This is a genomic window from Desulfallas thermosapovorans DSM 6562 (assembly GCF_008124625.1).
Classification (GTDB): Bacteria; Bacillota; Desulfotomaculia; order Desulfotomaculales; family Desulfallaceae; genus Sporotomaculum; species Sporotomaculum thermosapovorans.
Window position 1 is genome coordinate 57,672 of record NZ_VNHM01000005.1, and the last position, 57,671, is coordinate 115,342.

Here is a 57,671-nt window from a genome sequence, read left to right on the forward strand (position 1 = left end):
AGTGCATCTCTGATGGCCAACACATCCACACCGGATGGCACTTTTATTTCAGGACTTCGGGCCTGTATAACCATCAGCACATCATCTCCCGAGCGATAATTGGCGGCAATGGCAGTAGGTATATGCATAGTAAAGGTTTGCCCGTCAAGGCTTTCCGGCAGCAATTTTGTACTGCCCATAGCCTGCAACAAGCTGTTTACACTGGCCACATCCAGGGTGAGGCAAGCAGTACTTCCGGTTATCTTTAGCAGCTCAGGGTCGTCGTAACCCGCCGGACGGGGTAATTTAAGATCGAAGTCGATAGCTTTCGTCGCCTGGTTCAGAGTTACCGGTACAGATTCTTGTTTGCCGGTTACTTCAATTTTGCCAAAATTATCAACACTTACCTTGCCGGCTCCTTCCTCAAATGCCATTTCCAGTTGCTCTATATCCTTCTGGTTTATGGTGATAGTCTGCACCTTTTCCATTCTAAATACGGTGAGAAATTCAGCGGCCATACTGCGTACAGCGGGAATACTGAAAGCAGTGAACAGTATTGCAGCCATTGCAGCAGTGGCTGCAATTTTTTTGTAAAGTTTCATGATATTTAAACCCCTTTCCGTTTGTTTCATTATTTTATACCGCAGACCTGTGAATAAGCTTGTTTTTTCTAAAAGTTTCCGCTCCCCGGCTGTGTATTCGGCCGGTGGATCAACCAGATAGTTTTGCATACATTGCTGAACAAAAACATTATTCCCTTGCAATTCCTTTAAAACATTACGGCATTTAACACATTGTTCGAGATGAGTGGCAATCTCACTCCTTTGTTTCACGCTTAATTCGTCATCCAGGTAAGCCTGAAGGATGCCCTCTTCATAGCACATCGAGCTCACATCCTTTCCTTTCCAGGTATAGCTTTTTGAATTTGGCCTGTGCCCGGGCAATGATAGTACCCACCGATGACTTTTTAACTTGAATAGCTTCTGCTATTTCACCATAACTAAATCCGGAATGCTTCATTAATAAGCATAGTCTGTCTCTTTGGGGCAAGCTTTGTAAAGTAATGCGTACTATCCTTGCCTCTTCATTTTGAAGCACCGTTTCCTCGCTGGAAATCATTGTTAGACCATGTTCATTAATCTTACCCTCTCTGCGCAGGCGGCTTTTTTCGCTGCGCAGGTAGTTATAAGCCAAATTGGTTGCCACCCGGGAAAGCCACGCTCCGATATTTTGATATTTCTGGGGCGGTGTACAGTACAGCTTCACAAAAGCCTCCTGGGTAATTTCCTCCGCCACTGCTCGGCTGCCCAGTATATAGGTAAGCTGGCGGCATACAACCGGGTAATAGCGATTATATGTTTCTTGATAATACATATAGGATATCGTACCTTTTTCCATCTGAGACGGGAAAATGGCCGGCCACCTCCCCCGTTTACTTTCAATTGTATAACACCGTCATGCGTAATAAGATGACAATCAAAAAAAAATTTTTATCGTTTTTTATGCTATGTTTTTCATAGTACATGAAAATGCAAAAAAAATACCGGGATGCGCTCCCGGATTGGATATTGTTAGTTATTTATAATTCTACCAGGTTTTATGATTAGCCAACCCGCGGCTAAAATTAACAACTCCGTCAGGTGGAGCCGGTGGCAAAAAATAGAATCACTCCGGCAATGCCCATTAGGGTGGGGTATGGCCCGGATAACTCGCCTAACATAGCCACACCGATCAAAGCAATACCTCCAAGGCGTAGCAGTATTTTAACCGTTCTAGTCATATTATGCACCCTTTCACGGTTCATCTTCTCAAGGTAAGTCATTTTTCCACATAATAATGGCATCTTCCTTGGTATCCGAATAATAATTTTTCCGGCGGCCACGCTCTTCAAATCCCAGGCGTTTATATAGCGCCCGGGCAGGGGTATTGGATGGGCGTACCTCCAGGGTTATACCCTTTACTCCAAAAAGCACGGCCTTATTTATTAGTTCCCGCATTAATGCCATGCCCAATCCGCGATTCCGGTAGGCTTTATGCACTGCTATATTGGTTATATGGGCTTCATCCAATACAACCCACATACCAGCATAACCGACCACTCGTTGAGCACCCGTCAAGGCAACAATATAATGGGCAAAATCATTTGTCCGCAGCTCGTATTCGAATGCACTTTTTGTCCAAGGGGAGGGAAAAGAAACCTTTTCTATTTGTAAAACCTGCTTTAGATGGGATATTTGCATTTGTTCAAAAATTATATCATCCAATTCGGACGGATTATTAATTCCTTTTACATTCACCGGTCAGGCACCTTTCACGCCATTTTATTTCTGCCTCCGATTCCCGCACATATTGAGGGAGCAAAGTCAATGGATCAGAGGTTGCACCTTCCTGCATCAGCACCAGACCCAACTCCGCCACCGCCGCTCCCCTGGGAAACGTTGCACAGTTCGGAGCCAAGCGGGCTCGTTTACCCATTTGTGCTTTTAAACTGTCGCCATATTCAGCTACCCCATCCCCTATAAATGTAACCTGCTCAGTATAGCTCGCCAGTAATTCCAGTAGTTGTGGTATTCCTGCAGCCCGGGCGGGGATTAAGCAGTTCTGCTCGATGCCGTTGTGGTGGTACAGTGCGGTATAGACTTCGTTTTTTCTGGCATTCAATATTGGACAAACCAACCCGGCCAGGCCGCTGAGCGGGTAAGACAGAGCATCCAATGTAGGTACGCCAACCAGTGGCAGGCGCAACACCTGAGCCAGCGTACGGGCGGTACTCATACCGATACGTAACCCGGTAAAAGACCCGGGGCCGGAGGAAACAGCAATCCCCGTTAACTGTTCCTTATTTATTCCCGCGTCAGCCAATGTATCCCTAATCATAGGCAGTAGGTTTACCGAGTGGGTGCGCTGGTTGTTCACAGTTCGCTCGGCCATTACTTTACCAATCGTTACCACTGCCACAGAGGCCACCGGAGTGGCAGTTTCAATGCCCAGCACGAACATAATGCATTAACTCCTCTACCAGTTTATTGTGCCGGATACCACGGGGTATTAACTTTAAAATTCTACCTTCCTCATTAGCTGGTCGTTTTTCAATAAAAATATCCAGCCGCTCACTGGGCAAATAGCGCTCAATCTGTTCCGCCCACTCGATAATGGTTACCCCCGAGCCGTAAAAATATTCTTCGTAACCTAAATCTTCCAGTTCTTCAGGACTTGTTAGTCTGTAAACATCCAGGTGGTAAAAAGGTAACCTTCCGTTATACTCATTGATCAATGTAAATGTGGGACTGGTGACCCGCCGGTTAATGCCCAATCCCCTGGCTACGCCGCTGGTAAAACAAGTTTTACCGGCACCCAAGTCTCCATTTAATGTAATTACGTCCCCCGCTTGGAGCAAACCGCCCAGTATGGTCCCTAACCTAACCGTTTCTCCGGCTGAATTTGTTTCCAAAACTTCCAAAATACTACCTCCAAGAAATTTATATCATATCTATTATAAATTATAACCCCTTTCAACACTGTACAGATATAATTATAACAAATGCGGGCTCATTAAAAAGAATACATTAAAAAAAAGTGGACCCCTTTGCCCACTTTTACACTATATGATATTAGCCCTGCGCTTATTTTTTTTTATTTCCTGACAAGTAAACTCGTCCAGAAAATCTTTAATACTTTCAACATCAAAAGGTTTTGCCATACAGCGTAAAGCCCCTTGTTTTTGAGCCTGGTAAATAGTATCTTCGGATCCGTAAGCGGTCATTATAACGACCCGCGTATCTGGAAACATTTTTTTTATTTTACCCAATGCCTCCAAACCATCCATTATGGGCATGCGCACATCCATAAAAACAAGATCCGGTCGTAAAGCGCGAACCTTTTCCACTGCCTCAAGGCCGTTTTCGGCGGAATGTGCCCGGTGACCAAGCTCCTTGATAACAATGTCGAGCAAATAACGAACTCCGGGTTGATCATCCACCACCAAAATATCTAAGCAATTTGAGCCCATAAAGCCCCACACTCCCTTGTTTATGCAAAAAGTGACATATGATTGAAATTGAGTATATTTATTACATGTACCTATTTTTTTTCGACAGTGGATATGTAAAACCCTTCCTTTAGCTATGTTTTTTTTACAGATATTAATTAATATCGATTATTTTACCACCCACATAAACCCTTTTCACAACGGTGGTGAGATTAAAGGGGTGACCGCTAAGTACCACGATATCTCCATCTTTCCCCGGTGTAATGCTGCCGATGCGATCCTCCAACCCCAGAATACTGGCAGCGCCACTGGTTATGGCGCGCAGCGCCTGTTTTTCGGATAATCCCCCCCGGGTGGTTAACCCGGCGGAAATGGGCAGGTATTGGACAGGTACCACCGGGTGATCGGTCATAATGGCAAAGTTTACGCCATGCCGGGCCAGTGCCGATGCGGTTTTCAACGTGTGGCCCATAAGCTCTACTTTAGAGCGATTGGTCAGTACCGGGCCGACCACTGCCGGCACTCCTGATGCGGCTAACCTGTCTGCCACCAAATGACCTTCGGTACAGTGCTCTATTACCATGCGCAGGTTAAATTCGCGGCCAATGCGCAGGGCTGTCATAATATCATCCGCCCGGTGCGCGTGCACCCGTAAAGGTATTTCCCGGCGCAATACCCGAGCTACGGACTCCATTTTCAGGTCTCGCTCCGGAGGGTCGCCCTTTCCCAGCAGTGCCCGGTTCTGTTTTTCCAAATACTGCTGGCCGCGTACCAGCGATTCCCTTAACAATGCGGCGGAAGCCATTCTGGTAACCGGCGTTTTTTTGTTGGGCCCGTAGACACGCTTGGGATTTTCCCCCAATGCAGCCTTTAAACCCGCAGGACAACAAATCACCATATCGTCCACTATACTGCCGCAGGTCTTCATGGCCACCATTTCCCCACCCAGTATATTGGCACTGCCAGGGCCTGTGACCACAGTGGTTATTCCGGCTTGCAGCGCGTCTTGAAAGGCTATATCCATGGGATTGATGGCGTCTATAGCCCTTAAATGTGGTGTAATGGGATCGGTTATTTCATTTAAGTCGTCCCCTTCTTCAAATACTTCCTCTAATATACCCAGGTGTGTATGAGCATCAATAAAACCTGGCATGACCACCATGCCCGTAGCATCGTATATATCTATATCAATATCGCTGGGGATAGTAACATTTTCCCCCACAGCGGCTATTTTGCCATTTTCAATGAGCACAGTGCCTTGTGGCAGGAACTCTCCATGCATGGTCCAAATTTTACCGTTGATAATAGCCTGCATTGCTTCATCTCCAATTACTTCCTCTAATCATTGCTAATACTTTTCGTTATAGTTGTACTTTCTATAATTACTATTTGTTTTCCTTTATCATCATCTATTTTTTATTTGACAAAAAACGAGTGGATGCCTCAATAAAAGCCATAAATATGTTTGAAAGCAAAGGATATTTATCATACATATTCTCGGGATGGAACTGCACTCCTAGAGCAAAAAATTTTTCATTTGCATGTTCAATAGCCTCTACAACTCTATCCTCAGCCAGTGCCGATATGACCAAATCTTTCCCTATAACATCCACCATTTGGTGGTGAAAAGAGTTCACTCTTACAACGTCCCTATTCAGGATGTTGTGTAACTGTGAACCTTTGACCGGTTTAATATTATGGGTGGGATACCAGCGTGGTGCCTGTTGCATGTGCTGTAATGGATTATTTATTAATAAACTCAAGTCCTGGCAAACGCTACCTCCAGCAGCTACATTAAGTACCTGCATACCCCTGCAGATACCTAAAACCGGCATACCCAGTTCTAGAGCTTTGCGGGTCATTGGTATTTCAAAGCTGTCCCGCAAAGGATCAATAAAACCATTTACCGGTAGCGGCTCCTGGCCAAAATAGCAGGGATCAATGTCCCCCCCGCCTGACAGTAGCAAACCATCCAATCTGGTTAAAAGGGCACCTACCTGATCACTATCGCGGTGAGGTATAAGTACAGGTATTCCGCCTGCTGCTTGAACCGCATGCACATAATCCTCACCAATGGTAAACATCCTGACATCTCCGTTATAACTACATGTAATTCCAATTTGCGGGTACATGAAGTAGAACCCCCTTTCGCTTATAAAAATATATGGTCAATATAATTCATTATGACGTAATATAAAGTACTTCGATATAGGTAATATGACAGTCGGACAGGGCGAGATATTCCAGGTGGTGGGAAACAAATAAAGCCGCCACCTTCTATGGCAGCGACTCTATTTTTATGGGTATGTATACTTTATATGCCAAAACAAAAATATGTATGTATTAGATGTCCACGAGGCCCAGACTGATTTCCACTGCTTGTTTAACTTTTACCATCATTTCGTTTTGCAACGAAGTCACCTTTTCCAACAGCCGGCTTTTATCTATGGTGCGAATCTGTTCCAAAAGTATTACTGAATTTTTACCTAACCCGTCCCTCTCCGCCGGTAGCTCTACATGAGTGGGAAGTTTGGCTTTGGATATTTGGGAGGTAATTGCGGCAACAATGGTTGTTGGGCTGTACTGATTGCCAATATCGTTTTGCAGTATTAATACCGGTCGCGTTCCCCCCTGTTCCGACCCCACCACCGGGCTGAGGTCGGCATAATAAATCTCACCACGGCGTATTTGCATTATCTTTTGCCTCCCGCCACAGAATCTTCAAATTCCGGGGCCACCTCTGATTCCAGTCTGTACTGTTCAATGGCCAAAGCCAGGTTTATGGTGGCCATTTCTACATATCCTTTTTTCATTTGTTCCCTCAACATGCGACGTCTTCGCTCGGCTAGGTAAAGCTTCATGGCCTCCCGGACAAATTCGCTCCGGTTTTGCTTTTCAGCGGCTGCAATACAATCTATTTCGGTTAACAAATAATCCGGCAGGCTGATCATGATACGCTTTACTTGTGCCACCTGCAACAACCCCCAGTATACACAGTTTATATAAAACAAATATAGATTATTATATACACAGATAGCCACCTTATGTCAACACATTCCTTATTTTTCATCCTTTGCTGCGTAAGGTTGTCTTGAAAGAGCAATTTTTCCGGTACGTACCATTTCAACAATACCCTGGTGTTCCAGCACATGGGTAAATGCGCTTATCTTTTGTTCATCACCAATAATTTGGATTACCATGGTTTCTTTGCCCACGTCCACTATATTGGCGCGGAAAATTTCTACTATATCCACTATATCCCGGCGTCTTTCAGGATTAGCCTGGACCTTTATCAAAGCTAGTTCCCTTTCTATGGATTCGCGGTCCTCCAATTTGGTGATTTTGATAACGTCCACCAGTTTGGAAAGTTGATGAATAACTTGCTTCAACTCCCGCTCATCCCCGTTAACTACAATGGTTATTCTAGTAACATCGGGTTCTTCGGTATAGCCGGCAGCGATACTTTCAATATTAAATACACGCCTGCTTAATAACCCTGCAATACGAGCTAAAACACCTGGTTTATTAACAACGAGCACTGCCAGAGTATGTGTCATAAAAAAACCCCTCCATCTCTTAGTCAATTGGATTGTCATAAAATCCAAGTTTTAAGATTTTATCTGTACGGCACAGAAATGAAAAACTTTGGTTTATGTTGCAATAGTTATAGATATTTTAACACATATAGAAAGCCCGCCCAAATATTAATTTGCCAAAAGAAAAAGATTCACAAAACAGGTTGATTCAAGAACCACCTGCTCTATGAATCTTTGATATACCGCTTTGACTTAAAACTTGGTAAGATATTGTGCCAGTTCCCAGGGATGCACCTGTAACCGGTAGTTGTCCCATTCAATGTGCTTTGCTTCCATGAATCGCTTCATTACATGCGGTCCAAGGGCATCTGCTATCACCGTGTCGATGGACAGCTCATGAAGAGCGTCCTTTAGACTTTCCGGTAGTACTGCAATACCAAGCTCATTACGTTCAAGCGGAGTGAGCTCGTATATATTACGATCACAGGGAGTAGGCGGAGTGATCTTATTTTTTATACCATCAAGCCCGGCCTTCAGGCACACCGCCAGAGCCAGGTACGGGTTGCAGGACGGGTCGGGACTACGTAGCTCTATGCGTGTGGACTGATCCCGCTTGGCAGGGACCCTGATCAACGGACTGCGGTTGCGATAGGACCAAGCTATATATACCGGTGCCTCATAGCCCGATACCAACCTTTTGTAAGAATTTATCGTAGGGTTGGTAATGGCCGTTATGGCGGGAGCATGTTTTATTAATCCCCCTATGTAATAAAGGCATTCCTGACTGAGTTGGTTTGGTTGGTTGGGATCATAAAAGGCATTGGTGCCGTCTTTTACCAGTGACTGGTTTAAATGCATACCTGACCCGGCAATGCCAAAGACCGGTTTGGGCATGAAAGTGGCATGCAGTCCGTGCCGCTGGGCTATTGTACGCACCACAAACTTAAAAGTAACTATTTTATCAGCGATGTCCAGTGCATCGGAATACTTAAAATCAATTTCATGCTGGCCCGGTGCCACTTCGTGGTGAGAGGCCTCAATCTCAAAACCCATCTCCTGTAGAGTAAGTACCATATCCCGGCGGGCGTTTTCACCCAAATCCACCGGGGTCATATCGAAATAACCCGCACGGTCATGGGTAACGGTGGTGGGCTTTCCTTCCTCATCCACATGGAACAGGAAAAATTCCGCCTCAGGACCAACATTCATTGAATAGCCCATTTCCTCGGCCTCGGCGATGGCCCGGCGCAAAACATAACGAGGATCGCCGATAAAGGGTGTACCGTCGGCATTGTAAATATCACATATCAGCCTGGCTACCGCACCGTCCCTTGGTCTCCACGGAAAAACCACGAATGTTGACGGATCGGGATGCAGGTACATATCGGACTCTTCTATGCGCACAAATCCTTCAATTGAAGAACCGTCAAACATAAGCTCATTATTTAAGGCTTTTTCCAATTGCTCTACAGTTATGGAAACATTTTTCAGGACACCAAAAATATCAGTAAACTGCAATCGTACAAATTTAACACCGTATTCGCTGGCCATTGTGCGCACATCGTCACTGGTAAGTACAGGCACTGTTTGTCACACCTCTCCTTATTAGGTAGGAGGAACAATGGCTATCCTCAGCCAATTTTATAAAAAAAAGCCCACACCGGCAGAATTTGAAAACAGACTGCCATGTGGGCCTCGTTGCCCCATATTTATGATACGCCATTGTATCCTTTATTATTTTATTTTTCCTAATAAATAATGTAGCTAAATTTCTACCCTATAGTAGTATAGCATAAGTATGACAAAAAGCCAGCATTTTTTATTGTTTATTTAATGAATAGGCCATAATTACCGCTTCAGCCACCAGCCTTATGCTCACCCGCTTGTTCATACTCTGGCGTTGCATACGTTTAAAGGCTTCGGCTTCAGTCAAACCCTGGGTTTCCATTAAAATACCTTTTGCTCTCTCTAAGATTTTCCTGGTTTCCAATGTTTCCTGCAAATCCTTGATTTTTTTTTCCAATGCGGTAATTTCCTGATAATTAGACAGAGCCAACTCCACCGCCGGTAACAGTGATGATTCCTCCAACGGCTTGATTAGCAGTGCAAAAACTCTAGCTTCCTTGGCCTTTTCCAGTACCCCTTGTTGTCCCGAGGTACTGGTGGCAATCACCGGGGCCAATTTGTCCTCATGGACTATTTTAGCCACCTGTAGACCGTCTATGCCGCCCGGTAGAGCGGCATCTATAATCAGCAGGTCCGGCTCTCTTGTACGCACCAGTTTTATTGCACTCAGACCGTCACCGGCCTCTCCAACTACCCAGTGGCCGTACTTGGTGAGCATTGCCTTGACGTTTTTACGCCAAACGCTATCGGCATCTATTAATATAACCCTGTTTTCACCCATAAGAGGCCGCCCCCTGTATAGCAAAATAAAAATGCCCGTGCAGGTAATATTATATACTGCACAGGGCAATCATTGCCAGTTCGTGGACACGTCGTTGTATCCGTTTGACTGTTCTTTTCAATATAAATTATATCAATGCGTTTGGGTAAATCAATGTTTTTTTGTTTCATGATGTAAAAACTTTAGTAAAAGCCAAGTTTCGCAATAATTAAAATCTATCTCTAAGAATTTATTATCACGTTTATACGATTACACGACACCCTGTGCCATCATGGCATCAGCAACTTTGAGGAACCCGGCAATGTTTGCTCCGGCAACCAAATTGCCTTCCATGCCGAATTCTTTAGCGGTCGCATTGATATTGTTGTATATGCCGCTCATAATATTTTTAAGCTTAGCATCAACTTCTTCAAAGGTCCAGGAATATCTCATGCTGTTCTGGGACATCTCCAGGGCTGAACATGCCACACCGCCCGCGTTTGCAGCTTTGGCAGGGACATAAATTATTTTGCTGGCTAGAAATACACCGGTAGCCTCGGGAGTCGAAGGCATGTTAGCGCCTTCACCAACTGCGAAGGTGCCATTCTTGACAAGGGTTTTTGCAGCTTCGCCGTTCAATTCATTTTGTGTAGCACAAGGAAGTGCGATATCACACGGAATGGTCCAAATTCCCTGGCAGCCTTCATGATATTCGGCTTCCGGGTGCTCCTTGACATATTCTCTGATACGTTTGCGCTCAACTTCCTTCAAACGCTTCACAGTGGCGAGTTTAATACCGTCCTTGTCGTACACAAAACCGTTTGAATCACTAAGGGCAACAACTTTGGCGCCTAGTTGCTGTGCCTTTTCGGTGGCATATATTGCAACGTTACCGGAACCTGAAATAACTACAGTTGCTCCTTCAAAGGACCTGCCTTTGGTTTGGAGAGCCTCTTCCATTATGTAGACCAAGCCATAACCGGTAGCCTCTGTCCGGGCGAGGCTACCGCCATAGGTCAGGCCTTTTCCGGTCAGGACACCTTCGTACAAACCGGTAAGCTTCTTGTACTGCCCATACATGTAGCCTACTTCACGACCGCCCACTCCAATATCACCGGCGGGGACGTCAGTGTCAGCACCGATATAGCGATAAAGCTCGTTCATGAAGCTTTGGCAGAACCTCATTACCTCACCATCGGATTTTCCTTTCGGGTCAAAATCGCTGCCGCCTTTACCGCCGCCGATGGGAAGCCCGGTTAAAGAGTTTTTGAATATTTGCTCGAAGCCCAGGAATTTAATGATGCCGATGTAAACGGACGGGTGGAAACGAATCCCACCTTTATAGGGTCCAATGGCACTATTGAATTGAACCCGGAAGCCACGGTTGACTTGCACTTTTCCCTGATCATCCACCCAGGGTACACGAAAAAGGATTTGCCTTTCCGGTTCAATAATTCTTTCCAGAATTCCAGCCCTCTCATACTCCGGGCGTTGAACTAATACTGGTTCTAGGGAATCTAATACTTCTTTCACAGCCTGGTGAAATTCAACTTCACCGGGATTGCGCTTGATTGCCTGTTCGAGGACATTTTGTACATAGGACATGCTAAATAAACCTCCTAAACGTTTTGCTGGTACTGGTGCTGTGCTCATCCATTCCATGATTTATGGGTGGTATTTACATCCAAAGCCGGAATGTTCAATTTCGAGGCAACAAATTTATGAATCTAATATACCCACGGCTTAATTGTAATAACTCATTACTGAATAATCCCTTAAGATTGAGTATTACGCCGCCCTTGTCGCCGTCGTAAATTAACACGCGGTTATCATGAATGCTATTCCACCATTCAACCAGTTAAAATCTAAAAATAGATTATAATGGCAATTTATTATTTTATTTCGGAATGGCATTTCAAAAAAACATTTTTTTATCGTGAAATATATTATCACAATGCAAAAGAAAAGAAAAGTTTTTTAGCTTAACTTGAAGGATGGTATACATAATACTTAACCGCAACCTTGAATATTTCAAAAGCTTTAGTTCCTTGACAACCCCTTCGTGTTTTGTATACAATCTTTAAAGGTTAGAAGGTATTATTTTATCAAGTATTATTTGGGTAAGGAGATACGATTTAAATGGCTAAACAAAATACTAACGGAGATGATACCAAAACAGTTCAAGCAGTGGAAAGAGCTTTATTTATATTGGAAACTCTGGCCGAGGCGGGTGTTCCAATTACTATTACCGAAATAGCTCAAAGGACAAACCTTACCCTGGGAACCAGCCACCGGCTTTTATACACCATGATGCAGAGAGGCTTTGTGGAACAAGATACCGAAAACAGCAAATACCGGTTGGGGATAAAGGCATTTCAAATAGGCAGCGCGGCAACCTATTTCAAAGATTTGCGCTCTGTGGCCCGCCCGGTCATGGAAGATTTGCAGCAAAGGTATAATGAAACTGTTAACTTGGCCACTCTGGATGGATCCGAAGTGGTATATGTAGACCAGGTAGAATCTACCAATATAGTGGTCGTCAGGATGTTTGCCCGCACAGGCAATCGCGGTCCTGCCCATTGCACGGGATCAGGAAAAGTCTTACTATCAAGTTTACCCCAGGACAAGCTAAAAGATATGGTATACAACATGGCATTAAGGAAATTCACCAATGAAACCATAACTGATCCTGAACTGCTTTTAAAAGAGCTTAACCGGGTTAAACAGGATGGATATGCCCTGGACCTTGGGGAACGAGACGAGGGAGTACGGTGCGTGGCGGCACCAATTTACAATTTTAAAGGCCAGGTTGTAGCGGCTCTGAGCATTTCAGGGCCTAATATTCGTATAACTACGGCGTTTATCAAGAATGAGTTGGTTGATGCTGTAAAGAACGCCGCCAAAACAATATCCATTCAGTTGGGCTATGACGGGAATTAACGGCGTCTGAATAAAAAGTAATGATACTGTAATTGGTTAATGGATAGTAAAGATTATTTTGCTTAATTTAGTAAAAAGAGAGCATGGTGCCTATTTATAGGCTTTAGCTCTCTTTTTTTAGTTTACTTTCTTTCTACAATAAAAGCAAAAGCCTATATTAATTCTTATCCATTTTTATTTTTTTGCTAATTTATCTTTTCCCCATTATTAATACATGTCAATACATGTCCATTGCACACATTATTTAATCGGGCATTATTAAATTTTACCTGGAACATAATCAAGCATTACCATCCCTTACCGCTCCACTACGCCCTTTCACTTAAATAGTTTTCCACCATGTGAAATTCAATATCATTAATTTTTGTTTTTATTACCGCTACATGTTAAATGCTTTCCACAATATGAAATAACACAGCTTTACATGCTGTATGCAATATTCAAGTATTATTGCGGTTTTTGAGCTTTAAGTTTTTCATATGGTGAAAGTTGTTTCTATTGACTAATTAACCGTCAGGGTCTAAAATGTCTTAAGAAACGTGAAATATAATTTCACAACGTGGAAATGTACAGCGATGTACACCAATAGACATAGGAGGTCTGATTATTAATGGGTTATAGTAACGGGATCAATGCCAGTGCAGCGACACTCACCAAAAACAGAACACCGGGTAATGTTTGTTCCTCCAGTGGCTTGTGCGCAACCTGCCTAGACGGCTGCCCCGGCCTTTGCGAAGTAGGCAAATCAGCATACCGGGGACGTGAACTCATTTATCCGCAGCCATTTGGCTGTACAACCAGCGCTTCCCAAAAGGATTACCCGGTTGATTTATCCCACTTGAACATTATGGGCACAGCTGTTGGTGCATATGGCATCGAAGCAGATAGCGATAAAGCTACCTTTCCGGCAGTCAATCTGGAAACGGAAATCGGCTCTACAAATACTATTAAACTTAAACTGCCCATTGTAATACCCGGCCTTGGTTCCACTCAGGTGGCCAAAGACAACTGGGAAGGCTTGGCCATTGGCGCAGCCATATCAGGTATTGTCCTGACCATTGGTGAAAATGTCTGTGGTATGGACCCCGATGGGGAAATAAAAAATGGCCGCGTGGTTAAATCCCCTGACATGGAACGCCGGGTAAAGCTGTTTAGAGAATGGTATAACGGATACGGTGCCATTGTGGTGCAGTTTAACGTTGAAGATACACGCCTTGGGGTAGCCGAGTATGTGATAAACGACCTGGGCGTAGAAGCTGTGGAAATCAAGTGGGGCCAGGGTGCCAAAGATATTGGCGGTGAAGTTAAGCTTCCCTCTCTGGAAAGAGCCCGGCAACTCAAATCCCGCGGCTATATTGTATATCCGGATCCGGAAAACCCTGATGTACAACAAGGCTATGCACAGGGGACAGTAAAAGAATTTGAACGTCATTCTAGAATTGGCATGGTTGATGAGGAATCATTTATGACCCGGGTATCTGAATTGCGCGGCCTGGGGGCCAAACACGTTATGCTGAAAACCGGTGCTTATCGCCCGGCGGACCTGGCCCGGGCCGTTAAATTCGCTTCGCTGGCTAAAATAGATCTTTTGACCGTTGATGGTGCCGGTGGCGGTACAGGTATGAGCCCGTGGAGGATGATGAACGAGTGGGGTGTGCCCACTGTCTACCTGGAGTCACTACTTTATCAATACATGGAACGTATCAAAGCCAAAGGCATGTATGTGCCCAAGGTAGCTGTGGCCGGCGGCTTTTCTCTGGAAGATCATATGTATAAAGGCCTGGCCTTGGCTGCGCCATATGTTAAAGCCATCGGCATGGCACGCGCCCCGCTGGCCGCTGCTATGGTTGGCAAAACCATTGGCAGTTACATTAAAGAAGGCAAGGTACCCGCTGATATAACCAAGCGTTACGGCAATACCGTTGAGCAAATATTTACCGCCAGTACAACCTTGAAACAGCAATATGGCGAAGATGTAGCAAGGATTCCCACCAGCGCTATGGGCGTTTACAATTACTTCGATCGTCTGGCCGTGGGCTTGCAGCAGCTAATGTGCGGTGCCCGCAAGTTCAGCATTGATTATATCACCAGAGATGACTTGGCCAGCATTACCCGAGAAGCGGCGCAGGTTACCGGCATACCCTATATCATGGATTTAGATGCCGAAGAAGTTGAAAAAATACTGGGCTAATTCATAGATGTAAACAAGGGGAGTTTAAGGAGAGGTTGTCCCATGTCAACGGGCAATGAACGAAAAACAAAAACGGTACAGTCGGTGGATCGTTCCCTGGCCATTTTAGAAGCTTTGGCCAGGCACAGGGAACCAATAGCACTAACCGTGCTCAGCGTTAAATTAGGACTGAACATCAGTACGGTACACCGTCTGCTCAATACACTAATTGTTGCCGGGTTTGTGGAGCAAGAGCCCAATCAGGGTCGTTACCGTCTGGGCCTCAAAACATTTGAAATAGGTAATGCTGCTCTGTATAATCTGGACATTCGCTCTATTGCCAAACCCTATCTTAAAGAACTGGTGGATAGGTGCAATGAAACGGCCAATCTTTCTGTACTCAACCGTGGTGAGGTAGTTTATATAGATCAAGTAGAATCACCCAATATAGTAAAAATGTTTGCAAAGCCCGGGACCAGAGGGCCGGCTTACTGCACGGCCAGCGGCAAGGTGCTGCTGGCCTCCCTTCCCCCGGGCGAACTGAACCAAATTGTCAAGAAAAACAAGTTTTATAAATATACCGATCGTACCATTACTGATTCCGAACTGTTTAAAAAAGAATTAGCTAAAGTTAAACAACAGAATTATGCTATTGATTTTGGTGAACTGGAAGAAGGAGTACAGTGCGTGGCAGCGCCCGTTCGTAATCATGAGGGTAAAACCATTGCTGCCATTAGCGTATCCGGGCCAGCTACCCGCATTAGCCAGAGTTTTCCCCGGGCTGAACTGATAAAACTTATTATCGAAGCCGCCAACCGTATATCTCTCCAGTTAGGTTTTTATCGTTAATATTATCTCCACTTTCGTATTTTAGGTTGGATTGGCACCTTGTGATTAGGGAGGTGCGCGCTATGGGTATCAACAATAAGGTAAGCACGGGCTTGAAGGGTTTTGATCAGGCCATTGACATGCTGCGACTGGGTGATAATGTGGTATGGCAGGTGGATGAAGTCTCCGATTACCGGAAAATCGTTGAACCCTATGCAGTACAGGCCAGGCTGGACCAAAGAAAACTGGTTTACGTTCGTTTTGGCAGGCACGCTCCGCTGTTGAAAGAAAGTCCGGAGATTAAAGTATATCACCTGGATGCACAAAAGGGATTTGAAGGTTTTGCCACGGCGGTGCACAGCCTGGTGGAACAAGAAGGACAAGAAACCTTTTATGTATTTGACTGCCTCAGTGATTTACTGGAATACTGGTACTCAGATTTAATGATCAGCAACTTTTTCAAGGTGTCCTGTCCCCTTTTGCATGAATTTGATACCCTAGCTTACTTTGCCATTAAACGCAATGTACACACCTACAGCACCATAGCTTGTATCCGTGAAACGACACAGTTGTTGCTGGATTTATACCATGTGAAGAACAAATTTTATGTTCATCCCCTTAAAGTCTGGAAGCGTTATTCGCCCACCATGTTTTTCCCGCATTTAATTCAGGACCAGGAAGCCGTCTGTATCACAGCCAGTTCTGAAGCCGCCGAGTTGTTCTCCAGTATTAACCGCGTTGGGGAAAGATTGGATTACTGGGATGTTGTTTTTAACAAGGCAAGATTTGCGCTGACTCTCGGGTTGGAAGAACAGGAAAAGGCCAAAAGGTTATTAATGAAACTGCTCATCGGCAGCGAGTCCAGAATGTTCGATCTGTGCGACCGGTATTTTACCTTGAGGGATATTTTAAACATAGCAACCAGAGTAGTGGGATCGGGCTTTATCGGAGGTAAAAGCGTGGGTATGCTGCTGGCGCGAAAAATTTTGGAGCAGGAAGGCCATAACCGTTTTACCCCTTTTTTGGAGCCTCATGACTCTTACTATATAGGGTCGGATGTTTACTATACCTATCTGGTGCAAAACGGTTGCTGGAAGCTACGCACCAAGCAAAAGACCAAAGAAGGTTTTTTTAAATACGCGCCTGAATTGAAACAAAAAATTTTAAATGGTAAGTTCTCGGAGCCCATACGGGAAGAATTTATGCGCATGCTTGAATACTTCGGGCAATCACCTGTTATTGTACGTTCCAGTTCCCTTTTGGAAGATAATTACGGTAACACCTTTGCGGGGAAATATGAAAGCGTGTTTTGCGTAAACCAGGGTACGCCCGAAGAACGCTTCGCCGCCTTTGAACAGGCGATCCGCACCGTTTATGCCAGCACTATGAACGAGGATGCGCTGGCCTACCGAATGAACCGGGGGCTTTTTGATAAGGATGAACAAATGGCCATCCTGGTGCAACGGGTGTCCGGGGATTATCATAAGGAAAGGTTTTTCCCTCACTTGGCGGGGGTGGGTAACTCATCCAACCTTTATGTCTGGGATAAAAGCATAGATATGAACGCAGGAATGCTGCGCCTGGTCTTCGGGCTTGGTACCAGGGCGGTGGAAAGAACCACCGGCGATTATGCCAAAATTGTTTGCTTGGATAACCCTCTACGCACGCCCCCGGTAAGCTGTGAGGATAGAAAAAAATATTCCCAGCGCTATGTTGATGTGCTTTCTTTGAAAAAAAACACATTAACCAGCCAAAGCTGGGATGAGATTGTCAACGATGATCTCAAAGCAGACAAAAACCTGTTTGCTTCTTGGGATTACCCGACAGCCAACCGGCTGCGCGAACTTGGTTATACCGGCAACCACCTGGCGTATATTCTTGATTTTTATAAACTGCTTAAAGATACTGAATTCCCGGACCTAATGCGAGATATGCTGGCACTGTTGTCCCGGGTTTATGATTACCCTGTGGACATTGAGTTCACAGTCAATTTTACTGCCGATAACCGCTTTAAGATCAATCTTCTGCAATGCCGCCCGTTGCGAACCAGGGGTCTGGGTACTGCGGTGCAGATGCCCGAACTGGTGGACGAACGAGACTGTTTCTTCTCAACGCGGGGTAATTTTATGGGCGGAAACGTGCGTTTACCTGTTGATTATGTTGTTTATGTAAATGCGCAGGCTTATGCGGAACGTAATGAGCAGAGTAAATGGGCGGTGGCCAGGCAGGTTGGCCTGCTAAATACGGCACTGAAAGGGAAAAGCGTCATGCTGGTGGGTCCGGGCAGGTGGGGGACCAGCACACCGTCGCTGGGCGTACCAGTGCATTTTTCAGAGCTGTGCAACATGTCGGTTATATGCGAGATAGCCTTCTGCGACGCGGGATTTACACCTGAGCTGTCCTACGGCACCCACTTTTTTCAGAACCTGGTGGAAGCGGGCATTTTTTATATAGCCATTTTTGACGGGCAGGAAGATGTTGTGTTTAACCCGGAATGCATTTTAAAAAAAGAAAATATGCTGGCAGCCATTTTACCTCAATGCAAACAGTCAGCCAACGTAATCCATGTTGCCCAAACAGATGGCCTGGTATTATTTTCCGATATTGTAACCCAGAAAGTTATATGCAAATCAAATGGTTCAAAAAGAAGCATTACTGCCACCGGGGTGAATTGAACAATAAAAACCGGGCTCAATCCACCCATCAAGAAAAAGCACTCTCGCTTTTACAACGGGAGTGCTTTCGAACGTTGTATAAAAACCGTTATGCAGCCGCAGGGGTTTGAAAAATTAGTGCCGGCTAATGCAAAAGGCTTTCCAGATCCGCCGTATCCGTTACCGGTTTACGGCAGGCCCGGTCCCGGCAAACATAAGCAGTAGCCTGCCCGTCAATGGCTTTTTGCTCCCTGGTGAATGGTGCCAGTTCTCCAATCAGGCCATCCTCCTGACCTTTACCATCCCCCTCGGGCCGGTAGATGAGCACAGCGCCCGGCAAATATTGCCGCTGGGCCAGACGTAACATTTCCGTCACCTGCGGGTCTTCCCTGCGCCCTGTAATGACAATTTCGCTGGTAGGCCCGGCAGCAAATAAAAGGGCGGTCATAAAATGCGCGTATCCCCTGGGATACTCGCTGGCTGCTCCGGCAAAAACATCTATCTGGCGCCGGGCCAGTTCATCCAGTTCCGCGTCACCGGTTATAGCGGCCAATTGCAGCAGGTTCAAAGCCATTACGGAATTGCCCGACGGCATGGCCCCGTCATATATCTCCTTGGGCCGGGCAATCAGCTGCTCGGAATCGGCACCATAGAAAAAGAATCCCCCTTGCTGCTCATCCCAGAACAATTCTCGCACCTGGTGAGTTAGTTCAATAGCCCGGGTCAGGTATGTGGCCTGAAAAGTTGCCCGGTATAGTTCTATTAGACCCCAAATCAAAAAGGCGTAATCGTCCAGGTACCCGTTAAAGCTGGATTCACCGTCCCGGTAGCGAGCCAGCAACCGGCCATCCTGCCTTTGCAGTTTTTGCTGAATAAACTGTAACGCATTTTCTGCGGCCTTCCGGTAACGCCCGTCCCCCAGCACGGCGGCTCCCCGGGCCAGTGCGGTGATCATCAATCCGTTCCAGGCCGTCAGTATTTTATCATCTTTAAAAGGATGTATCCTTTGATCCCGGTAGTCGTAAAGTTTTTGCCTGCATTCCTCCAGCAATTGCAGTAACGCTTGGGTTTCCATGCCCATTGCCCGGGCTTGCTCTTCCGGCAAAGCCTTTATTAAATTGGGTATGCTCTGTCCTTCGAAGTTACCATTTTCGGTAATGTCATAAACCTTGCAAAAAAAATCTCCATTTTCACTGCCTAGAACCTGACGCACTTCAGCAGGTCTCCAAACATAAAATTTTCCCTCCACCCCTTCGGAGTCGGCATCCTCGGCAGAGTAGAATCCTCCTTCGGGGTGGGTCATATCTCTGAGCACGTAGGTAAATATTTGACGTGCCGCTTCGGCATAAAATTCGTTTTGGGTGGCCTGGTAAGCTTCCAGAAATGCCAGGGCCAGCAGCGCATTATCGTATAACATTTTCTCGAAGTGGGGCACCAGCCACTTTTCGTCGGTGGAGTAGCGGGCATAGCCAAAACCGATATGATCGTTAATGCCACCCCGGTAAATGGAATGCAATGTTTTTTCTGCCATGTGAAGAGCGGTTTCTTCCCCGGTCTGTTTCCAGTAGCGCATTAAAAAAAGCAGGTTATGGGGTGTGGGAAACTTGGGGGCGGCGCCAAAACCGCCATATCGCTTGTCAAAGGATTGCCGGAACTGGTTGTAAGCCCGGGCGGTTATGTCAGCCGCCGATTCACCCGCCAGGCGGTGACCTGGTGTGAACTGTACCTGTTCCGTAATCATGTGGCTGGTTTGGACAAGCTTCTCTCTGTCACTGGCCCACTTATCAGCCACCTGCTTCAATATATCCAGCAGTCCGGCCCGGCCCCAGCGGGAGTGTTTAGGAAAATAAGTACCGGCGAAAAAAGGTTTTTTATCGGGAGTCATAATCACCGTCAGCGGCCAGCCTCCCTGGCCGGTCAAGGCCTGGCATACAGTCATGTATATCTGGTCGATATCAGGGCGTTCCTCCCTATCTACTTTTATGGATACAAAATGGCGGTTTAATTCATCCGCTACCTCTCGATCCTCAAAGGATTCTCTTTCCATTACGTGACACCAGTGACAGGTAGAATAGCCAATAGAGAGAAATACGGGTTTATCTTCCTCTCTGGCCTTATTGAATGCTTCATCACCCCAGGGGAACCAATCGACTGGATTATAAGCGTGCTGCAATAAATATGGTGATTTCTCATGGATTAACCGGTTGGGTTCTCCTTTTTTAGTCACAGGGTGTATCTCCTTGTTTTTTATTCTTTAATCAAAATCATATTCTATTTTCCCCATACAGACCTGTAGTATTCTGTTGCGGGGAATAACCGTCATACCCGTTAATGTCTTCCCATATATTTAGTTACATATTTTTTAATACATAGATTGGCCGGCAGACATAAGTCCCAGCTCAGGCGGTGAAGATAGCATGAACAAGTAACTGTAACAGCACTAAAAACCAGTGAATTTTGGCCTTTTTCTAACTTTAAAAGGTATAGCGGAAGTTTTGTTTAATTTAATTAATCTGTTAAAATATAATAATAATTAGATAGTAAATATGCAATATAAAGGAGAGTGAATCAATCACCATGGATGACGGCACGTCATTCAGTATTTTGATTGCGTTAAAAATTTTACTGGCTCTTTTTCTGGTGTTTTTAAACGCAGTTTTTGTCGCGGCGGAATTTGCCTTTGTTAAAGTAAGACCTACCCGCCTGGCCCAATTGGTTGCCGAGGGTAACGGCAGGGCCAAAATTGCCCAGGTCTGTGTAAATAACATTGACTCCTATCTTTCCGTATCCCAACTGGGCATTACCATATCCAGTCTGGGTCTGGGCTGGCTGGGCGAGCCGGTGGTAGCTAAACTGTTGGAACCTTTGCTTGTAGTATTCGGCATAACCTCCTCCGCTGCCCTGCATTCCATTTCATTCATCATCGCCTTTACCCTGGTAACATTTTTACATGTAGTATTTGGCGAATTGGTACCGAAATCCCTGGCCATACAACGGGCCGAGGCGGTAACTCTTTGGCTGGCTATACCTATGCGCCTTTCCTACTATCTTTTTTACCCCGGCATCGTGCTTTTTAACGGTACAGCCAACGGAATACTACGAAAGATAGGTGTACAGCCGGCCAGCGAGCATGAGAAAAGCCACAACGAGGAAGAATTGCAAATGTTGGTTTCCGAAAGTTATCGTGGCGGCCACTTGGATACAGATGAGTGGCGCCTGCTGCAAAATGTTTTTGAATTTGAAAAGAAAGTGGTAAAGGATATCATGGTTCCCAGGCCTGAGGTTGTATTTTTGGACTACAGGAAAAGCTTGGCGGAAAACAAGCATAAAGCCCTACACTCAGGCCACACCCGCTTCCCCCTTTGTGATGGAAATACGGATAATGTGGTGGGCCTGGTTCACATTAAAGAGCTTTTTCAACTAAATGATGATTCCAGCCTTGACGATATAAAACGTAACATTATGATTATTCCCGAAGGCCTGCATTTAGATAAATTACTGCGTGACTTTCAACAAAGCCACCAGCACATGGCCCTGGTGGTGGACGAATACGGCTGTACTGCCGGTATTGTAACCATGGAAAACGTGCTGGAGGAATTGGTGGGTGAAATACAGGACGAATTCGACCATGAACAGCCGGAAGTAGCTCCGGAAAAGGACGGTGCTTTTCTGGTGGATGGTCGCTTGCCGCTGGAGGAAGCAGCGGAAATGTTTTGCCTGCCCCTGGATGATGAAAATGAGTATGACACCCTGGGTGGATACGTTTTCGGCAAACTGGGCAAACGACCCCGGGTGGGAGACAAAGTGGAACTACCCGGACACCGGCTTGAGGTGGCCGAAATTACAGGCCTGAGAATTCGCCGTATCCGCCTTAATATATTAAATAAAGAATTATGCGAAAGCAGACCGGTGGCTTAACAATGACATGCCCCCTCGGTTGGTCAATCCGAGGGGCTTTTTATTCAATCACTAACATTTCCCACTACGCGATTTTTTATCTTTACTACCACTCTGATAACCTTTTGCATATGATGTAATGGGCCGGGTAGATGCAACAGGGCATCTACCCTTTATGGCAACGTCGCCTGCCTTTTATGGAGGGCGGCGTTTTTGTTTTTTTCCGGGCCATGCTGTGTCCTGTATTTGATTTATTTACGCGTTATGGATGATTATAACACCATGGGAGGGATAGTTTTAATGTGCGGAATTACCGGTTGGATAGATTTGGGTGCAGATATTACCCGGCAGCGTCCCACACTTGAGGCGATGAATGAATTCCAACTGCACCGGGGCCCCGATGCGGGCGGCATATGGCTCTCAACCCATGCCGCCCTGGGACATCGCAGGTTGATAGTGGTCGACCCGGCGGGTGGCGGACAGCCCATGCTTCGCCAGCGTGGTGATCATATATATGTAATGGTCTATAACGGAGAATTATACAACTCCCCGGAATTAAGGAGGGAATTGACGGCCCACGGATACACCTTCAGCGGTCATTCGGATACAGAAGTACTGTTATTATCTTATATTGAGTGGGGCGAGGATTGTTTGCAGCGTCTGAATGGTATCTATGCGCTGGCCATATGGAGCGAGCGGGACCAGAAGCTGTTTATGGCCCGGGACCGTCTGGGCGTAAAACCGCTGTTTTATAGCCGGCGTGGCTGTGCATTGTATTTTGGCTCCGAGTTAAAGTCACTGCTGGCCCACCCGGCGGTGCAGGCTAGCGTGGATATTGACGGCCTGGCAGAAATACTGGTCATGGCGCCGGGGCGTACACCAGGTCACGGGGTATTTCGCAATGTGAGTGAGCTAAAACCGGGGCATTACCTGGTGTTTGACCGCAGCGGCTTGCGTATCCACCGCTACTGGCAATTGGAAAGCAAGCCCCACGAAGATGATTTGGATACCACCACAGCCAGGGTGCGTGAGCTTTTTTGCGACGCAGTAACACGCCAGTTGGTGGCTGACGTGCCCATCTGCACTTTATTGTCGGGCGGGCTGGATTCCAGCGCCATCACAGCGGTAGTTGCAGAGGCCGGGAGGCATGCCGGTGATGGGCCATTGCATACTTGGTCAGTGGATTTTACTGGCAACGATAGGTATTTTATGCCTGATCTATTCCAACCCAACACCGATGCTCCCTGGATACAACGCGTCTCGGAAAGCCTGGGCACCATGCACCACAGGGTCATCATTGACACACCCGAACTGGTGGACGCACTGGCGGTTGCCATGCAAGCCCGGGATTTACCGGGTATGGCTGACATAGATGCCTCGCTGTACCTTTTTTCCCGGGCGATTAAGCAATCAGCCACCGTAGCCCTTTCCGGGGAATGCGCGGATGAAATATTTGGTGGATATCCCTGGTTTCATAAGGTACGGGCCGCAGCCCAAGGCACATTTCCCTGGCTGCGGGGGCTTGGTGAGCGTATACGCATGCTGGCTCCCGGCGTAATCGATCTGCTAAAGCCGGTGGAATACGTAACCCGGCGTTATCAGGAAACACTGGCCGAGGTGCCCCGCCTGCCGGGCGAAGATCCCTGGGAGGCGCAACTGCGGGAACTAATGTACCTGACCATGAACTGGTTTATGGCTACTTTGCTGGAGCGCAAGGACCGCATGAGCATGGCGGTGGGTCTTGAAATGCGTGTTCCCTTTTGTGATCATCGCCTGGTGGAGTATGCCTGGAACATACCGTGGTCGATGAAAAATTACGGGGGTATGGAAAAGGGTATACTCCGCCGCGCGTTGACCGGTTTACTACCCGAGGAGGTGCTTAAGCGGCGCAAAAGCCCTTACCCCAAGTCTCACCACCCGGTTTATCTGAAAACAGTGCGGAAAATGGTTGGGGAAATTTTAGAAGATTCATCATCACCGCTGCGGCCGCTTATTAATGTAGATAACGTACGCCGCATGATCCAATCAACCGGAACATATTTTGACCAGCCCTTTTATGGCCAGTTGATGAAGGATGCCCAATATTTGGCTTATTTAATTCAGGTGGACGCCTGGTTTAGGGAATACGATGTATCAATATGTTAACATATCCGGGATTCGTGGATTACTGGTATATTGACATATGTGAATACGTATTACTGCCAGACGCCGGCAACAGGTAAACTATTTTACCGGATACGCAGGGAAACACAGCGATGACCCCGGTTTTCAGATTATAATTGGAAAACCGGGGTCATCGCTGTGTTTCATGTTTCCAAGAAAGCAGAAGTCCCGTCCCCTTGCTTCCCTCAGTAAGCATATATTTGACCGTAAGGTCTTAAGGATACCGGGATTAATTTATGGAATGGACCGTTAAGGATTTGATCCGGGTTACCGCCGAAGTGACGGCAGTATTCCCGCACATAACGCGCAACAATTGCTTCATCCCGGTCCTGTAGCGGGCGCACTCCCACTTCTTTGCCCAGCTGGTGCTCCTTTACACAGCCCCGGAGGTAAATTACTCCGCCGTGCATACCGGTGCCGATGTAGTTGGCCCGGTGTGGTTCATTTTCCCGCAAGTTTAAGCCCAGCAGCAGCACCATACCCCCGGCCATATATTCGCCCAGAAAATCCTGGGCCGTGCCCCCCACAACCAGCACGGGAGTTTTATCCCGGTATTCCTTCATGTGAATGGCAGTGCGGTAACCCACGTTATCCCTGATAAAAATTTGGCCGCCCCGCATGGACATGGCCGTTACATCCCCCGCCCGGCCATGTACAATAATTTGCCCCTCATCCATGGTATTGCCTACTCCGTCTTGGGCATTGCCGTGTACAATGATGCGGTGACCGTTTAAAAAAGCACCCAAATCATTGCCTGGAAATTTATTAACTTCTATGTCCAGTTTATCGTCCCCGGGGATATACAGCCGGGTTCCGATGTACCTTTGCCCAAAAACATTGTTAATAACCAGCTCTGTACTGCCCTTTTGCACAGTTTCCCTGAGCAAATCATTTAATTCCTTGTGCTTCAGCCCCCGGGCATCTATGGTGGCCCTGTGGCCATCAATACTCACTCTGGTTTCGTATAGAAAATCCACCGGTTGTAAATTATCCAAAAAATTATCGCGATAACCGAACTTAACATTCAATCCATTCAATCCGTTCATTTAATCACTCCCCCGATATTTCCCGATATGTACTGATAACCGTGTGCTGTCTTGATAGGTCCGGTTGTTGAAATATTAAAATCTTTCAACAACCGGTACCATCTTTTAAGGGTGGTTTTTTCAGACTACTCCCCGGCTCCCTTTACCCCCAGCACGTTAAGTTCCCATTCCTCAAGGCCTACACCGCGCAGGTGTTCCCGGTTGGCACGCAAGCTTTCTATGGCATTGACGCCCAGACCACCCAGCATTTCCTGGATTTCGTGACTCCAGCCCTTTAACAGGTTAACCAGCCTCCGGCTGGTGATTTCCGGATTCAGCCGCTTGGTCAAATAGGGATCCTGGGTACAAATACCCCAGTTGCACTTGCCTGTATAACATTTATGGCAAAGGGTACAGCCCATGGCCACCAGAGCAGCGGTACCGATGTACACACCATCGGCCCCCAGGGCAATGGCTTTGATGGCATCGGCGGAGCAACGGATACCCCCGGCGGCCATGATGGAGCATTTGTTTCGGATACCCTCATCCCGTAACCTTTTATCCACTGCAGCCAGGGCCAACTCCAAAGGTATACCCACATTGTCACGGGTGGCCAGGGGTGCGGCACCGGTGCCACCCCTGATACCATCAATGGCCACGATGTCCGCCCCGGCCCGGACAATGCCCGAAGCAATGGCCGCAACGTTGTGTACTGCGGCAATTTTTACCGAAACCGGCTTGGTGTAATTGGTAGCCTCTTTCAATGCGTATATCAACATGGACAAATCTTCAATGGAATATATGTCATGCTGGGGTGCCGGGGATAGTGCATCCGTACCCCGGGGGATCATTCTGGTTTGGGCGATATAATCCGAAACCTTTTCCCCGGGCAGGTGCCCGCCGATTCCAGGCTTGGCTCCCTGGCCTATTTTTATTTCAATAACCCGGGCGCTGTTTAAATAATCGGCATCCACCCCGAACCGGCCGCTGGCACACTGCACAATGGCGTGTCCGGCGTATTCTTCGCGCATTTCCACAGGTAATCCGCCCTCACCGGTATTGAATAACACACCGGCCTCTTTGGCCGCCATAGCCAGGGATTTAAAGGCGGGGTAACTGATCGCCCCCAGAGACATGGCGGAAAATACCAGCGGTATTTTTACCGGTACGTTGGGATAAACCGGTGAAACTAGTCTTGCCTTGCCTGCACTAAATTCAATTTTTAAGGTATCCGGCTTGCGACCTAAAAAGGTCTGTAATTCCATGGGTTCCCTCAGCGGGTCAATGGAAGGATTGGTCACCTGGGAAGCATTAAGTACCAGGTGGTCCCAATAAATCCGGTATGGTTTGTCATTGCCGCTGCCGGTCAAAACCACACCGCCCGTGGCAGCCTGTTTTTTCAAGTTTTGCATTTTATCTCTGGTCCAGCTGCTGTTGGGACGGTAATCAGCCAATCGGGGTCGTACATGTAAAGCCTCGGTGGGACAAAGGGTTACACAGCGTTGGCAGCCCACGCAGTCCTTTTCAGAAGTAAAAAATCTTTCCAATTCCGGATCGTACAGGTGTACCCCGTTGGCACATTGTCGCTGGCATACCCGGCAGCGAATACACCTGTCTTCCCGCCGTTCAACTATAAATTCCGATAATAGGTTAGGATACATATATACACCACCCTTAAATGGATTTATTTAAACTTTGCAAGTGATCCCGGGTGTGCAATCTGACTACCACCGGTTCACCGCCGGGGGGTGTCCAGGCCAGTTCCAGGTCCGGGCATACCGCCCGGATGGCCGCTTCTTCAGAAGATAAGAATACCAGATCACCCTTGGCGCCCGCCGTTATAGGCCGCAGCCTGATACGGTCGGTAAGACCGATCATTTCATTGTGATGGGCGACAATAACCGTGAAAGGACCGTTCATTAACAGAGGCGCATAAGTCATGCGCAGCGCCGTATATAATTCTCTATCACTGTCATCCATACGGTAAATGGCTTCCCACATGGGCGGGGCAAAAATTTTCGCCACCACTTCAATGGGCAGCCCCTGGCGCCGCATCAATAAATCCACTGCATAGGCCAGCACTTCGGTATCCGTGTGAAGAGTACAGTAATAATTATGCATTTCCAGAAACCGGCGGTTGGCGCCGTATGAAGAGATCTCTCCGTTATGCACCACCGTCCAGTCCAATATTGAGAGCGGGTGTGCCCCGCCCCACCAACCCGGGGTATTGGTGGGAAACCTGCTGTGTACCGTCCATATATATCCCTCGTATAGATCATCCAGCATGAAGTAATCCGCTATTTCTTCGGGAAATCCAACGCCCTTAAAAACACCGACATCTTTACCCGATGAAAATACGTAAGCATTATCTATGTGGCTGTTCAGGTACATCACTTTGTTGATCACATACTCATCATCAGGGATATTTTCCTCGGCACCGCTTTTTTGCGGGGCTACGAAATATCGCCAGGCCAGAGGAGGAGCAAACAGGCGGATATTCGGGTTGGTGGGTATCTCTTCATCAAACACCACGTAAAAATTCTGCTTTAAAAAAGCTTCCACGTTCTTTTGGGCCGTTGGACTTTTGTCCTGGTAGATAATGTGCAGTGCATAATACTCTTTATATTTGGGATACAGACCATAAATGGCAAACCCGCCACCCAGACCGCTGCCCCGTACTTTCATGTTCTTAATGGCGTCAATGGCCATCTGGCCGCCGAATCTGACACCGCCTGTATGCATGACCCCAAACAGCCCGCAGGCGTCCATTTCTTTGTCCGGCACAAACCTTTCGCTTTGATAGTATTGTTTTACCAGCATTTATACCACCCCTAAAATCACGTCATCTTGCAGCAGTTTCCAGCGCAGTGTTTCCGGTAAATCAGCGTATCCAAAATCTGTTTTAAATAAATCCTTTATAAAGGCCCGCACATCGGTTTTGCGCCGCATCAAATTTAAAAATATACCCGCCCTGGCTATTTGGCCAACCAGTATAAAACCTTTGATATGACCTTTTTCAGAGAGGATAAATTTCCGGTATGTTTGAGTGTCCTTGTTATATTCCTGGATTACATCCAGCCCGTCTGGGGTTTCTGCCCCGGTAACATTGATACCGGCATTGATGATGTTAATATCAAAAAAGTGCATGGCATTCATAGCGGTGCCCTGGACAAATGCCCTTTCCATACCCGCCATATTGAACCCGGCAATACGGCCACCCAGATAAGCATTGGGCCACAGCGGCAAGTTCTGACCGGCACCTGTCACAAAGTTATAGGTAGAGGCGCAGTCACCGCAGGCATAGATGCCCGGTACAGCGGTTTGCATGTTTTTATCCACTACAATACCCCGGTTGACCTCTATACCCGTGCCCTGGGCCAGTTCCACCCTGGGTGCCACTCCCACCCCCACGATGAGTAAATCGCAGGGTATGCTACGCCCGTCTTTTAAGGTAACGCTCTCCACCCGTTGGGTGCCGTGCACCTGATCGATGGTGTTGTTTAAATACAATGTCACCCCGGCCTTTTGCAGTGCGCCTTCCACCAAATGGGACGTGGTTTCATCAACCACCGGTGCCAGTAACCGGTCGGCCAGTTCCAGCACATGCACATCAAGGCCCCTTTTATGCAGTACCTCGGCAGCCATCAAACCGATAACACCGCCCCCCAGTACCACGGCGCTTCGGACAGCGGGCAGTTCCCTTTCAATACCCAACACATCCTTCATGCTGTGAAAACTAAACACATTTTGTTGTTTATCAAGTCCGGAAATGGGCGGGTATACCGGTTTCCCACCCGTAGCCAGCAGCAATTTACCATAGCCCAGCCGACTACCATTGTCCAGTTCCACCATCCGAACTGCACTATGGATTTTTACCGCCCGGCGTTCCTTGATAACACTGACCCGGGCACGATCATAAAAATCACGGGGTCGGTAATACATTTTATTTCTGGTTATCTGACCGCCCAGGTAATAGGGGATCAAAGCCCTCGAGTATACGTGGTGCTCTTCTTCGGCCACCAGGGCCACCGTACCGTTTTTGTCCATACTTCGTAAACCCTCTATACAACCCACAGCTCCCGCAGAGTTGCCTATAATCAAGTAATCATAATCGCCCATATTACCCATCGATGATCCCCCCATATTAATTAGCAGTCCTCGTATACCAGTGCCCCGTTGGGACAGTGGCTTACACAATAAAGGGTATCCAGCCCGGCGCAAAGGTCGCATTTAATAACTTCCCTTTTTCGTGGATTTATAAATATGCTTCCGTAGGGACAGGTCAGCACGCAGCTATAGCAACCCACACACTGGTTTGGGTTATGCAACACCCGCCCGGTCTCCGGGTCCTTGGATAAAGCCCCGCTAATACAGGCGGTGACACAGTCCGGTTCGGCACAGTGCCTGCACTGCAGGGCAAAGGTAAGGGGCAGCTTTTCCTCCACCACCAGCCTGGGCAGCGGTTTTTCCTCTTCATATAGAAAAGCCTTGATAATGTGTTTGGATTTGGAGTGGGCCACCGCACACCATACTTCGCACAGGTGACAACCCATACAAACCTCGGGTTTGGCCTTGATTCTCCCCATATTGTTCATCCCTTCCATGTAAAATGCATTTACGGTTAAAATTTAAATGTAGCGCAATTTGCGCAAAATAAAAAGGCCCACAAAGTATGGCCTTATATGAAGGTAGGACCTTATTACAAAAGGTATAACCTTATCAAGCAATACTTTGTGGGCCGCATCGCCCTTTTAAACTATACGGTCTCGCCATTGAGCCGCCGGCAAATTGATGCTTATTGCTTATCAAATTGTGGAATGGTATTTTATGTATTTTATTAGGAAACAAAAAACGTCCAAATAACTTGCTTCAAGCAAATTATTGGGACGCCATTGTCCAAAAACTATTTTGTTTGCTTAGTCAATTATACTAATTCACAGAAAAAATGCAAGCATGTCAAGCTAAAATATTGAGAAAATATTGTATACATTAATTAAGAAATTATGCATGAAATCAGGGTTTGTGCGGTAGATGTTTTTTGTAATTAAGTGCTATAAAAAATATTCAACGAAGGTTATTGCAAACCAAGTACAATTCTATTATAATTACCTTATCTAATTAAATATTACTTAATACAACGGTGTATTATTAATAACTTGGCAATGAAGCCCATGAACAGTTCTATATTAACTGTTCATGGGCTCTTGTTATTTTACCCGCGTAGCGAAGGGCGAAAAAAACCGGCAAAGAAGCCGGCGCAAGGCTTGTAAAAACAAACCTTGTGCCGGCTTTTTATATTAAAGCTAATCACTTAATCATTAGAAAGGTGGTTTCGACTATGGATAAGAGAGAGGTAATTGCTGAAGCAAGGGAAAAGGGAGTAAAGTTTATCCGTTTGCAGTTCACTGATTTGTTGGGGGTAATGAAAAACGTAGCCATCACCATTGACCAACTGGAAAAAGCGTTGGACGGGGAATTAATGTTTGACGGATCTTCGATATACGGTTTTAGCAGGATTGAAGAGTCTGACATGTACCTTCGTCCCGACCCCGACACCTTTGTGGTTTTTCCATGGCGTCCCAGGGACGGCGGGGTGGCCAGATTAATGTGTGATATTTACAATCCTGACGGTAGCCCCTTTGAAGGCTGTCCCAGGGTAATCTTAAAACGCCAATTGGCCAAAGCGGCTCAAATGGGCTATTCCATGCAAGTGGGTCCGGAGTTGGAATTTTTCCTGTTCTGTGTGGACGATAATAATATACCCACTTTGAAAACTCACGACAACGCCGGTTACTTTGATCTTTCACCGGTTGATCTTGGAGAGCAAGCTCGCAGAGACATAGTGTTGACTCTGGAGGAAATGGGGTTTGAAATCGAGGCCTCTCACCACGAAGTGGCCCCCGGCCAGCATGAAATCGACTTTAAGTACTCGAACGCCCTCGATATAGCGGATAAAATCGTTACCTTTAAATTCGTGGTGCGCACCATTGCCCAACGACACGGCTTGCACGCCACCTTTATGCCCAAACCCATATATGGCATCAACGGCAGTGGCATGCATACCAACCAATCATTGTTCAAAGGTGACAAAAACGCATTTTATGACGAAAATGACATTCCGATGCAATTAAGCCGGGAAGCATACTACTATATAGGCGGTTTATTGAAACACGCCCGGGCTATGGCCGCTGTCACAAATCCAACGGTAAACTCCTACAAGCGCCTGGTACCCGGTTATGAGGCACCGGTATACCTTGCTTGGAGCGGACGTAACCGCAGTCCCCTGATCCGTATCCCCGCCAAGCGTGGACAGAGCACCAGGGTTGAACTGCGTAACCCGGATCCATCCTGCAACCCCTACCTGTCCCTGGCCGTTTGCCTGGCAGCCGGTTTGGACGGTATAGCCAATCAAATAGACCCGCCGCCGGCATGTGACCGAAACATATACAAGATGACAAAAGATGAGCTGGATGAGCTGGGCATCAAATCACTACCCGGCAGCTTGCCTGAAGCATATGACGAACTGAGCAGGGATGAAGTGATCAAGGGTGCTCTGGGCGAACATATTTATGAAAAACTGGCCGAAGCCAAAGCAAAGGAATGGGAGAGCTTCTCTTTACAGGTGCACCAGTGGGAAATTGATCGCTACCTGGCGTTATTTTAACAGTTTATATCATTGCCCGAAAAAAGTGCCGCCACCTTACACAGGTGGCGGCACTTTTCCAATAGGTAAAGCCTTTCCCGGTTTGGTCGCTGTTTAATTTAAAGATGCAGCCCCGCTAACAATTAACCAGCAATCACCTGGTGACCAGCTCTAAAATACGTGCCAGGGTTTTTTCTCGCCGGGCGTTTATGGCTTCGAAATCCATGTAAGGTGCATAATATTTCTCCATATCGTCGTGCCCGGCTTTAGCCTGGCGAATAAATGATATGGCCTGCTCCATGCATTCCCGGTACATTTTACGGGCTTTGGTCTTTTCCATCAGGTATTTTTCATTGAGAATGGGATTTACACATTCCATGGTATCGATTACCACATCCCCGGCCCGGGGGCGAAAATCGTGTGGTTCCACCGAATTAACGATGGCTACATCCAAGCCCGGTATTACCAAATGATCGATTAAATCAGGTTCCAGGGCGCAGTGATAAGCTTCCACATCAAATCCCCTCATCATGGCTGCGTCCATCAACCTGGCCACCAGTATATTTTTACCCGTTCCATCGTCTCCTTCAATTATATACCGCTTGCCGATATGATCCACAATGGTGGCCAGGTGACTCACCGGACCGTCGGGTGTAATGGCGGTGGCAAATAATCGCCTGGCTTTGGGGTTATCAGTTTGCCTTTCCTGACCCTCAAAGATTTCATGCACCAGTTCCAGCACCATGCGATCAAAACTGCCCACGTTAATGGCACCCGTTGCGGTATAATATAACCTTACCTCATTGAGAAAAATTTTAGCGGCAGCCAAATAAGCATATGCCCGCTTAAAAAGTCGACCAACCTCCTTGTTACAGGCTAAGATCTCCTGCTTATTGGCCCGGATAGCTTGCTCATTCCAGTGGTCGCCCAAATGAATTATTTCGTCCACAGCACCAGGATGTTTGGGATCCACTATATGGGGAGCAGTGCCGTCCAGCATGGCCACACCTATGGCCGGAATTACAATACCATCCAGTGAACCGTTATCCGAGGAACAACAATGGAACTCCACATCGTATCCCCGTTCTAGCATTTCTTCAGCAATTTTGCGCATAAAAGTAGATTTACCAACACCAGGCCCGCCTTTAATAACAAAAATCCTGGTAGCTTCCTGTTGATCAATAATATAATCATAAAAGGAATAAAAGCCCTGGCTGGTGTTCCCACCGGGAAAAACTTTTTTCATTCTTCCCCTGGACAAATGAGGTTCCCCCTTTAACGCATATACCTGCCGCCATCCCCATAATAACCAAAAGCAGCAGGCACCCTTGTTTGTGGCTGATAATTACTGATTCTTACCAGAATCTTTCCGGCGCAATGGCCGAAAAATTTTTTTTGCTTGCCACAGGGTTAGTTTATTATATGCGTCCACCAGTCAAAATGATTTGTCAAAGGGGGAACCGGACTTGTCACATATTGGGCACGGCGCCTAAGGACGTTACTTATCACTAAAAGATTCAATGGCACTGGCATCTCATTTCCGGTGGTATGTCGATGCCCTGTGCCTCCAGGTATTCTTCGGCCTTGTGGCTTAGATAATGCACCAGTGACTGGTTTTCGTCGTCGGTTAAACTTACCGCATTGGATATGAACGACCCGCTTTGCAGGTTGAGCATGCCAAAATAATCGTTTCCCTTAAGCCGGAAATGGAATTTAACTTCGTACAACTCATCCTCAACCAGGCCTATAGCTGTAATTTTAATTGCATCAATAATGTTGTTACCCATGGTATCGCCCCCGGTAATCAAAAATTTAACCCCTCTTGAGCAGATCGCCATATAATTCCGGCCGCCGGCTGTCCAGGAAAAAACTATGGCGCATAGAACTGGACTCCTTACGGCGGATGGTATTGATGATAACGGGATCAAGGTCGGCTACCAGCATTTCTTCACGATCATTAAATGCTTCAGCAATAACGTTACCTTTGGGATCAATCACTAAAGCTCCACCGCAAAAACTGTGTCCGGCACCGTCATTTCCCACCAGGTTGCAGGCCGCCAAATACACTGCGTTGTCGTAAGCCCGGGCTGTCATGTATTTCAACCAGATTTCTCTACGATTTCCCACTATGGTTGGTGATGCATGAGGTGCAAAAACTATCTCTGCCCCTTTAAGCGACAATATAGCGGTGACTTCAGGGAAATGTAAATCCCAGCATATTTGCACTCCGAAGTTCAATTTATCATGACCGAACACAGGCAATTCAGCACCCGGTGTGAAGTTTGGTTTTTCGCTGTTGCCCAAATGAGTTTTTCTATATTTAAGCAACTTTCCATTGGGATAGGCCACCAGTTGAGTTATGTATGGCCTACCGGTGGGCGAGGCTTCCGCCAATCCCGCCAGAACCACCAGGTTGTACCGGCGTGCCATGGTCATGATACGCTCTGATGAGGGACCGGGTAGTGACTCTGCGGTAGGACCGGAGCAGTTTCGGCTGTACCCCTGCACGCTTAACTCGGGAAAGCAAATAATATCAACTTTTTGACCGGCCGCTTCTTTCACGAAGGATTCCATTTTGTTTAAATTTAAGGTCGTTGCGGCCAATTGCGCGTTCATTTGCACCAGGGCAACCCGTGTTTGTTCCATTTTTTCACCCTAATTACATAATGTTAAACTCATATAATCTTATAATAGATTGCTATTTAATACGGGTCCTTAACTATACTACCTTTATTGTAACACCGGCAGCGGCCCCTGATCCATTTCTAATCAATTCCATTAAAGTGTCTTTGTTACTGGGTACGGGAACAGTTGGGGCAATCAGTTCGTTATCAATTAACTCCCAGTATACTTCCAACATCCAGGGAAGTTTCAGGCCGCAGCCAGCCAGCAACTCCCGGTCTGCAAAAACCTCCCGGGGGGTTCCTTCCCCGGCAACCCGACCTCGTTGGAGAACGTAAACGTAATCGGCCCAACTGTAGGCCAGGTCAACATCATGGGTGGACATTACCAGGGTTTTACCCTGCTTGTTTAACTGCTGCAGCAAGCTCATAATTTTGCCCGCCATCCGGGGATCCAGACAGGCGGTGGGCTCGTCGAAAACAATTACCCGGGGCTCCATAGCCAGCACTCCGGCGATGGATACCCGCTTCTTTTGCCCGTAACTTAAAAAATGGGTGGGCTTATTTTGCAAGTAATCAATTTCTGTTTCTTCCATGGCTTTATGGGCCCGGTCCAGTGCCGTATTTTTATCCAAACCCAGATTTAGCGGCCCGAAGGCAACATCCTGCAGCACACTGGCCGAAAAAAGCTGGTTGTCCGGGTCCTGAAATACAATACCTACATTTTTCCGTAGTTCAATCAAAGATCTGTGCCGGTAATCCACCGGCTGTCCATTGAATAATACAGCTCCCTGCCGGGGACGCAAAATACCATTAAAGTGTAAAAACAAAGTGGATTTACCCGCTCCGTTTGTCCCCAGTACCGCCACTTTTTGTCCTTCTTTGATGCACATGGTCATACCATTCAGCGCTCTGGTACCGTCCGGGTAGTCATATATCAAATTCCGGGCCTCAATAATATATGGTCTCATAATATTCCTCCCGCATACAGCGCCCAGGCCGCCAGTATACCGTCAACCGTTACTATCACCAGCACGTGACGTGCCGACCAGTTCCGTTTTTCTTCCACAAAATGCAGCTGCCCGTCATAACAACGTGCCACCATGGCGTCATACATGCTTTGGGATTGCTTGTAGGACTTGATAAACATAGACATTATCAATTGGCTTAGAGCGGTAAACCCGGTGCGCATATTTCTATAACCCAGCCGGGAAGACTGGGCAGTGTATATTTGCCCGGACATTCCCAACAATATGAATATCAACCTGTATATTAAAGCAATTAACTCCACCACCAGTGCGGGCATCCGCAATTTTTTCAGTAAACCCACAGTCTCCGTCATGGGTGTAGTGAGGGATAAAAAATACAGACAGGAAACCGCACCCAGTGAGCGAAAAAACAATTCCGCCGCAGTAAGAAGACCTGCCCTGGTTATACCCACGGTAAAACTTCCCGGGTGGACGGCCCATAGAAACTGCTGTGGTTCACGGGTTACCGAAACCGCCACTGCCAACACGCCAATAATCAGAAAGGAGCTGGGCACCATCAGCAGCTTGGCATAAAATCGCCATGGTACCCCGGCCCCAAACACCACCACCCCGGCCATCAACAGCGTGATAACCAGGGATGTGGCCAGTGATGGCAAAGCCAGGCAAATCCCGATGGTAATTACAAAAAAGAGGGTTTTTTCACCGGGGTGCATCCGAACCAGTCTGTTGTTGTATGCAAAATGATCAATTAATAACATACCGGATATTTAATCCCTTTCGGATTTTTTACTGCCCTTCATATACCCCAGGTAATAACATATAAAGCCCGCCCCCAGCGCCCCTTGCAAAGCAAATAACAGGCTTTCAATTTCCCCGCTGGGTGGCTCCCAAATAGAGGAAAACCAGGGTTCATAGTGGGGATTGATTTGCATAATAGCTTCTTCCGCCTGCCCGTCAGCTCCTTCGAATGCCGCTCCGTTGGCCATGATAAGCGGTAGTACTATGAAGACTGCCAACAAAACAAGCAGTAGTAGATTATTGCGCAGCATATTATTTTTCACGATTACCGCACCTCCCCCTGTAGGTGATCAGGAATTACGGCCAGCTCAATAAGCTCGTTCTGATTGTAATTATACAGTAAATTAAAGACCAGTACAGTAAGTAATCCTTCACTGATGGCCAGGGGAATTTGGGTAACGGCAAAAATCGCGGAAAATTTAGTAAAGGAGGCCGCAACTCCCCCGACAGCATCCGGTATGGCCAGGGCTAATTGAATTGATGTGGTAATGTACGTGAGCAAATCACCCAGGGCTGCACCTGCAAAGACAGCCAGCCACACGGGTGTGCCCAGTCGCCGGCACAATCTGAAAACTCCATAAGCCACAAAGGGACCCACCACGGCCATGGAGAAGGCGTTGGCACCCAAGGTGGTAATGCCGCCATGGGCCAAAAGCAGCGCCTGGAACAACAGTACAATACTCCCCAGTACCGCCATGGCAGCCGGGCCGAACAATATAGCACCCAATCCCACACCCGTGGGATGGGAGCAACTACCCGTCACCGATGGTAATTTTAGGGCTGACAAGGCAAAGGCAAAGGCCCCGGCAAAGGCAATGAGCATTTTCATTTTAGGGTTTAAACCAACTGTTTTGTTAATTGAAATCAGTCCCATGATAAAAAATGGCAAGGTTAATAAATACCATGCCGCGCACCATGTCGAAGGCAGGTAGCCCTCCATAATGTGCATGGCGTAAGCATTTTCCGGTATCACCAGCACCAGCAGCATGAAATAAACAAATGCCAAGCAAATAAATTTGGGTCTTATTGCCTCAAATACCGTTGTTATTGATAATAAACCTTTCAATAAATGCACCTTCTTTCATTGTAATAAAACAAAACTACAACGCATTAAACGTGTAATAAAGCTGTGTAAATTTTTACCGGGGTTGTAATGGTAGCTGTTGGTTAATGACCTGTACAGCTTCATCCCACCGGTACTCCCTCTGCGTAGTGGCACTTGGCCTTTTGACAATCACAACGGGAATTTTCAAAGCAAGGGCAGCATCAATTTTTGTGTCGGTACCCCCGGCCCGGCCGCTGTCTTTGGTGACCACCACTGCAGCCCGGTACATTTTAAACAGTGCTTTGTTGATTTGTTTGGAAAAGGGCCCCTGCATGGCCACAATGTCCCTGGTATGAATGCCCATGTCCTGGCATTTTTTAACCACCTTGTGCTCGGGCAATACTCTTACCACTAATCGAATGCCTTGTGTTTTTTGCAGTGCTACGAAGTGTTCCAGATCGTGGCTGCCCGTGGTCAAAAAAATTGTTTTTCCTAAACCGGCAGCTTTTTGGGCAGCCTCGGGCATGGAGGATACCGGGTGCAGCAGTTCATGGCATATATCTGTCTCCTCCCGGCCTATGCGCAGGTACATTATATTGTTTGCCCGGCACTGCCGGGCCAGCTCATCTTCCCCTTTTCCATCGAATGGGTGCCTGGCGTCAACTACGGCCTGCACCCCCAGTTCTTCCAGCCAGGTACCTGTACCGGTGTTCAAATTTTTATCTACCAAGATAGCCCCGTATTCTACAGCCAGTTCCCTGCCATAATCCGTAGCGGCCAGGGCCCCCACCCGGTACCCTTGCCCTACAAGTGTTTGGGTTATTAATTTTCCATCGCCTGTACCCTGTAAAACTAGAATCAAATAAAACCACTCCCAGTACAAAACCCCCTGGTATTAGCAGGGGGTTTAAAAATCACGGCGACCGCAGGCAAACCACAGTTCAACCACCCCCTAATAAAACTATCAGCGGTGCGTTTGAACAGGCCCGGTTTGCTGATTTGGTTATGCGGCCCCAAGTAACTTTGGGTTACCATGCCTACACAGCGGAAGATGTAACCGAATTTAAGCTGTGCGCTTCTCGAGCCACAGCACCTGTTTACATGTATAACAATAACTAAAGCCTTAGCTCCCACGTCAGCTAAGGCTTATCTTCACACTACCGTAAAAATACCGATTATTACGGCTGCAAAGTATAACCACACCAATCCTCTCCGTGGGAGGTCATTTATGTGTGCAACCCGGGTAGGTCTCCTGACTTATGGTTCATTGCACGCCTTTTATCCTTCCCGGTTAAACCGGTGGTAATCAAAAGGTGGCTCGCCATTTACAGTGGCCGGACCGTCCAGGACTTTCACCTGGTTCCCTGTTATCCCCTGGTAAACTATGTTTAAGCATGCCAGGGGCACCCGAGCGGTAAACTTTGTTATTAGATTATATATATTTGCAATAATAACACATTTATGCCATATTGTCCATACTGTAGCGGCATTGATACACCCTGACAACTGTTTCACATGCTTTTAACCGATGACTATTGCAGCAATATGGACAACAACCCCAACGGATTGTTTAATAGCAACACATCCGTGGCATCGAAGCTCAGCGTCACATCCCTTGTAATATTTAATGGGACAACCTCCAAAGTAACAGTAGCCCGGGCAGTGGTACCCTGAACAGTTATATCCCGCACATTGTGCAGTTTGATATTACCCCTCAATTGGTCAACCAGCTTTTCAGCAACGGGAGTTGCAGCGCCCACATACCTTTGGACGATTTCCATATTGCCACTGTTAATACCATTGATCAGTTCGGTAACGGCATTCTTGATATCTTGTTCAGTAAGCACAACAGGGTTTTCTACATAATCTTTGCCGGGTGAGCAGCCTACCATAAGTATGGCAGCTGCAATTATAAAAATTAATACCCGCTTTATATCGTTTCTCATGCCCTGCCCGGTAATAGAACCCCGTACAATTAAAAATTTGTTAAAACAACCGGTCTCTTCCACCGGGTCTCCCTCCTTTAACAAAAATTGATATAACCGTTTTGGGGCGCTATATTCCGTACAATTGAGCGGCATTTCCTCCTGCCAGTGCACTAATCAAATTTTCATCAACCTGACGGGAACGCATGTACTCCACCGCGTTTACAAACCCCGCCGGGTCATTGGGCATGATATTACTATAATCGCTGTTCATCATTCCTCGAGCGAACAGGTCAAGATGTTCCACCAGTACCGGAGCGGTCAGATTTTGTTCCCGCATGGTCAACCCCGGCAAGGCACCAAAATCATTAATTTGTCCGATGATATCAAGATGGGCGTGGTCAATAACCATTAGCGCAGGGTTAATACCTACTCGCCCGGCTATATTTAACATCTCATCCACCACAGCAGGCCGGTTTTCCTTGGGAGTATGTATAATAACCGGAACATTACAGTTTTTGGCCACCTCCAGCTGAGCCCGCAGTACATCCTTTTCCAAAGTCGAAATTTGGTTTATCCCTACTTCTCCGATGGCTACCACGGTATCACGATTGATAAACTCCGGCAAACTGTCAATCACCCTGGGCCAATCTTCCGGAATGCCGGCCGGGTGTACACCCACCGCCGAAAAAAGTTCTATGCCAAAGGAAGCGGCCAACTGTCTGTAAAACCCGTCAATCATTCTGAAATGGTCAAAATAGCTTTCAGCATGCCGGGCTGCCAAAACAATAGCGCAACTCACCATTTTGCCAATTCCTTTTTCCGCCATGATCCCAAAACCTGCATGGGGTATCATACCGGCATGGGTATGGCTTTCAATATAACATTTTGACATTTTAAAAACCTCTCTTTCATAACACTTAAATGTCAGGATACCAGGGATACATCGAGCTGGTAGACAAGTTCCCGAAAGGCTCTGGCTCCAATTTCTCGGGTGCAATATACAATCATAGTATATTTCCTGCACATTCATATTATTTCCTGCCGGCAACCGCGCGAATTGGAACAATACAAATTCAAAGCCCTAAAAAAAACAGGAACCTCTCGGTTCCGACGATAAAATCACCAGTAATTTTATTATAATGCATTATAATTCCCCTATTCTCCTACTGGTATTATGGTATGACCATAACAAAGCATCAAAATTACCTTGAATGCAAAATCTTTACCTGCTTGCTACTGATTTATGCATGACAATGTAACACTCAAATGTTGTTAAACAGGTACTCTTCGGCCTTGGACAAGTGCTCAAACATTGCCCTACGGGCTCCTTCGGGATCCTTGTTTTTAATGGCATCGTATATAGCTTGATGTTCTTTAATGATTCTCGGCGGGTTATCGGGATTTTGATACAGTACGTGCAATGTTGCGGATAAAACACGGCTCATAACATCACCGACGGTATTCATCAGTTTCAGCAGAAATGAATTATGAGAAGCCTCGGCAATGGTAAAATGAAACTGCAAGTCTGCCTCACCGCCCAAATTACCCTGTTCCACATCGTTCTTTAACCTTTGCAAAGACATATTAATGGTCTCTAATTGTTCAGGACTGCGACGCTGCGCAGCTAAACCTGCGGCTTCCACTTCCAGAATTCTACGCAGTTCCATGAATTCCCGAACGTTCTCACGGTCTGCGGGTAGCACCGGTGAGAAAGAATTCAGCAATATCTCAACATGTTGTTCACTGATATAAGTTCCTTCACCCGGTTTGATTTTAATTATGCCCATAGCTTCCATCACCCGGAAAGCTTCCCGAACAGCGGAGCGGCCCACCTGAAATTTTTCGGCCAAGTCCCTTTCGGACATCAGCCTGTCGCCGGGTTGCAGAGCGCCACTGTTAATCATGGCCTTAACCTGATCGATAATTTCCTCGTATATTTTTTTAGTTTTGATTGGTTTGAATTCCATTTGTGTCCCTCCGTACTTACAGCAAACATACTTTAATAATTATAGCATATTTAACTCGTACGGTGGACTTAGGCCTATTTTTGTACTGATTATAGTTTTTCTTTAACCCTAATCTTAACAATTGCTGTGCTGCTGGTCATATCATTAAATTAAAGCCTTAATTTTTTCCTATTTCAATAGCAGCGTTCCCAATCACCTGCATTGTATAAATATCACCCCAAAAAAGACTTTCTGAACCGGTGGAAACCCGGCCGTAAAAGTCCGTGCAGTGACCCATAAAGATGTGGAAAGATGAAGTATACGGGAAGCAGCTATACATCGATCTTGCAAAGAATGCCTCACATAGAAATGTATTTGATTTCCGTGGAAGAATAGGCTTGAGTTTTTCGCACGTTTACTTCTAATTTTGACAGGTTTCGGAATGGTGCCAAACCATTCCGAAACCTGTCTTTGTCTTATTCTTTTCCCGGTTTCTTTCTTCTGAAACTTTCTCCCATACTATAACTATGGCACTATCCGGCTAAAACCATGCAGGCGTGACCCCCAGTATCCACCGTAAACGGAAGCGGTTTGCACACCCTGGCTGGAAGTGGCGCTGATAAATTTACCGTCTCCCAGGTAGATACCGATATGATTAATGACACCGCTGCTGAAAGCCACTAAGTCACCTGGCCTTGCTTCCTGTTTAGATACCCTGGTCCCTCTGTGGAATTGTTCCGCCGCAGTACGGGGTAGATCAATACCCATGTGTTTGAAAACATACTTGACATAACCGGAACAATCAAAACCGGCAGGTGTTTGTCCACCATAAACATAAGGCACCCCGGTGAATGATTTTGCATAGCCCAGCAACATGTCGGTACGGCTTGTTCCCCGGGATACAGTCACCGCTGGAGTTTGGCTTGCAGAGGCATCGGCTGATATGAACAATCGTTGTCCGGGAAATATTAAAGTTGTATATACCGCATTTAATTGTTGAATTTGCTGTACTGAAACACCATACTGCCTCGATATTTTCCACAATGTATCACCGGGTTGCACGGTATAATAAGTATCGGCATAAGCCGGTGTAGCCAGTCCCAACAAGATAGTACCAAAGGCTAAAGCTAAAAGATGTTTCCAAAGTTTTGTCATGTCCATGCTCGCTTTCTACACCTACGGGGTTAGCTGGCGGGTTAGGACCGAAAGGTAGCCCCTTGCTTGTTAGCAATTCACCCCGAGAAATGGTTCCCCCGCTTCCGCAATGCAGGAATTCGGCGTTTAATTTTATGATGGTTCATTATTTAATTATTTAGCTGACCACCCCCCATTAATATGGCTATAATGTCAAAATTTACATCCTTGCTATTCTTATGTACGCAGGATAGGTCAAATTTTGGAGGGTATTGTCGATAATAATATGCAAAAAAACTGCCGGTCAAACCCTTTAGGAGTGCCGGCAAAAATATTGTTTTACGTTTATATCAATTGCATAAAATAGACGGCATGTGAAAAATTATTCCAAAACCCTTATAAACAACAGTCTAAAGTATATTGAATAATGATTAGCGGCCGGGTGGAAACTAAAAGAAAAGTTATGAGAGGGGAAAACGTGTTGATTTCTACATTATTGAGTAAAATTAACAAAAACAGTCACTACGAAATCGGATTGTCCGAAGTACACTACCTTTGGCATATTATTAAAGCAAAGTATGATTTCCTTCATTTCAGCGATATATGGGCCAACCAGGTTCATGATAAAGACTTGCTTGCCATTATAAAGATTTACGGTGCAGAAATTCGCAGTGATATCAAGACTTGGGAAAAATACCTGCACGTTTTTGGTGTGCGCGGACCAGACGGCTATACTCCAGTCGCACATACAATATCCAACCCTCAGTTGGTTCGAGACCAGCTCGTTGCCACATTGCTATTTAGTTTTTCCCAGGAACATATTAACATGCTTATCAAGTCCTTTCGTAACTCGACCACAAATGATGGTATAAAAAATCTTTTCAAAGATGGTGCTAAAAAGGCGGTTAAACGGTTTAGCCTCATTGCCAAGTACATTAAAACCAAAGGCTGGATCGCCAAACAGCCTATGTACCAAAACCAACCTACGGACAGTAATGAAGAGCTATGCGCGGGAGAAGCCCTACATTTGTGGGACCATTTGAGTTACCGAAACGATAATATTGAAATGACGCAGACATTCATATCCTTTGTCAAAGACAGTGACTTTAGGCTGTTACTTGAAAGAGGTTTACAGTCTCTTGTAAAACAGGCAAGAAGTCTTGAAAAGGAACTTATCCAGCTCAAGATCCCCCTACCGGACAGACCCCCCAATGTGAAACCACCGGTAGCTGCAAAAGACCTGATTGATGATGATAACATTTTTAGGTGGGTTTACCAGGGAATCCAGGGTGCACTATCAATACATACCCTATCTCTCGTTGAGTGTATTCACAATGATAGGATCAGGGATTTGTTTAGTGAATTGCTCTTCAGTGAATTAGATATGCTGTCATCAATAACCAAATATGGCAAATTGAAAGGTTGGCTGAACCCGAGTCTCCGTTACGGAATGTTGAGATAACTACATTAACCGTCTTGGCCGGTTAAAATATTTATTTCAAACCGGTTAAGAGACAAACATGAATGACTTCGGTTATTTTGGGCAAATTATCTGCAAAGTCATGTTGGGGGTTAGTTTACTTGGTGAAATATTTTAAAGAATATAACTTTTATGACCCTTTATTGACAGAAGCGCTAATTAATTTACAAGTCGCTAAAAACCAATTTGACAATGCCAGCACTCCAGATATGGTTGATATAGCTATCTATGAATTATCAGCCGCGGAATTGCATCTAAAAGCTGTACTAAAAAAAGTACGTAATGACAGCGTAAATAAATTTGACATTGAATGAAATTTTTAAAAGGCGTTGTTTAAATATTAAAATTATTGCCACTATTATAATCGAATTTTTCAACCGCGGCCTAAAATTTTAAACCCGTGAGCCCTTGATATTAAAGGCTTCACGGGTTTTTAAAAAACACTGGTCGGAGCGACACGACTTGAACGTGCGGCCTCTACCACCCCAAGGTAGCGCTCTAGCCAAACTGAGCTACGCCCCGCCGACATCTTTTGTTCGGTTGCAATAGCTATTATATATTCAGACCTAATAAAAGTCAAGGATATTTTATCTGCCTAATCATGGTTATTCAACAAATTTTAAAATGTACAGGCACACTTATAGTGTGTCTATCATAAAATATATAACCTATTGCATAAAAGGGGGAATGTGTGTTGCCCGGATTCTGGACCCTAGCGGTTGCGTCATTAATCCAAGGGGTAATGCTGCTTATCTCGTATGTGGCCCAAAATAGTTTTCCCAAGCCGCTGACGGAGGAAGAGGAACAGCTTTACCTGGAGAAGTTGGCGCAGGGGGATGAACAGGCTAAAGAAGTGTTAATTGAGCGTAACCTCAGATTGGTGGCTCACATAATGAAAAAGTTTGAGAACAGCGGTGACGATTTTGATGACTTGATTTCCATCGGCACCATCGGCTTAATTAAAGCAGTAAACACCTTTAACGGTGAAAAATCCTCACGTTTGGCCACCTACGCTTCCAGGTGCATTGAAAATGAGATATTAATGTATATGCGTTCTAAAAAGAAAAAACGATCGGAAATGTCCTTGTATGAACCAATCGGTACTGATAAAGAAGGAAACGAGATCCACTTTATGGATATCCTTAGCACTGATGCTGAAGCAGTGGCCGAAATGGTTTCTCGCACACTGGACAAAGAACGGTTATGGAAAAAGCTTAAAAAACTTCCCCCCCAGGAGAGAAATGTGCTGGTATTGCGTTTCGGCTTACGTGGTAAAGGTCGAAAAACACAAAAGGAAATCGCTAAGAAACTGGGTATATCCCGTTCCTACGTTAGTAGAATAGAAAAGAGGGCCATTGATCGCTTATCGGAACAGTTCCTGGCCGAGGCTTAAGTAATAATTGGCTGTCTAAATAATTTAACAAAGGTTACTGTCTGACTATTTTTACTCATCATACATGTCGACAAAACAAGGAAAAGTCGCTGCAATAAGTGGCGGCTTTAATTTATTAAAACACAAGATAATTTGCAAATAGCTAAAAGAGTCTTATAGTTGAAAGATCACTTCATTTTAATAAAAGGAATAAGCATGGGAACCCGTTTCTTATAGTCTATATATGCAATACCTAATTCGGCTATTAGCTTTTTTTCTTCCAGGAGACATCCAGTAATTATATAAATGCTTAATACAATATTTGTTATTATATCTGCCATAGTGGCATTTAAGCTCCAAATAAAAATTAATACGCCAAAATACATTGGGTGTCTTACAAACCTATATGGTCCGGTTTCAATGAGGGTAGATGGTTCCTTATAATTGGCTCCTTTAGACATAACCTGCCTTATGCCTAAAAACTCGAGAAAATCAAATTGCCTAAATGACCAAACAAAGATTATTAAAGAAAGGGCTAGTAAAGCATATTGAAGTATATTCCATGGTGGGCTAAAACGGATAACATACGTACTATCTAACATTTTAGAATAAAATAAGATAGGGAAAAAAGAAGCCAAAGCCAGCACATTAAAAATAAGACGATAGTAACGATACCTATTTCCTAATTTATTTTTTGTCCAATCAGTAAACCTATGGGATATCATGATGCTGTGTATGGTTGCCCAGGCGACCCATAGCACAGCTAAAGGCAAGTATTTCAAAGCACTTACCCCCTTTAGGCATTGTCTTTACGGAGCCGTTTTCCGGTGTTTACTTAACCAAGTATGAATAGTATTAGCCGACATTTCATGCTTGCGGGCTACCATGGCAACGTTACCTGTTTTCCGGCACTATTTTATAATTATTCCTTGAATTCATCGCTGTATTGCTTTCTTTTCATGAAAACCTACCCCCTATCACTATGTTAACATGATTTACCATGAGGTGGTATTTTGCGTGGTGATGTGATTTTCTATGTCATTCTTCCATCCACTCTTCCAATAGCTTAGCACCTTTTACCCATGGAGAAAATATTTAGCTATCATTTTACCATCTTTTTTAATATTTCATTGTGCAAAATTGTATTTGACGCAACGCGATGACTTTATCAAGTCTTGATATCCCCTGCTAGCTGTGGCAATACTGATTTTCCTTCGGGAAACAGAAAGAACGGTGGTGCAGTAGCCAGACGATCAGTAACCATGTCGAAGTACCTATGGTTGTTTATCCTAATGTCCCTTATCTTAATACGCACCAGGGTTCATCAATGCGATTATGGTCCTTTTTAAGCCTTGCTAAAATTGCACTGCGGTGATATATTATTATACAACATCAAGATTGTATAAATTCTATGAGGGAGAAAAGTAGGCTGGAAACAGGCCCCCAGGGAGGGAACGTCATCGACTGGAAGCGTTCCCGGGTTATGACCAACTGAAGTTCTCTCCGGAGAAGCCAGCTGAAACCAATTAGGTAAGTAGGCCAGGACGTATTCCTCCCACGTTACAGGGCAGGGGGTATCGGATTTTATTCCTGTACCTGGCCAAGTGGATCTATTTTTTAGTTTCAGATCAACTAGGGTGGTAACGCGGTGGTAATGCCTCTCGTCCCTTGGGATGAGAGGCATTTTTGATACTTTAGCAAATTATGCTTGCCATATTTATGGCAAACGCTAAGGACTAAAGTACTGAAAAGCGCGCAGGGGAAACCGAATGTGCGCACTTTTCTTGTAAATACCGTGACAGTATAAATTCCCGTACCCTTGATAAGGGGGCCTGCTGTTGGTGGGTCAACCAGGGTGGTACCGCGGAAGCAGCCCGTCGCTTTCGTCCCTGCAGGGATGTGCGACGGGCTTTTTATATTTTATACTTTTCAGGGTTAACCCGCTGCAATAGGGAAAAAACCACAGGAGGAATTATCATGCGAACTTTGGGTTATTTGGGACCGCCGGGCACCTTTTCACATACAGCTGCATTAAACTACTCCGATATACACGGTTATACCCCCGTATGTTGCGTAAACCTGAGGTCGATTGTTCAAAAGGTCGCATCGGGGGCTTTGGCCTGCGGAATTGTGCCGGTGGAAAATTCCCTGGGCGGTTCGGTGGGAGAAACACTGGATCTGTTAACCGTTGCCGAGGGAATATACGTAACCGCTGAATTAAAACTGCCGGTAAAGCAACACTTGCTGGCCCGTCCAGGGGTAGCCTTGGCGGATATAGAAAAAGTATATTCGCATCCCCAGGCCCTGGCCCAGTGTCGCAGTTTTCTGGAACAACGACTGCCCGGAAGGCCCGTAGTGGAAGCAACCAGCACTGCAGCAGCAGCTCTAAAGGTTACCGAAGCTAATGATGTGGCGCTGGCAGCGGTGGGCTCTAGCAGCGCAGCCTTCACCTACGGCCTGCAAATATTGCATGCTGATATACAGGATAAAGCAGATAACGCAACCAGGTTTTTCGTACTGGGGAGAGAGGAACCAATATTCACCGGACCGGCTAAAACATCTCTGATACTGGCTCTGCGGGATTGTCCCGGTGCACTGTACCGTATTTTAAGGCCGCTGGCGCAATTGGATATAAACCTGACGCGTATAGAATCAAGACCATCAGGTGGTAAACTGGGTGATTATATATTTTTTATCGATTTTATTGGGCGTACCGATTGCCCGAAAGTACGTTATGCCATTAAGGAGTTGCAAAAAAATACTTTATGGCTAAAACTGCTGGGTTGTTACCCTGACGTTACCGGAGGGATACGGCACAGGTCCGGGGGAAAAGCGCGGTTGACTGGTTTACCTGGCCTGCGTGCAGAAATTGATTCGGTGGACACTGCTATATTGCAGCTGTTGGCTAAACGAAAAAAACTGGTTGAACAGGTGGCCGCATTTAAAAATAATATAAATTGCAGGAAATAACAATTATCGTCGCAGATTAAAAAATAATGTTTGTAGATTCGATTACTATATTTTCACATTTAAGCGGAGGAATTATATGTTTACTTCAACAAATTAACGTTTATACAAAAGTTAATGTGTCAAACACTTAAGTGCTGGATAATATATAAGCCCCCTGGTCTAAAACCAGGAGGCTTACTAAAATAAATTCCGGCAACTACCTACTCTCCTACCCCTCTACCCCTACGGGGCACACGGCGGGGCACACAGCAGGGCATAAGCCCAAGTACCATCGGCCTTAGAGAGCTTAACTTTCCGTGTTCGCATGCCTGTGCCCCGTAGGGGTATGCCCCGGAGGGGTAGGATGGGAACGGGTGTATCCTCTCCAGTATGGTCACCGGAAAACTTTATAAACTTTTAAGGAGTATAAGTTAATTTTTCAGGTGCCAGGCACCTTCTTGTTAACTTATTGTTCCCTCAAAAATGCACAGCTTAGCAAGGGTTTATCAAGTAAAGCTTCACCTGCCGTCCAGCCGCACCTTCCGATACGGCTACCTTGTTACGACTTCACCCCAATTACCGACCCCACCTTCGACGGCTGCCTCCCATTAAGGGTTGGCTCACCGGCTTCGGGTGTTGCGGGCTTTCGTGGTGTGACGGGCGGTGTGTACAAGGCCCGGGAACGTATTCACCGCAGTATGCTGACCTGCGATTACTAGCGATTCCGACTTCATGCAGGCGAGTTGCAGCCTGCAATCCGAACTGGGACCGGCTTTCTCGGGTTTTTGTCCGTTCGTGTCAATGGCAATTTGTGGTTGGTTTATTGGTTCGGTTTAAACAATGTCATTTCCACCATTGCCCTGACTTGGTTTTTTACGCTGCCACCGTAGCGGCGACATTTGTTATGTTATCATTTTAAATAAAACACTGCAACAGGAGAATTTAGTCATAATTAATAATTAATGTATGTTTGTTGTTTCAAATGAAATTTACACCTTCCGTGATATGTTCAATCCTTGCCCTTAATTACCCCCAGTGGTCGAAGTCTTGCTATTTTACGGACCATTCCGATGGCGACCAGGGTTTCCACCACCTGGTCAATATCTTTGTAGGCCACGGGTGCCTCATCAAGCAGTTCTTTGTAATTTCTGCTGTTATACAGTACACCCATCATACTGGACTCAAATTGATCCCTGGATATTTCCTTTATGGCAGATTTTCTTGACATCTTCCTGCCGGCGCCGTGATTGGCGGAGTAAAAAGATTCGGTAGCTTTTTCGGTGCCCGTCAACACATAGGAGGCAGTGCCCATGCTGCCGGGTACCAGCACCGGATGCCCCGTTTCTATGTATGAAGGGGGGTTCTGCGGGTGTCCCGGGGGAAGTGCCCTGGTGGCTCCTTTACGGTGCACCAGAATTTTTTTGCCATTGTGTTTTTCCCATTTGGCAATATTATGGGCCACATCATAAACAAGTTTTAGCCCAAGAGTTTCCGGCGGACAGCCAAAAACATCTCCAAAAGCCCTGCGAACATCATGGGTTATCATCTGCCGGTTGGCAAAGGCATAATTAACTGCGCAAGCCATTGCGGCATAGTAATCCCTTCCTTCTTTGGAATCGACCGGCGCACAGGCCAAGCCCCGGTTGGGCAAGTCAATGCCATGCCTTTTGGCGGCCCCTAACAGGCTTCTACTGTAATCAGTGCAGATCTGGTGACCGAAGCCCCGGCTTCCAGTATGAATCATTACCGCCAGCATGCCCGGTAATAATCCGAAGAGATCACCCTCCACACGGGAATAAACCTCCTCAACTATCTGTACTTCAATAAAATGATTGCCCCCACCCAAGGTGCCCAACTGTTCCTTGCCCCGTTCACAAGCCTTACGGCTCACTGCCTCGAGACTGGCCCCGGAAAGGAATCCCTTTTCCTCGGTATTCTTAAGGTCGTCACTCCAGCCGCAACCTCTTTCAATAAGAGAACCGGCACCTTGATAGATAACGGATTCAAAAATTTTTCCATCCATATCACGGTGTTTACTTTTTTTACCTATCCCTGTGGGCACATATTCTTCTATTTTTTGAAGCAATTTGCGTAGCACAGGTATCGGAACTTCTTTTGCTTGAATATTTGTGTTTAAAAGCCTTACCCCGCAGTTAATGTCCATGCCTACGGCCCCGGCGGAAATTACTCCGCCCTCCGCAGTGGCCATTACCCCGCCGATGGGCAGTCCAAATCCTTCGTGAATGTCAGGCATACCACACACATGCCCTACCACCCCCGGCAGGCTGGCGGCAGCACAAAGCTGCTCCAGGGATTTATCCCTTTTCACCAGGGGCAAAAGATGTTCATTTATAAAAACCAACCCGTCTACCTGCATTTCGCCGGTGCGTCTGAGCCGGTACCTGTTTAAACTTTCCTTGAACAAATCCAATTTTAACACCCCGTAATAATACTTAGTAAAAGTTTTAACCTGACTAACTTGGCGCCCTAGAGGACTGGTATTTCTAACATTACAAAAGACGTAATGTAAGAAATACTGGCGTAAGTCTCCCGCCTCTATAGGCGGTAATCAAACGCCAATTAAGTCATGCATTTGCAGTTCTAAAATTCAGATGGAGTAGAAGAATCTCCATCTGAATAAAGAATTTGCTTCAATATTCGTGAAGGATTAAACCGGTCAGATTTGCTCTGGCATAGCACTTCACCTATTAATATAAATATAATTCAGGACCGTGGTCAAATAATTTATTGGGGTTATTGACAACCAATCACCTTAATTGATAAACTAATGAAGCATAACAAATTTAATAAATAGTGCTCTTATCCGGAGTGGTGGAGGGACTGGCCCTGTGAAGCCCGGCAACCAGCTTTTGCATTTACCGAAAGTATGGTGCTAATTCCTGCAGAAGTTATCTTCTGACAGATAAGAGGTGAGATATTATGCAAACCTCTTCTGTGTCTGGAAGAGGTTTACATTTTGTCGGAGCAGAGCACAAAAATTGGAGGTGGGTTAATTAAATGGCAGTGGAGAAAACTTACCAAGAAATTAACGAACGAATTAAAAAAGGCCAGGCCGTAGTGGTAACCGCTGAGGAGTTAATCACTATGGTTAAGGAAAAGGGAGTAACCCGTGTCACATCAGAAGTGGACGTGGTAACGACGGGAACATTCGGCCCCATGTGCTCTTCCGGCGCGTTTCTGAACTTTGGTCACTCCAAGCCGCGTATTAAAATGCATAAAGTTTGGCTGAACGATGTAGCTGCTTATACAGGCATCGCTGCCGTTGATGCCTTTATCGGTGCCACCGAGGTGCCCGAGGACGATCCTTTAAACACTGTTCACCCGGGTGAGTTCCGGTACGGTGGCGGTCATGTGATTCAGGACCTGGTGGCCCGCAAAAAGATACGGCTTAAAGCCACCGGCTACGGTACAGATTGCTACCCCCGCAGAGAGATTGAAACTGAAATCACCATTGATGATATTAATGAAGCTATACTTTTTAACCCGCGTAATGCTTATCAAAATTATAATTGCGCAGTCAACCTGAGTTCCCGTACCATCTATACTTACCTGGGCATGCTCAAGGCCAACCTGGGTAACGCCCATTACTCCACCTCGGGGCAGCTTAGCCCCCTGTTGAAGGATCCCATGTTTAAAACCATTGGGGTAGGCACGCGCATTTTCCTGGGCGGCGGCATTGGTTACGTGGTGTGGAACGGCACCCAGCACTTCCCGGGAGTTAGCCAGGACAATCAAGGCCAAAACTTTGGACATTCCGGTGGCACTCTTTCTGTACTGGGCGACTTAAAACAAATGAGCCCGCGCTGGCTGGTGGGTACCAGTATGCTGGGTTATGGTGCCACACTAACGGTGGGAATTGGTATACCCATACCCCTGCTTAATGAAGAAATCTGCCGCTATGCCGCGGCCGGGGACGATGAGTTATACGCTCCTATTATAGATTACAGCGACGCATTCCCCAACCTGATACCGGCTAACCTGGGTTATGTTAGCTATGCAGAGTTGAAAAGCGGTAAAATAACTGTCAACGGCAAAGAAGTACCCACGGCACCGGTATCCAGCTATCCAAGGGCTCGGGAAATAGCCGGCACTTTAAAGCAGTGGATACAAAAGGGCGACTTTTTGCTGGGTGAACCGGTGCAACTCTTACCCAATGCGGACGCAGGAATCAAGGCCAATACCTTGAAGGGTTAATTTTAACCAAAGGAGCGTGTTAAAATGTCCTCAAAAAAAGTAGTACTGCGTTTCGGCGCCGATTTAGCGGATCAGCCGATTATATATAAGCTGGTAAAAGATTATGATCTGGTAATAAATATACTTAAGGCAAATGTCAACCCGCAAAAGGAAGGCACTTTGGTCATGGATATCTCGGGCAAAAACATCGAGCAGGGTATTGAATACTTGCGCCAATTGGGGGTACGGGTACAATCTCTGACGGAAGAAATTATCCAAAACGGAGAAAAATGTGTAAGCTGCGGTGCCTGCACCGATATCTGCCCATCGGGGGCCTTGTACATGGATAGGCCCGATATGTTGGTGCGGTTCAACAGTGACCGTTGTGTAGTCTGTCACTTGTGTGTAAAGGCATGTCCCATGAAGGCAATGGAGGTTCGTTTTTGAAGGAATACGTGGAACGTTCATACAGGCTGCTGCACCGGCAGCATGACCTGGTATTTTTTCAAATCGCCGTCAAGGAAACCGACCTTGATATAGGCATACCTCGTGATAAGCTGACTGCCGGTCTGGTGGAAGGTGTAAAACAAGAAGTAATTCATATACGCTCACAGCTGGAACAATATATTGCCAAGGACCAGACTTTTCTACGGACACTGAAACCGTATCTACCCGGCCCGGGCGCACCTGAAATCGCCCGGGTCATGGCCCGATCCGCCTCCACCGCAGGTACCGGTCCCATGTCCGCGGTGGCCGGGGCTATTGCGCAGCATGTGGGTGTTTACCTGGCCAAACGGTGCCGGGAAGTGATCGTGGAAAACGGTGGTGATATTTATATCCGCTCCGGCCAAACGCGTAAAATTGGCGTTTTTGCCGGCCCATCTCCCTTTACCAACCGGCTGGCCCTGGAAATTGAGCCTCATCGCACCCCCATTGGCATTTGCACTTCCTCAGGTACCGTGGGCCATTCCCTCAGCCTGGGTAAAGCCGACGCTGTGGTGATACTGTCACCGTCGGCGGCACTGGCCGATGCCGTGGCCACAGCTGCGGGTAACCTGGTGCAAGATGAAAATGACCTGCAGGCGGCGGTGGAGTTCGCCATGGGCATAAATTCGGTCACCGGAGCACTGGCCATAAAAAACGACAAACTGGCTGCCGCCGGTGCAGTTAAATTGGCGCCAGTTTAACCTGACTAACTTGGCGCCCTAAAGGACTGGTATTTCTAACATTACAAAAGACGTAATGTTAGAAATACTGGCATTGACTCCCGCCTTTATAGGCGGGAGTCAAACGCCAACTAAGTCATGCATTTGCAGTTCTAAAATTCAGATGGAGTAAAAGAATCTTCATCTGAATTAAGAACTTGCTTCAATAGCTGCATTAAATTTCCGAGCTACAAGCAATAAGTAAAAGTCTACTGGAAAAACCCGTGCGTTACCCGCTTGTAGTCTCTACGCAGGCAGGCTTTCGGGATGTACAACAAGATTTAAATAAGATTTCCCAACAGTAAACTAAATAATAACGCCCGGAAACCATCCCTGTGGTATCCCGGGCGTTGTTCTCCTTAGTTGACTTTTTTATCACGGCCTGCCCATTCTTTGGCCCGAAGTTTGTATTTCATGATTTTACCGGTGGAAGTCTTGGGTAGTTCACCAAATTCCACCGCCTTGGGCGCCTTGAACTTGGCTATCCTTTCCCGGCAAAATTGAATTATATCCTCTGCTGTTAAACTAACCCCCTCTTTCAAGGTGACAAATGCCTTGGGTACTTCACCCCATTTTTCATCGGGCACGGCCACCACAGCTACTTCCAGCACACCGGGGTGCTGGTAAATAACATTTTCCACCTCCACAGTGGAAATATTTTCGCCGCCGCTGATGATAATATCTTTCATGCGGTCTTTAATCTCTACATAACCATTAGGATGTGTAACCGCCAAATCACCGCTGTGGAACCAACCGCCCCGGAAGGCCTGTTTTGTATCCTCGGGTTGCTTATAATAACCGGCCATAACATTATTACCCCGCATGACAATTTCGCCGATTGTTTCACCGTCATGGGGTACCGGCTCCATAGTGGATGGATTAACAACATCCATATAAACAGCGGTTATATAGGGAACCCCCTGCCTGGCTTTGATTTTTGCTTGCTCATCGATATCCAGATCGTTCCATTGAGGCTGCCATTCGCAAACACTGTGCGGCCCGTAAACCTCAGTAAGGCCATAGGTTTGCATTACAGTGCAGCCAACGGATTCCATATTTTTAATCACCGTAGGAGAGGGCGGCGCACCGGCGGTCATAATATTAAGGTGCCTTTTCATCTGCACGTCCCCAATTCCTTTGTAATTGGACATGGGAATAAGCACGGCCGGGGCGGCGCATAAATGGGATACGCCGTGTTCTTGAATATTTCTATAAATATCTTCTGGCACCGCTTTTCTAAGACACACATGGGTGCCACCGATGGCGGTGATAGCCCAGGTGAAGCACCAGCCGTTACAGTGGAACATAGGCAGTGTCCATAAATAAGTGGTGGATGAATTGCACTGGAACTCCAACAGTTCGCCCAGTGCGTTTAAGTAAGTACCCCGGTGGGTATACAGAACCCCCTTGGGTTTGCCGGTGGTGCCGCTGGTATAATTCAAAGTTATCGGCTGCTGTTCATCATCAACCCCATAATAAAACTCTTCGGGTTCCACAGCGATGAATTCCTCGTAATCCGGCCCGTCAAATGCTTTAGGCTCTACGTCACAAATGTTAATGATTTTAATATCTCCTATTTCACCCAGTATCGGCTTGATAATACCGGCAAATTCGGTATCAACAAAGAGCATTTTACTCTCCGAGTGCTGTAGAATATAGGCCACCTCCTGGGAAGCCAGCCTGATGTTTATGCTCACCAGCACCCCGCCCACCAGGGGAACCGCATAGTGGGCTTCCAAAAGTGGCGGCAGATTAGGACAAAGAAAAGCCACCTTGTCACCTTTTTCAATGCCCTGTTGTTTTAAAGCAGTGGCAAACCTGTCTACCCTGTTTTTAAACTCAGCATATGTGAACGACTGGTCATTATAAATAACCGCTTTTTTATCCGGAAATACGAAGGCACTCCTTTCCAGAAAGCTCAACGGTGATAGGGGTTCATAATTGGTTCCTCTCATGAATATGTCCTCCTTATTTTTTAATAACCGCATATTTATAAAATACAGATATTTAGTAACTTTAAAATAATTGCAAAAATTGTGCCACTATTCCTAATATACATAATTGTTTGTTTTATCATAATATTGAGCATATAAATACCCGTTTTACTTCAAACATAAAATAACACTTAAGAAATATTAATACCTGGTCAGCAATAATGTACACTGGTGTTGACAATAGTGTAAACACCGGCAGCACTAATCAGCCAACCAGGCAGGCAACCCGCGAAATTAGTTTTGGTACTTAACCGGTTGTTTAGCGACACATTAATGAAAATCTACAGCCACTTATCTAGCGCCTTTTCCGCCACCTCGGCCATGAGCATATAACCAGTTTGATTAAGATGACATTCATCATAAAAAAAATGACCATCGCCCCGGCCCGTCCCGGGTACACAAAGGGGAGCATAATAATCAATCAGCACAATGCCGGCCCCGCCAGCGTAATCCCGCATCCATTCTCTATAGCAAGCCAACCAGCTTTCCATAGCTTCCATACCAAAGGGAATAAATGTACCCCCTTGCGACGGGTTTTTACAAAGGGGTGTAGCTAGACCCAACACAGGTACAATACCCTTTTGCCTGGCTAGCTCCACAATCCTTTGGATATTATGCTGAGCTGCGGCAATATCCAACCCCTGCCAGGCGTCATTGGCACCGCCCAGTATGTGCAAATGCGTTGCCTTTAAATGCAAAATATTTCGCTCAAATCGCCGTAGCATATCAAAGGTGGTATCCCCATTAATACCGTCATTGATCAGGTTTAACCCTGTACGCCGCTGCAGGTGACTTACCCAGGAAGATTCGGGACCCCATGGATAGCCGAAGGTAATGCTATCACCCAGACAGATAATTGTTGCATTCACACTTTTTCACCTCGCATAACATGGATGTGATTAATAAGTAATTTGCCCGCCACGTAGGCCAGCAACAAAACCAGTGCTGCCAAGGGTACCTGGTTCTTAAAATAGCCCGCTATGGTGGGCCACTTATAACCAAATAACATACCCACGGATAAATTGAAGGAAACCCAGATTACCGAAAAAATCAGGTTATATAATAAAAACCTGGTCAACCTGAGACCACTGGCGCCGGCCATATACGGAGTAAGGTTGCTGATCATGGGCACAAACCTGCCCACAATAATGAATACCGCCGCCGACTGTTCCATCCAGCGGCGGGCTTTTTCCACCCTGCGGGAATTAATGCGTAGATATTTACCGTAGCGGTTCAGTACAGGCTCTCCCATATAGCGACCAATACAATATGCCGCCGTGGCACCAATATTAAAGGCCAGTACCGCCACTAAAAACACACTGTAAAAATCTAGCCGGTTTTGATTAACCAAAAAACCGGAAAACATAATCATCATCCCACCGGGAAAGGGCAAACCCAACGCTTCAATAATAATACCGCCCAGCAGTCCGCCCAGGCCCAGTGTATCAATATAATTTGTCATATAATCCTGCACGTAAAAATCGCCTCCCCGCATTTATAGCATAACCTGCGAAAAGGCGGATTTTTCACTACAAATAATATTTAATCCATTGGAGTTGGCTTGAAAAATAGGCCTCGCCGCAAAAAACCAGCCAAAGTAGAGATTATATGTGGATCTCAGCGTAATTATTGAACAGCTTCTATAAGACTTTGGCTGTACCTTTATAAACCAGACCCCGTTGGCCATCCACGGTTACCACTTCCCCGTCGGGAATTATTCTGGTGGCGTGCTCCACTCCCACAATCACCGGGATTCCGAACTCAAGGCCAACGATGGCGGCATGGGAAGTTAACCCGCCCGTTTCAG

53 protein-coding genes, 1 tRNA gene, 1 rRNA gene, 3 riboswitches and 2 other annotated features (2 of these 60 cut by a window edge) are annotated in these 57,671 nt (G+C 46.3%); of the genes, 14 read left to right on the forward strand and 41 right to left on the reverse strand.

Translation table 11 applies throughout. The features are described 5' to 3' along the window. From LX24_RS05675 to gdhA, 15 genes are all read right to left on the reverse strand, one after another. Positions 1–863, reverse strand: the 5' portion of a protein-coding gene (locus LX24_RS05675; RefSeq protein WP_166511173.1) for a zf-HC2 domain-containing protein. The gene continues 283 nt to the left of window position 1, outside the view; only the first 863 of its 1,146 coding nucleotides appear in the window; its start codon is at positions 861–863; its stop codon lies beyond the left edge, outside the window. After that, positions 853–1,353, reverse strand: a complete 501-nt coding sequence (locus LX24_RS05680) for an RNA polymerase sigma factor SigX (protein WP_243131632.1) — start codon at positions 1,351–1,353, stop codon at positions 853–855. The genes LX24_RS05675 and LX24_RS05680 overlap by 11 nt, the downstream gene beginning before the upstream one ends. A 262-nt stretch (positions 1,354–1,615) precedes the next feature. After that, positions 1,616–1,759 (reverse strand): hypothetical protein, encoded by a 144-nt coding sequence (locus tag LX24_RS05685; RefSeq protein ID WP_166511174.1) that lies wholly within the window; start codon positions 1,757–1,759, stop codon positions 1,616–1,618. 28 nt (positions 1,760–1,787) lie between these two features. Continuing rightward, on the reverse strand, positions 1,788–2,219 hold the full coding sequence (gene rimI, locus LX24_RS05690) for a ribosomal protein S18-alanine N-acetyltransferase (protein ID WP_166511284.1): 432 nt from the start codon (positions 2,217–2,219) through the stop codon (positions 1,788–1,790). Between the two features lie 37 nt (positions 2,220–2,256). Next, positions 2,257–2,979, reverse strand: a complete 723-nt coding sequence (gene tsaB, locus LX24_RS05695) for a tRNA (adenosine(37)-N6)-threonylcarbamoyltransferase complex dimerization subunit type 1 TsaB (protein WP_166511175.1) — start codon at positions 2,977–2,979, stop codon at positions 2,257–2,259. Then, entirely contained in the window at positions 2,960–3,439 is a 480-nt protein-coding gene (gene tsaE / locus LX24_RS05700) for a tRNA (adenosine(37)-N6)-threonylcarbamoyltransferase complex ATPase subunit type 1 TsaE (RefSeq protein WP_166511176.1), read from the reverse strand. The genes tsaB and tsaE overlap by 20 nt, the downstream gene beginning before the upstream one ends. A 141-nt stretch (positions 3,440–3,580) precedes the next feature. Continuing rightward, positions 3,581–3,988, reverse strand: a complete 408-nt coding sequence (locus tag LX24_RS05705) for a response regulator (RefSeq protein WP_166511177.1) — start codon at positions 3,986–3,988, stop codon at positions 3,581–3,583. Between the two features lie 133 nt (positions 3,989–4,121). Beyond that, positions 4,122–5,282 (reverse strand): amidohydrolase, encoded by a 1,161-nt coding sequence (locus tag LX24_RS05710; RefSeq protein ID WP_166511178.1) that lies wholly within the window; start codon positions 5,280–5,282, stop codon positions 4,122–4,124. Between the two features lie 94 nt (positions 5,283–5,376). Next, entirely contained in the window at positions 5,377–6,099 is a 723-nt protein-coding gene (locus tag LX24_RS05715) for a gamma-glutamyl-gamma-aminobutyrate hydrolase family protein (protein WP_166511179.1), read from the reverse strand. Positions 6,100–6,310: 211 nt separating this feature from the next. Next, the gene (locus LX24_RS05720; RefSeq protein WP_166511180.1) at positions 6,311–6,661 is read right to left on the reverse strand and encodes a type II toxin-antitoxin system PemK/MazF family toxin; all 351 of its coding nucleotides are present in this window, start codon (positions 6,659–6,661) and stop codon (positions 6,311–6,313) included. Continuing rightward, positions 6,661–6,939 carry a CopG family ribbon-helix-helix protein gene (locus LX24_RS05725; RefSeq protein WP_207706539.1) on the reverse strand — a complete coding sequence of 93 codons (279 nt, stop codon included), beginning with the start codon at positions 6,937–6,939 and terminating at the stop codon, positions 6,661–6,663. The genes LX24_RS05720 and LX24_RS05725 overlap by 1 nt, the downstream gene beginning before the upstream one ends. Positions 6,940–7,026: 87 nt before the next feature. Then, positions 7,027–7,524, reverse strand: a complete 498-nt coding sequence (gene ilvN / locus LX24_RS05730; protein ID WP_166511182.1) for an acetolactate synthase small subunit — start codon at positions 7,522–7,524, stop codon at positions 7,027–7,029. Positions 7,525–7,755: 231 nt separating this feature from the next. Then, positions 7,756–9,087, reverse strand: a complete 1,332-nt coding sequence (gene glnA / locus LX24_RS05735) for a type I glutamate--ammonia ligase (RefSeq protein WP_166511183.1) — start codon at positions 9,085–9,087, stop codon at positions 7,756–7,758. Between the two features lie 235 nt (positions 9,088–9,322). Beyond that, complete coding sequence (locus LX24_RS05740; RefSeq protein ID WP_166511184.1) at positions 9,323–9,910, reverse strand: ANTAR domain-containing response regulator; 588 nt, start codon at positions 9,908–9,910, stop codon at positions 9,323–9,325. 249 nt (positions 9,911–10,159) lie between these two features. Continuing rightward, a complete protein-coding gene (gdhA, locus tag LX24_RS05745) occupies positions 10,160–11,494 on the reverse strand; it encodes an NADP-specific glutamate dehydrogenase (RefSeq protein WP_166511185.1) in 1,335 nt (444 codons plus the stop codon). Between the two features lie 534 nt (positions 11,495–12,028). Here gdhA and LX24_RS05750 point away from each other — a divergent pair. From LX24_RS05750 to LX24_RS05765, 4 genes are all read left to right on the forward strand, one after another. Continuing rightward, positions 12,029–12,829 (forward strand): IclR family transcriptional regulator, encoded by an 801-nt coding sequence (locus LX24_RS05750; RefSeq protein WP_166511186.1) that lies wholly within the window; start codon positions 12,029–12,031, stop codon positions 12,827–12,829. 610 nt (positions 12,830–13,439) lie between these two features. After that, on the forward strand, positions 13,440–15,020 hold the full coding sequence (locus LX24_RS05755) for an FMN-binding glutamate synthase family protein (protein WP_166511187.1): 1,581 nt from the start codon (positions 13,440–13,442) through the stop codon (positions 15,018–15,020). A 42-nt stretch (positions 15,021–15,062) separates the two neighbouring features. Continuing rightward, complete coding sequence (locus tag LX24_RS05760) at positions 15,063–15,848, forward strand: IclR family transcriptional regulator (RefSeq protein WP_166511188.1); 786 nt, start codon at positions 15,063–15,065, stop codon at positions 15,846–15,848. Between the two features lie 62 nt (positions 15,849–15,910). Continuing rightward, entirely contained in the window at positions 15,911–18,502 is a 2,592-nt protein-coding gene (locus tag LX24_RS05765) for a PEP/pyruvate-binding domain-containing protein (RefSeq protein ID WP_166511189.1), read from the forward strand. A 124-nt stretch (positions 18,503–18,626) separates the two neighbouring features. On the opposite strand, the gene LX24_RS05770 is transcribed toward LX24_RS05765, so the two are convergent. Next, positions 18,627–20,708, reverse strand: coding sequence for a thioredoxin domain-containing protein (locus LX24_RS05770; protein WP_166511190.1), 2,082 nt, complete (start codon positions 20,706–20,708; stop codon positions 18,627–18,629). Between the two features lie 350 nt (positions 20,709–21,058). Here LX24_RS05770 and LX24_RS05775 point away from each other — a divergent pair, with 350 nt between their 5' ends. Together LX24_RS05775 and asnB are read left to right on the forward strand one after the other, a co-directional pair. Next, positions 21,059–22,399 carry a hemolysin family protein gene (locus tag LX24_RS05775; RefSeq protein ID WP_166511191.1) on the forward strand — a complete coding sequence of 447 codons (1,341 nt, stop codon included), beginning with the start codon at positions 21,059–21,061 and terminating at the stop codon, positions 22,397–22,399. A gap of 279 nt (positions 22,400–22,678) precedes the next feature. Next, positions 22,679–24,523, forward strand: coding sequence for an asparagine synthase (glutamine-hydrolyzing) (gene asnB / locus LX24_RS05780; protein WP_166511192.1), 1,845 nt, complete (start codon positions 22,679–22,681; stop codon positions 24,521–24,523). Between the two features lie 203 nt (positions 24,524–24,726). Here asnB and LX24_RS05785 read toward each other — a convergent pair whose 3' ends face one another. The 5 genes from LX24_RS05785 to LX24_RS05805 all read right to left on the reverse strand — a co-directional run bounded on the left by LX24_RS05785 (position 24,727) and on the right by LX24_RS05805 (position 30,152). Next, complete coding sequence (locus tag LX24_RS05785; RefSeq protein WP_166511193.1) at positions 24,727–25,587, reverse strand: GltB/FmdC/FwdC-like GXGXG domain-containing protein; 861 nt, start codon at positions 25,585–25,587, stop codon at positions 24,727–24,729. A gap of 125 nt (positions 25,588–25,712) precedes the next feature. Continuing rightward, the gene (locus tag LX24_RS05790; RefSeq protein WP_166511194.1) at positions 25,713–27,227 is read right to left on the reverse strand and encodes a glutamate synthase-related protein; all 1,515 of its coding nucleotides are present in this window, start codon (positions 27,225–27,227) and stop codon (positions 25,713–25,715) included. A 13-nt stretch (positions 27,228–27,240) separates the two neighbouring features. Further along, positions 27,241–28,386, reverse strand: coding sequence for a class II glutamine amidotransferase (locus LX24_RS05795; protein ID WP_166511195.1), 1,146 nt, complete (start codon positions 28,384–28,386; stop codon positions 27,241–27,243). After that, complete coding sequence (locus tag LX24_RS05800) at positions 28,387–29,694, reverse strand: NAD(P)/FAD-dependent oxidoreductase (protein WP_166511196.1); 1,308 nt, start codon at positions 29,692–29,694, stop codon at positions 28,387–28,389. Positions 29,695–29,714: 20 nt separating this feature from the next. After that, complete coding sequence (locus LX24_RS05805) at positions 29,715–30,152, reverse strand: 4Fe-4S dicluster domain-containing protein (RefSeq protein WP_166511197.1); 438 nt, start codon at positions 30,150–30,152, stop codon at positions 29,715–29,717. 752 nt (positions 30,153–30,904) lie between these two features. Between LX24_RS05805 and glnA (LX24_RS05810) the strand changes: the two genes are divergently transcribed. Further along, a complete protein-coding gene (glnA, locus tag LX24_RS05810; protein WP_166511198.1) occupies positions 30,905–32,230 on the forward strand; it encodes a type I glutamate--ammonia ligase in 1,326 nt (441 codons plus the stop codon). A 133-nt stretch (positions 32,231–32,363) separates the two neighbouring features. Here glnA (LX24_RS05810) and LX24_RS05815 read toward each other — a convergent pair whose 3' ends face one another. From LX24_RS05815 to LX24_RS05870, 12 genes are all read right to left on the reverse strand, one after another. Beyond that, positions 32,364–33,470 carry a PRK06851 family protein gene (locus tag LX24_RS05815; RefSeq protein ID WP_166511199.1) on the reverse strand — a complete coding sequence of 369 codons (1,107 nt, stop codon included), beginning with the start codon at positions 33,468–33,470 and terminating at the stop codon, positions 32,364–32,366. Positions 33,471–33,726: 256 nt separating this feature from the next. Continuing rightward, a complete protein-coding gene (locus LX24_RS05820) occupies positions 33,727–34,017 on the reverse strand; it encodes a hypothetical protein (RefSeq protein ID WP_166511200.1) in 291 nt (96 codons plus the stop codon). 4 nt (positions 34,018–34,021) lie between these two features. Next, on the reverse strand, positions 34,022–34,855 hold the full coding sequence (locus LX24_RS05825; RefSeq protein ID WP_166511201.1) for a nitrilase family protein: 834 nt from the start codon (positions 34,853–34,855) through the stop codon (positions 34,022–34,024). A 73-nt stretch (positions 34,856–34,928) separates the two neighbouring features. Further along, positions 34,929–35,801: an energy-coupling factor ABC transporter ATP-binding protein gene (locus LX24_RS05830; RefSeq protein WP_166511202.1), complete on the reverse strand. Its 873-nt coding sequence runs from the start codon at positions 35,799–35,801 to the stop codon at positions 34,929–34,931. After that, positions 35,798–36,577, reverse strand: coding sequence for a cobalt ECF transporter T component CbiQ (gene cbiQ, locus LX24_RS05835; RefSeq protein WP_166511203.1), 780 nt, complete (start codon positions 36,575–36,577; stop codon positions 35,798–35,800). Before cbiQ ends, LX24_RS05830 begins: the two co-directional genes overlap by 4 nt. Positions 36,578–36,586: 9 nt before the next feature. After that, positions 36,587–36,868, reverse strand: a complete 282-nt coding sequence (locus tag LX24_RS05840) for an energy-coupling factor ABC transporter substrate-binding protein (RefSeq protein ID WP_166511285.1) — start codon at positions 36,866–36,868, stop codon at positions 36,587–36,589. A gap of 14 nt (positions 36,869–36,882) precedes the next feature. After that, positions 36,883–37,605, reverse strand: a complete 723-nt coding sequence (locus LX24_RS05845; protein ID WP_166511286.1) for an energy-coupling factor ABC transporter permease — start codon at positions 37,603–37,605, stop codon at positions 36,883–36,885. A gap of 151 nt (positions 37,606–37,756) precedes the next feature. Then, complete coding sequence (gene cobK, locus LX24_RS05850; protein ID WP_166511204.1) at positions 37,757–38,524, reverse strand: precorrin-6A reductase; 768 nt, start codon at positions 38,522–38,524, stop codon at positions 37,757–37,759. Between the two features lie 363 nt (positions 38,525–38,887). Continuing rightward, a riboswitch (cobalamin riboswitch) is annotated at positions 38,888–39,088 on the reverse strand. Positions 39,089–39,194: 106 nt separating this feature from the next. Then, positions 39,195–39,671, reverse strand: a complete 477-nt coding sequence (locus tag LX24_RS05855) for a hypothetical protein (RefSeq protein ID WP_243131633.1) — start codon at positions 39,669–39,671, stop codon at positions 39,195–39,197. Positions 39,672–39,717: 46 nt separating this feature from the next. Continuing rightward, positions 39,718–40,482, reverse strand: a complete 765-nt coding sequence (locus tag LX24_RS05860; RefSeq protein WP_166511205.1) for a TatD family hydrolase — start codon at positions 40,480–40,482, stop codon at positions 39,718–39,720. Positions 40,483–40,852: 370 nt separating this feature from the next. Continuing rightward, positions 40,853–41,557: a FadR/GntR family transcriptional regulator gene (locus LX24_RS05865; RefSeq protein WP_166511206.1), complete on the reverse strand. Its 705-nt coding sequence runs from the start codon at positions 41,555–41,557 to the stop codon at positions 40,853–40,855. Between the two features lie 504 nt (positions 41,558–42,061). Then, positions 42,062–42,697 (reverse strand): C40 family peptidase, encoded by a 636-nt coding sequence (locus tag LX24_RS05870; RefSeq protein WP_166511207.1) that lies wholly within the window; start codon positions 42,695–42,697, stop codon positions 42,062–42,064. Continuing rightward, positions 42,694–42,826, reverse strand: a riboswitch (cyclic di-AMP (ydaO/yuaA leader). It overlaps the preceding gene by 4 nt. Positions 42,827–43,148: 322 nt before the next feature. Between LX24_RS05870 and LX24_RS05875 the strand changes: the two genes are divergently transcribed. Both LX24_RS05875 and LX24_RS05880 read left to right on the forward strand, forming a co-directional pair. After that, a complete protein-coding gene (locus LX24_RS05875; protein ID WP_207706540.1) occupies positions 43,149–44,132 on the forward strand; it encodes a DUF3231 family protein in 984 nt (327 codons plus the stop codon). Positions 44,133–44,254: 122 nt separating this feature from the next. Beyond that, positions 44,255–44,464, forward strand: a complete 210-nt coding sequence (locus tag LX24_RS05880; protein ID WP_207706541.1) for a hypothetical protein — start codon at positions 44,255–44,257, stop codon at positions 44,462–44,464. A gap of 130 nt (positions 44,465–44,594) precedes the next feature. Here the strand turns inward: LX24_RS05880 and LX24_RS05885 are convergent. Continuing rightward, positions 44,595–44,672 (reverse strand) — tRNA-Pro (locus tag LX24_RS05885). Positions 44,673–44,841: 169 nt separating this feature from the next. On the opposite strand from LX24_RS05885, the gene sigK reads away from it, so the two are divergent. After that, entirely contained in the window at positions 44,842–45,543 is a 702-nt protein-coding gene (gene sigK, locus LX24_RS05890; RefSeq protein WP_423244325.1) for an RNA polymerase sporulation sigma factor SigK, read from the forward strand. 167 nt (positions 45,544–45,710) lie between these two features. Here the strand turns inward: sigK and LX24_RS05895 are convergent, their stop codons facing one another. Beyond that, a complete protein-coding gene (locus LX24_RS05895; protein ID WP_166511211.1) occupies positions 45,711–46,304 on the reverse strand; it encodes a methyltransferase family protein in 594 nt (197 codons plus the stop codon). 620 nt (positions 46,305–46,924) lie between these two features. Further along, positions 46,925–47,194 (forward strand) — a binding site (T-box leader). Between the two features lie 305 nt (positions 47,195–47,499). On the opposite strand from LX24_RS05895, the gene pheA reads away from it, so the two are divergent. After that, positions 47,500–48,492 carry a prephenate dehydratase gene (gene pheA / locus LX24_RS05900; RefSeq protein ID WP_166511288.1) on the forward strand — a complete coding sequence of 331 codons (993 nt, stop codon included), beginning with the start codon at positions 47,500–47,502 and terminating at the stop codon, positions 48,490–48,492. Between the two features lie 187 nt (positions 48,493–48,679). Here the strand turns inward: pheA and rrf are convergent. Both rrf and LX24_RS05910 read right to left on the reverse strand, forming a co-directional pair. Continuing rightward, positions 48,680–48,873: ribosomal RNA gene (gene rrf / locus LX24_RS05905) — 5S ribosomal RNA — on the reverse strand. A 128-nt stretch (positions 48,874–49,001) separates the two neighbouring features. Then, positions 49,002–49,362, reverse strand: a sequence feature (16S ribosomal RNA rRNA prediction is too short). A 118-nt stretch (positions 49,363–49,480) separates the two neighbouring features. Beyond that, complete coding sequence (locus tag LX24_RS05910; RefSeq protein WP_243131635.1) at positions 49,481–50,902, reverse strand: RtcB family protein; 1,422 nt, start codon at positions 50,900–50,902, stop codon at positions 49,481–49,483. A 386-nt stretch (positions 50,903–51,288) separates the two neighbouring features. Next, positions 51,289–51,401, forward strand: a riboswitch (SAM riboswitch). Between the two features lie 88 nt (positions 51,402–51,489). Between LX24_RS05910 and LX24_RS05915 the strand changes: the two genes are divergently transcribed. From LX24_RS05915 to LX24_RS05925, 3 genes are read left to right on the forward strand one after another with little or no spacing between them, the layout of a single operon-like run. Next, positions 51,490–52,686 (forward strand): homocysteine biosynthesis protein, encoded by a 1,197-nt coding sequence (locus LX24_RS05915; protein WP_166511212.1) that lies wholly within the window; start codon positions 51,490–51,492, stop codon positions 52,684–52,686. Positions 52,687–52,710: 24 nt separating this feature from the next. Next, complete coding sequence (locus tag LX24_RS05920; RefSeq protein WP_166511213.1) at positions 52,711–53,112, forward strand: NIL domain-containing protein; 402 nt, start codon at positions 52,711–52,713, stop codon at positions 53,110–53,112. Next, on the forward strand, positions 53,109–53,852 hold the full coding sequence (locus tag LX24_RS05925) for a UPF0280 family protein (RefSeq protein WP_243131636.1): 744 nt from the start codon (positions 53,109–53,111) through the stop codon (positions 53,850–53,852). The genes LX24_RS05920 and LX24_RS05925 overlap by 4 nt, the downstream gene beginning before the upstream one ends. A 377-nt stretch (positions 53,853–54,229) precedes the next feature. On the opposite strand, the gene LX24_RS05930 is transcribed toward LX24_RS05925, so the two are convergent. From LX24_RS05930 to pyk, 4 genes are all read right to left on the reverse strand, one after another. Continuing rightward, entirely contained in the window at positions 54,230–55,825 is a 1,596-nt protein-coding gene (locus LX24_RS05930; RefSeq protein ID WP_166511215.1) for an acyl--CoA ligase family protein, read from the reverse strand. A gap of 320 nt (positions 55,826–56,145) precedes the next feature. Next, on the reverse strand, positions 56,146–56,733 hold the full coding sequence (locus LX24_RS05935) for a GDSL-type esterase/lipase family protein (RefSeq protein ID WP_166511216.1): 588 nt from the start codon (positions 56,731–56,733) through the stop codon (positions 56,146–56,148). After that, entirely contained in the window at positions 56,730–57,338 is a 609-nt protein-coding gene (locus tag LX24_RS05940; protein ID WP_166511217.1) for a DedA family protein, read from the reverse strand. Before LX24_RS05940 ends, LX24_RS05935 begins: the two co-directional genes overlap by 4 nt. 166 nt (positions 57,339–57,504) lie before the next feature. Then, positions 57,505–57,671: the final stretch of a pyruvate kinase gene (gene pyk / locus LX24_RS05945; protein ID WP_166511218.1), read on the reverse strand. The gene runs 1,585 nt beyond the window's last position; 167 of the gene's 1,752 nt are visible here — the last part of the coding sequence; the start codon falls outside the window, past its right edge; its stop codon occupies positions 57,505–57,507.

Excerpts from the sequence above, each read along its gene's own strand:
- LX24_RS05760 (WP_166511188.1), top strand. The coding sequence starts at position 15,063 with ATGTCAACGGGCAATGAACGAAAAACAAAAACGGTACAGTCGGTGGAT.
- LX24_RS05715 (WP_166511179.1), bottom strand. The coding sequence starts at position 6,099 with ATGTACCCGCAAATTGGAATTACATGTAGTTATAACGGAGATGTCAGG.
- LX24_RS05720 (WP_166511180.1), bottom strand. The coding sequence starts at position 6,661 with ATGCAAATACGCCGTGGTGAGATTTATTATGCCGACCTCAGCCCGGTG.
- LX24_RS05920 (WP_166511213.1), top strand. The coding sequence starts at position 52,711 with ATGTCCTCAAAAAAAGTAGTACTGCGTTTCGGCGCCGATTTAGCGGAT.
- LX24_RS05830 (WP_166511202.1), bottom strand. The coding sequence starts at position 35,801 with ATGAGACCATATATTATTGAGGCCCGGAATTTGATATATGACTACCCG.
- LX24_RS05710 (WP_166511178.1), bottom strand. The coding sequence starts at position 5,282 with ATGCAGGCTATTATCAACGGTAAAATTTGGACCATGCATGGAGAGTTC.
- tsaB (WP_166511175.1), bottom strand. The coding sequence starts at position 2,979 with ATGTTCGTGCTGGGCATTGAAACTGCCACTCCGGTGGCCTCTGTGGCA.
- LX24_RS05750 (WP_166511186.1), top strand. The coding sequence starts at position 12,029 with ATGGCTAAACAAAATACTAACGGAGATGATACCAAAACAGTTCAAGCA.
- rimI (WP_166511284.1), bottom strand. The coding sequence starts at position 2,219 with ATGCAAATATCCCATCTAAAGCAGGTTTTACAAATAGAAAAGGTTTCT.
- LX24_RS05860 (WP_166511205.1), bottom strand. The coding sequence starts at position 40,482 with ATGTCAAAATGTTATATTGAAAGCCATACCCATGCCGGTATGATACCC.
- LX24_RS05805 (WP_166511197.1), bottom strand. The coding sequence starts at position 30,152 with ATGGGGAGAATCAAGGCCAAACCCGAGGTTTGTATGGGTTGTCACCTG.
- LX24_RS05685 (WP_166511174.1), bottom strand. The coding sequence starts at position 1,759 with ATGACTAGAACGGTTAAAATACTGCTACGCCTTGGAGGTATTGCTTTG.
- LX24_RS05865 (WP_166511206.1), bottom strand. The coding sequence starts at position 41,557 with ATGGAATTCAAACCAATCAAAACTAAAAAAATATACGAGGAAATTATC.
- LX24_RS05765 (WP_166511189.1), top strand. The coding sequence starts at position 15,911 with ATGGGTATCAACAATAAGGTAAGCACGGGCTTGAAGGGTTTTGATCAG.
- asnB (WP_166511192.1), top strand. The coding sequence starts at position 22,679 with ATGTGCGGAATTACCGGTTGGATAGATTTGGGTGCAGATATTACCCGG.
- gdhA (WP_166511185.1), bottom strand. The coding sequence starts at position 11,494 with ATGTCCTATGTACAAAATGTCCTCGAACAGGCAATCAAGCGCAATCCC.
- LX24_RS05800 (WP_166511196.1), bottom strand. The coding sequence starts at position 29,694 with ATGGGTAATATGGGCGATTATGATTACTTGATTATAGGCAACTCTGCG.
- LX24_RS05825 (WP_166511201.1), bottom strand. The coding sequence starts at position 34,855 with ATGGAACAAACACGGGTTGCCCTGGTGCAAATGAACGCGCAATTGGCC.
- LX24_RS05775 (WP_166511191.1), top strand. The coding sequence starts at position 21,059 with ATGGATGACGGCACGTCATTCAGTATTTTGATTGCGTTAAAAATTTTA.
- pheA (WP_166511288.1), top strand. The coding sequence starts at position 47,500 with ATGCGAACTTTGGGTTATTTGGGACCGCCGGGCACCTTTTCACATACA.
- LX24_RS05755 (WP_166511187.1), top strand. The coding sequence starts at position 13,440 with ATGGGTTATAGTAACGGGATCAATGCCAGTGCAGCGACACTCACCAAA.
- LX24_RS05930 (WP_166511215.1), bottom strand. The coding sequence starts at position 55,825 with ATGAGAGGAACCAATTATGAACCCCTATCACCGTTGAGCTTTCTGGAA.
- LX24_RS05870 (WP_166511207.1), bottom strand. The coding sequence starts at position 42,697 with ATGGACATGACAAAACTTTGGAAACATCTTTTAGCTTTAGCCTTTGGT.
- LX24_RS05705 (WP_166511177.1), bottom strand. The coding sequence starts at position 3,988 with ATGGGCTCAAATTGCTTAGATATTTTGGTGGTGGATGATCAACCCGGA.
- LX24_RS05795 (WP_166511195.1), bottom strand. The coding sequence starts at position 28,386 with ATGCTGGTAAAACAATACTATCAAAGCGAAAGGTTTGTGCCGGACAAA.
- LX24_RS05845 (WP_166511286.1), bottom strand. The coding sequence starts at position 37,605 with ATGCTGCTGGTGCTGGTGATACCGGAAAATGCTTACGCCATGCACATT.
- LX24_RS05785 (WP_166511193.1), bottom strand. The coding sequence starts at position 25,587 with ATGAACGGATTGAATGGATTGAATGTTAAGTTCGGTTATCGCGATAAT.
- LX24_RS05740 (WP_166511184.1), bottom strand. The coding sequence starts at position 9,910 with ATGGGTGAAAACAGGGTTATATTAATAGATGCCGATAGCGTTTGGCGT.
- LX24_RS05680 (WP_243131632.1), bottom strand. The coding sequence starts at position 1,353 with ATGTATTATCAAGAAACATATAATCGCTATTACCCGGTTGTATGCCGC.
- glnA (WP_166511198.1), top strand. The coding sequence starts at position 30,905 with ATGGATAAGAGAGAGGTAATTGCTGAAGCAAGGGAAAAGGGAGTAAAG.
- cbiQ (WP_166511203.1), bottom strand. The coding sequence starts at position 36,577 with ATGTTATTAATTGATCATTTTGCATACAACAACAGACTGGTTCGGATG.
- LX24_RS05915 (WP_166511212.1), top strand. The coding sequence starts at position 51,490 with ATGGCAGTGGAGAAAACTTACCAAGAAATTAACGAACGAATTAAAAAA.
- ilvN (WP_166511182.1), bottom strand. The coding sequence starts at position 7,524 with ATGACACATACTCTGGCAGTGCTCGTTGTTAATAAACCAGGTGTTTTA.
- LX24_RS05790 (WP_166511194.1), bottom strand. The coding sequence starts at position 27,227 with ATGTATCCTAACCTATTATCGGAATTTATAGTTGAACGGCGGGAAGAC.
- LX24_RS05840 (WP_166511285.1), bottom strand. The coding sequence starts at position 36,868 with ATGCTGCGCAATAATCTACTACTGCTTGTTTTGTTGGCAGTCTTCATA.